52 protein-coding genes, 1 pseudogene and 3 riboswitches (1 of these 56 running past the window's edge) are annotated in these 57,671 nt (G+C 36.7%); of the genes and pseudogenes, 21 read left to right on the top strand and 32 right to left on the bottom strand.

The genetic code is table 11. From position 1 onward, the window contains the following. The 8 genes from purL to BUB45_RS15675 form a co-directional block, all read right to left on the bottom strand. Positions 1-46, bottom strand: partial view of a phosphoribosylformylglycinamidine synthase subunit PurL gene (purL, locus tag BUB45_RS15710; protein ID WP_073011853.1) — the 5' end (the start) only. 2,183 nt of this gene lie to the left of the window's left edge; the window shows 46 of its 2,229 coding nt (coding positions 1-46); its start codon is at positions 44-46; the stop codon falls past the left edge of the window. Further along, positions 30-713 (bottom strand): phosphoribosylformylglycinamidine synthase subunit PurQ, encoded by a 684-nt coding sequence (purQ, locus tag BUB45_RS15705; RefSeq protein WP_073011850.1) that lies wholly within the window; start codon positions 711-713, stop codon positions 30-32. The genes purL and purQ overlap by 17 nt, the downstream gene beginning before the upstream one ends. Next, positions 710-961, bottom strand: a complete 252-nt coding sequence (gene purS, locus BUB45_RS15700; RefSeq protein ID WP_073011848.1) for a phosphoribosylformylglycinamidine synthase subunit PurS — start codon at positions 959-961, stop codon at positions 710-712. Before purS ends, purQ begins: the two co-directional genes overlap by 4 nt. Continuing rightward, a complete protein-coding gene (gene purC / locus BUB45_RS15695) occupies positions 958-1,671 on the bottom strand; it encodes a phosphoribosylaminoimidazolesuccinocarboxamide synthase (protein WP_073011846.1) in 714 nt (237 codons plus the stop codon). The genes purS and purC overlap by 4 nt, the downstream gene beginning before the upstream one ends. A 10-nt stretch (positions 1,672-1,681) precedes the next feature. Further along, the gene (gene purB / locus BUB45_RS15690; protein WP_073011844.1) at positions 1,682-2,977 is read right to left on the bottom strand and encodes an adenylosuccinate lyase; all 1,296 of its coding nucleotides are present in this window, start codon (positions 2,975-2,977) and stop codon (positions 1,682-1,684) included. Then, entirely contained in the window at positions 2,978-4,105 is a 1,128-nt protein-coding gene (purK, locus tag BUB45_RS15685) for a 5-(carboxyamino)imidazole ribonucleotide synthase (RefSeq protein WP_073011841.1), read from the bottom strand. It abuts the gene before it with no gap. Next, the gene (purE, locus tag BUB45_RS15680) at positions 4,092-4,577 is read right to left on the bottom strand and encodes a 5-(carboxyamino)imidazole ribonucleotide mutase (RefSeq protein WP_073011829.1); all 486 of its coding nucleotides are present in this window, start codon (positions 4,575-4,577) and stop codon (positions 4,092-4,094) included. Before purE ends, purK begins: the two co-directional genes overlap by 14 nt. A 282-nt stretch (positions 4,578-4,859) precedes the next feature. Continuing rightward, positions 4,860-4,960, bottom strand: a riboswitch (purine riboswitch). A 117-nt stretch (positions 4,961-5,077) separates the two neighbouring features. After that, a complete protein-coding gene (locus tag BUB45_RS15675) occupies positions 5,078-5,692 on the bottom strand; it encodes a DUF2179 domain-containing protein (protein WP_073011922.1) in 615 nt (204 codons plus the stop codon). 570 nt (positions 5,693-6,262) lie between these two features. Between BUB45_RS15675 and BUB45_RS15670 the strand changes: the two genes are divergently transcribed. Continuing rightward, the gene (locus BUB45_RS15670) at positions 6,263-6,697 is read left to right on the top strand and encodes an Hsp20/alpha crystallin family protein (protein WP_073011827.1); all 435 of its coding nucleotides are present in this window, start codon (positions 6,263-6,265) and stop codon (positions 6,695-6,697) included. A 211-nt stretch (positions 6,698-6,908) separates the two neighbouring features. Here the strand turns inward: BUB45_RS15670 and BUB45_RS15665 are convergent, their stop codons facing one another. Further along, a complete protein-coding gene (locus BUB45_RS15665; RefSeq protein WP_073011825.1) occupies positions 6,909-7,571 on the bottom strand; it encodes an MOSC domain-containing protein in 663 nt (220 codons plus the stop codon). Between the two features lie 95 nt (positions 7,572-7,666). Between BUB45_RS15665 and msrA the strand changes: the two genes are divergently transcribed. Next, on the top strand, positions 7,667-8,194 hold the full coding sequence (gene msrA / locus BUB45_RS15660) for a peptide-methionine (S)-S-oxide reductase MsrA (RefSeq protein WP_073011823.1): 528 nt from the start codon (positions 7,667-7,669) through the stop codon (positions 8,192-8,194). A gap of 34 nt (positions 8,195-8,228) precedes the next feature. On the opposite strand, the gene BUB45_RS19965 is transcribed toward msrA, so the two are convergent. Then, positions 8,229-8,396 (bottom strand): hypothetical protein, encoded by a 168-nt coding sequence (locus BUB45_RS19965; protein ID WP_170861772.1) that lies wholly within the window; start codon positions 8,394-8,396, stop codon positions 8,229-8,231. A gap of 656 nt (positions 8,397-9,052) precedes the next feature. Here BUB45_RS19965 and BUB45_RS15655 point away from each other — a divergent pair. Continuing rightward, positions 9,053-10,225, top strand: a complete 1,173-nt coding sequence (locus BUB45_RS15655) for an MFS transporter (protein WP_073011821.1) — start codon at positions 9,053-9,055, stop codon at positions 10,223-10,225. A 603-nt stretch (positions 10,226-10,828) separates the two neighbouring features. After that, the gene (locus tag BUB45_RS15650) at positions 10,829-12,505 is read left to right on the top strand and encodes a methyl-accepting chemotaxis protein (RefSeq protein ID WP_084723746.1); all 1,677 of its coding nucleotides are present in this window, start codon (positions 10,829-10,831) and stop codon (positions 12,503-12,505) included. Between the two features lie 193 nt (positions 12,506-12,698). On the opposite strand, the gene BUB45_RS15645 is transcribed toward BUB45_RS15650, so the two are convergent. Together BUB45_RS15645 and BUB45_RS15640 are read right to left on the bottom strand one after the other, a co-directional pair. Next, on the bottom strand, positions 12,699-14,033 hold the full coding sequence (locus tag BUB45_RS15645) for an NCS2 family permease (protein WP_073011819.1): 1,335 nt from the start codon (positions 14,031-14,033) through the stop codon (positions 12,699-12,701). 683 nt (positions 14,034-14,716) lie between these two features. After that, a riboswitch (purine riboswitch) is annotated at positions 14,717-14,816 on the bottom strand. Positions 14,817-15,057: 241 nt separating this feature from the next. Beyond that, entirely contained in the window at positions 15,058-15,288 is a 231-nt protein-coding gene (locus BUB45_RS15640; RefSeq protein WP_073011817.1) for a hypothetical protein, read from the bottom strand. 368 nt (positions 15,289-15,656) lie between these two features. Between BUB45_RS15640 and BUB45_RS15635 the strand changes: the two genes are divergently transcribed. The 4 genes from BUB45_RS15635 (at position 15,657) to BUB45_RS15620 (ending at position 18,928) form a co-directional block, all read left to right on the top strand. Next, positions 15,657-16,262: a TetR/AcrR family transcriptional regulator gene (locus tag BUB45_RS15635; RefSeq protein ID WP_073011815.1), complete on the top strand. Its 606-nt coding sequence runs from the start codon at positions 15,657-15,659 to the stop codon at positions 16,260-16,262. Positions 16,263-16,428: 166 nt separating this feature from the next. After that, complete coding sequence (locus tag BUB45_RS15630; RefSeq protein WP_073011917.1) at positions 16,429-17,139, top strand: ABC transporter ATP-binding protein; 711 nt, start codon at positions 16,429-16,431, stop codon at positions 17,137-17,139. Continuing rightward, the gene (locus tag BUB45_RS15625) at positions 17,136-18,698 is read left to right on the top strand and encodes a hypothetical protein (RefSeq protein WP_073011813.1); all 1,563 of its coding nucleotides are present in this window, start codon (positions 17,136-17,138) and stop codon (positions 18,696-18,698) included. Before BUB45_RS15630 ends, BUB45_RS15625 begins: the two co-directional genes overlap by 4 nt. Positions 18,699-18,718: 20 nt before the next feature. Beyond that, the gene (locus BUB45_RS15620; RefSeq protein ID WP_073011811.1) at positions 18,719-18,928 is read left to right on the top strand and encodes a DUF1648 domain-containing protein; all 210 of its coding nucleotides are present in this window, start codon (positions 18,719-18,721) and stop codon (positions 18,926-18,928) included. Between the two features lie 167 nt (positions 18,929-19,095). Here the strand turns inward: BUB45_RS15620 and BUB45_RS19960 are convergent, their stop codons facing one another. From BUB45_RS19960 to BUB45_RS15610, 3 genes are all read right to left on the bottom strand, one after another. Next, the gene (locus tag BUB45_RS19960; RefSeq protein ID WP_170861770.1) at positions 19,096-19,233 is read right to left on the bottom strand and encodes a hypothetical protein; all 138 of its coding nucleotides are present in this window, start codon (positions 19,231-19,233) and stop codon (positions 19,096-19,098) included. A 255-nt stretch (positions 19,234-19,488) separates the two neighbouring features. After that, complete coding sequence (locus tag BUB45_RS20665) at positions 19,489-19,770, bottom strand: ATP-binding cassette domain-containing protein (RefSeq protein ID WP_073011809.1); 282 nt, start codon at positions 19,768-19,770, stop codon at positions 19,489-19,491. 467 nt (positions 19,771-20,237) lie between these two features. Then, positions 20,238-21,368, bottom strand: a complete 1,131-nt coding sequence (locus tag BUB45_RS15610) for a metal ABC transporter solute-binding protein, Zn/Mn family (protein ID WP_073011806.1) — start codon at positions 21,366-21,368, stop codon at positions 20,238-20,240. A 395-nt stretch (positions 21,369-21,763) separates the two neighbouring features. Between BUB45_RS15610 and BUB45_RS15605 the strand changes: the two genes are divergently transcribed. Beyond that, positions 21,764-22,084, top strand: a complete 321-nt coding sequence (locus BUB45_RS15605; RefSeq protein WP_212590781.1) for an ArsR/SmtB family transcription factor — start codon at positions 21,764-21,766, stop codon at positions 22,082-22,084. 488 nt (positions 22,085-22,572) lie between these two features. Beyond that, positions 22,573-24,516: a heavy metal translocating P-type ATPase gene (locus BUB45_RS15600; protein WP_073011802.1), complete on the top strand. Its 1,944-nt coding sequence runs from the start codon at positions 22,573-22,575 to the stop codon at positions 24,514-24,516. A gap of 283 nt (positions 24,517-24,799) precedes the next feature. Here the strand turns inward: BUB45_RS15600 and BUB45_RS20480 are convergent, their stop codons facing one another. The 3 genes from BUB45_RS20480 to BUB45_RS15590 are packed head-to-tail and all read right to left on the bottom strand — an operon-like array spanning position 24,800 to position 26,428. Continuing rightward, positions 24,800-25,150 (bottom strand): ABC transporter ATP-binding protein, encoded by a 351-nt coding sequence (locus tag BUB45_RS20480; protein ID WP_280157526.1) that lies wholly within the window; start codon positions 25,148-25,150, stop codon positions 24,800-24,802. Then, positions 25,128-26,213: an ABC transporter permease family protein gene (locus tag BUB45_RS20475; protein ID WP_244527746.1), complete on the bottom strand. Its 1,086-nt coding sequence runs from the start codon at positions 26,211-26,213 to the stop codon at positions 25,128-25,130. Before BUB45_RS20475 ends, BUB45_RS20480 begins: the two co-directional genes overlap by 23 nt. Before the next feature lie 5 nt (positions 26,214-26,218). Continuing rightward, positions 26,219-26,428 carry a hypothetical protein gene (locus BUB45_RS15590; protein WP_073011800.1) on the bottom strand — a complete coding sequence of 70 codons (210 nt, stop codon included), beginning with the start codon at positions 26,426-26,428 and terminating at the stop codon, positions 26,219-26,221. 10 nt (positions 26,429-26,438) lie between these two features. Here BUB45_RS15590 and BUB45_RS19630 point away from each other — a divergent pair. Then, positions 26,439-26,543: pseudogene (locus BUB45_RS19630) on the top strand (transposase); the annotation flags it as partial. A 28-nt stretch (positions 26,544-26,571) separates the two neighbouring features. Next, positions 26,572-26,739 carry a hypothetical protein gene (locus BUB45_RS19955; protein ID WP_170861769.1) on the top strand — a complete coding sequence of 56 codons (168 nt, stop codon included), beginning with the start codon at positions 26,572-26,574 and terminating at the stop codon, positions 26,737-26,739. A gap of 552 nt (positions 26,740-27,291) precedes the next feature. Here BUB45_RS19955 and BUB45_RS20250 read toward each other — a convergent pair. The 13 genes from BUB45_RS20250 to BUB45_RS15530 form a co-directional block, all read right to left on the bottom strand. Continuing rightward, positions 27,292-29,058 carry a hypothetical protein gene (locus tag BUB45_RS20250; protein ID WP_205601083.1) on the bottom strand — a complete coding sequence of 589 codons (1,767 nt, stop codon included), beginning with the start codon at positions 29,056-29,058 and terminating at the stop codon, positions 27,292-27,294. After that, positions 29,051-29,488 carry a hypothetical protein gene (locus BUB45_RS15580; RefSeq protein WP_073011797.1) on the bottom strand — a complete coding sequence of 146 codons (438 nt, stop codon included), beginning with the start codon at positions 29,486-29,488 and terminating at the stop codon, positions 29,051-29,053. Before BUB45_RS15580 ends, BUB45_RS20250 begins: the two co-directional genes overlap by 8 nt. Next, on the bottom strand, positions 29,475-30,629 hold the full coding sequence (locus BUB45_RS20245) for a hypothetical protein (RefSeq protein ID WP_073011794.1): 1,155 nt from the start codon (positions 30,627-30,629) through the stop codon (positions 29,475-29,477). Before BUB45_RS20245 ends, BUB45_RS15580 begins: the two co-directional genes overlap by 14 nt. Before the next feature lie 15 nt (positions 30,630-30,644). Beyond that, positions 30,645-30,881 (bottom strand): single-stranded DNA-binding protein, encoded by a 237-nt coding sequence (locus tag BUB45_RS15570; RefSeq protein WP_073011792.1) that lies wholly within the window; start codon positions 30,879-30,881, stop codon positions 30,645-30,647. 482 nt (positions 30,882-31,363) lie between these two features. Further along, positions 31,364-32,899 (bottom strand): glutamine-hydrolyzing GMP synthase, encoded by a 1,536-nt coding sequence (guaA, locus tag BUB45_RS15565; RefSeq protein WP_073011789.1) that lies wholly within the window; start codon positions 32,897-32,899, stop codon positions 31,364-31,366. 326 nt (positions 32,900-33,225) lie between these two features. Further along, positions 33,226-33,327, bottom strand: a riboswitch (purine riboswitch). Positions 33,328-33,368: 41 nt separating this feature from the next. Further along, the gene (locus tag BUB45_RS15560; protein ID WP_073011786.1) at positions 33,369-35,564 is read right to left on the bottom strand and encodes a transglutaminase TgpA family protein; all 2,196 of its coding nucleotides are present in this window, start codon (positions 35,562-35,564) and stop codon (positions 33,369-33,371) included. Next, positions 35,561-36,820 carry a DUF58 domain-containing protein gene (locus tag BUB45_RS15555; protein WP_073011783.1) on the bottom strand — a complete coding sequence of 420 codons (1,260 nt, stop codon included), beginning with the start codon at positions 36,818-36,820 and terminating at the stop codon, positions 35,561-35,563. Before BUB45_RS15555 ends, BUB45_RS15560 begins: the two co-directional genes overlap by 4 nt. Then, positions 36,820-37,779: an AAA family ATPase gene (locus BUB45_RS15550; RefSeq protein ID WP_073011770.1), complete on the bottom strand. Its 960-nt coding sequence runs from the start codon at positions 37,777-37,779 to the stop codon at positions 36,820-36,822. The genes BUB45_RS15555 and BUB45_RS15550 overlap by 1 nt, the downstream gene beginning before the upstream one ends. A 639-nt stretch (positions 37,780-38,418) precedes the next feature. Continuing rightward, positions 38,419-39,939 (bottom strand): AbgT family transporter, encoded by a 1,521-nt coding sequence (locus BUB45_RS15545; protein WP_073011768.1) that lies wholly within the window; start codon positions 39,937-39,939, stop codon positions 38,419-38,421. Positions 39,940-40,537: 598 nt separating this feature from the next. Continuing rightward, entirely contained in the window at positions 40,538-42,043 is a 1,506-nt protein-coding gene (locus BUB45_RS15540) for an amidase family protein (protein WP_073011765.1), read from the bottom strand. Positions 42,044-42,105: 62 nt separating this feature from the next. Next, positions 42,106-42,273, bottom strand: coding sequence for a hypothetical protein (locus tag BUB45_RS19950; RefSeq protein WP_170861768.1), 168 nt, complete (start codon positions 42,271-42,273; stop codon positions 42,106-42,108). After that, on the bottom strand, positions 42,270-43,406 hold the full coding sequence (locus tag BUB45_RS15535; RefSeq protein ID WP_073011762.1) for a GerAB/ArcD/ProY family transporter: 1,137 nt from the start codon (positions 43,404-43,406) through the stop codon (positions 42,270-42,272). Before BUB45_RS15535 ends, BUB45_RS19950 begins: the two co-directional genes overlap by 4 nt. After that, a complete protein-coding gene (locus BUB45_RS15530; RefSeq protein WP_073011759.1) occupies positions 43,406-44,950 on the bottom strand; it encodes a spore germination protein in 1,545 nt (514 codons plus the stop codon). The genes BUB45_RS15535 and BUB45_RS15530 overlap by 1 nt, the downstream gene beginning before the upstream one ends. Before the next feature lie 223 nt (positions 44,951-45,173). On the opposite strand from BUB45_RS15530, the gene BUB45_RS15525 reads away from it, so the two are divergent. The 7 genes from BUB45_RS15525 to opp4C all read left to right on the top strand — a co-directional run bounded on the left by BUB45_RS15525 (position 45,174) and on the right by opp4C (position 53,628). Next, a complete protein-coding gene (locus BUB45_RS15525) occupies positions 45,174-46,178 on the top strand; it encodes a DUF3231 family protein (RefSeq protein WP_073011756.1) in 1,005 nt (334 codons plus the stop codon). Between the two features lie 9 nt (positions 46,179-46,187). Beyond that, positions 46,188-46,670, top strand: a complete 483-nt coding sequence (locus tag BUB45_RS15520) for a hypothetical protein (protein ID WP_073011754.1) — start codon at positions 46,188-46,190, stop codon at positions 46,668-46,670. A 315-nt stretch (positions 46,671-46,985) separates the two neighbouring features. Next, the gene (locus BUB45_RS15515) at positions 46,986-48,014 is read left to right on the top strand and encodes an ABC transporter ATP-binding protein (RefSeq protein ID WP_073011751.1); all 1,029 of its coding nucleotides are present in this window, start codon (positions 46,986-46,988) and stop codon (positions 48,012-48,014) included. Further along, positions 47,974-48,993: an ABC transporter ATP-binding protein gene (locus BUB45_RS15510; protein ID WP_073011748.1), complete on the top strand. Its 1,020-nt coding sequence runs from the start codon at positions 47,974-47,976 to the stop codon at positions 48,991-48,993. Before BUB45_RS15515 ends, BUB45_RS15510 begins: the two co-directional genes overlap by 41 nt. A 398-nt stretch (positions 48,994-49,391) precedes the next feature. Beyond that, on the top strand, positions 49,392-51,170 hold the full coding sequence (locus tag BUB45_RS15505) for a peptide-binding protein (RefSeq protein ID WP_342068364.1): 1,779 nt from the start codon (positions 49,392-49,394) through the stop codon (positions 51,168-51,170). Positions 51,171-51,724: 554 nt separating this feature from the next. Next, positions 51,725-52,693, top strand: coding sequence for an ABC transporter permease (locus BUB45_RS15500; protein WP_073011746.1), 969 nt, complete (start codon positions 51,725-51,727; stop codon positions 52,691-52,693). 11 nt (positions 52,694-52,704) lie between these two features. Next, positions 52,705-53,628 (top strand): oligopeptide ABC transporter permease, encoded by a 924-nt coding sequence (gene opp4C, locus BUB45_RS15495; protein ID WP_073011743.1) that lies wholly within the window; start codon positions 52,705-52,707, stop codon positions 53,626-53,628. 293 nt (positions 53,629-53,921) lie between these two features. Here opp4C and BUB45_RS15490 read toward each other — a convergent pair whose 3' ends face one another. Then, positions 53,922-55,628: a methyl-accepting chemotaxis protein gene (locus tag BUB45_RS15490; RefSeq protein ID WP_073011740.1), complete on the bottom strand. Its 1,707-nt coding sequence runs from the start codon at positions 55,626-55,628 to the stop codon at positions 53,922-53,924. Between the two features lie 227 nt (positions 55,629-55,855). Between BUB45_RS15490 and BUB45_RS15485 the strand changes: the two genes are divergently transcribed. Both BUB45_RS15485 and BUB45_RS15480 read left to right on the top strand, forming a co-directional pair. Continuing rightward, on the top strand, positions 55,856-56,437 hold the full coding sequence (locus BUB45_RS15485; RefSeq protein WP_073011737.1) for an LOG family protein: 582 nt from the start codon (positions 55,856-55,858) through the stop codon (positions 56,435-56,437). A gap of 654 nt (positions 56,438-57,091) precedes the next feature. Beyond that, positions 57,092-57,427, top strand: a complete 336-nt coding sequence (locus BUB45_RS15480; RefSeq protein ID WP_073011735.1) for a putative periplasmic lipoprotein — start codon at positions 57,092-57,094, stop codon at positions 57,425-57,427. Positions 57,428-57,671: the final 244 nt, after the last annotated feature.

The following is a 57,671-nucleotide window of genomic DNA, read 5'->3' as shown; positions in this document are numbered from 1 at the left end:
CTTCATTTTCAATTTGCTCTGGGCTTATTTCATGCGTTTGCAACATAAGTTTCCCTCCAATTATGAATCAATGACTGAAATAAACGTAAGCCATCCGCACTGCCTAACAATTGTTCCACAGCACGCTCTGGGTGCGGCATCATTCCAAGAACATTCCCTTCTCTATTTACAATTCCAGCAATATTCTCTATAGAGCCATTGGGATTATTTTGATAGGTAAACACAATTTGCTTATGTTCTATTAATTCTTGCAATGTCGCTTCATCACAGTAATAATTTCCTTCCCCGTGCGCAATGGGTAATTGAATTGTTTCTCCTTCATTATATGCCGTTGTAAACATCGTTTGATTGTTCTTTACCGTTAGCACTTCTTGATGACACATAAACGAAAGATTTTTATTGCGCAATAATGCCCCCGGAAGCAACTCAGATTCTGTTAAAATTTGAAAACCGTTACAAACACCTAGTACAGGCTTACCTTTTGCGGCGTGTTTTTTCACTTGTTGCATCACATTTGACGTTGCTGCAATTGCCCCTGTACGTAAGTAGTCTCCATAAGAAAAGCCGCCAGGAAGAAGAATGGCATCATAGTTATCTAGATTAGCAGTTTCATACCATAATAGGTCGGCATCTGCTCCTAAAACGTTTGCTACTGCCCTGTACATATCTCGATCGCAGTTTGAACCAGGAAAGGCGATGACAGCAAATTTCACGACTGAACAGCCTCCTCCAACGTAACTTGATAATTTTCAATGACCGGATTCGCTAATAATTTATCGCACATTTCTTTAATACGAGCTTCTATATGAGGTCCTTCCTCTACTTGTAGCTCAATCATTTTCCCCACTCGCGCTTCCTCTACTTCTTCGTAACCTAACGCATGTAAAGATTGTTGAATAGCTTTTCCTTGTGGGTCCAGCACCCCTTCTTTAAGCGTAATATGCACCTTTACTTTTTTCATTTTTGCTCCTCCAGTCGGTTTAATATTTCTTCATAAACAGTGAGCAGGTCACCCGTTCCTTGACGAAAGACATCTTTATCCAATTTTTCAAATGTTGCGACATCCCAAAGTCTACACGTATCTGGGGAAACTTCATCTGCAAGCACGATGGAGCCACATGCGAGCCTGCCAAATTCTAACTTAAAATCCACTAATTGAATACGAATAGCTTGAAAAATATGCTGCAAATGGATGTTAATCGCTAGCGCTTTTGTTTTAATTTCCTGCAATTCAGCTTGTGTAATAGACGCAACGAGTAATGCATGCTCATCATTAATTAACGGATCACCTAGCGCATCATCTTTATAAAACAATTCCACAATTGGCGGTTCCAAGACCGTTTTTTCTTCAATCCCAAGGCGCTTCGTAATGCTGCCAGCGGCAACATTACGAACGACAACCTCAAGCGGAATAATTTCCGTTTGCCAAACGAGCTGTTCTGTTTCATTTAAACGCTCGATGAAATGTGTCTTTACTCCTTGATCCTGTAGCATAGAGAAAATATGTGCTGCTATTTCGTTGTTCAAGCGACCTTTACCTGGAAATACTGATTTTTTTTCACCATTAAATGCCGTTGCGTCATTTTTATAGGAAAGGATGAGCTTTCCAGTTGCATCTTTTGCTTCATATACTTGCTTTGCCTTCCCTTCATAAAGTAAGGCACCCTTCATGTTATCCACCTCACGCTAAGCCAATTTTTTCAAAGATTTGATCCACATTCTTTAAATGGTACGTATAATCAAAGCAATTCTCTATCTCAGCTTGTGATAAATGCGCCGTAATTGTTTTGTCTTCCTGAACGAGCTGCTTAAAATGTGTTCCTGTCTCCCATGCTTGCATCGCTTTTGGCTGTACCGTATCGTAAGCAGCTTCTCGACTCATTCCTTTGTCAATTAAAGTAAGTAATACACGCTGTGAAAATATAACGCCATGCGTTTTGTCGATGTTACGCTTCATGTTTTCAGGGAACACCGTTAAATTCTTTACGATAGTACTAAAGCGGTTGAGCATATAGTTAAGTGCAATGGTCGCGTCTGGTAAAATAACTCTTTCCGCAGAAGAGTGGGAAATATCTCGTTCATGCCACAATGCAACATTTTCATAAGCTGTTGTCACATATCCACGAAGCACTCTTGCCATACCAGTCATATTTTCTGAACCGATCGGGTTTCGCTTATGCGGCATTGCGGAAGAACCTTTTTGACCTTTTGCAAAACGCTCCTCTACTTCTCGTGTTTCCGTTTTTTGTAAACCACGAATTTCTGTTGCAAACTTTTCAATGGATGTAGCAATTAAAGCCAATGTAGCGATATAAGCAGCATGACGGTCTCGCTGCAATGTCTGTGTAGACACAGGTGCAGGCGCTAAACCTAATTTTTTACATACATACTGTTCCACATATGGATCAATATTTGCATATGTACCTACAGCTCCAGACAATTTACCAAATTCGATGGAAGTTGCTGCTGCTTCAAATCGTTCCAAATTTCGTTTCATTTCTTCGTACCAAAGTGCTAGTTTTAATCCAAAAGTTGTCGGCTCCGCATGAACACCGTGCGTTCTTCCCATCATAACCGTATGTTTATGTTCGATCGCTTTTTGTTGCAAAATTTCAATAAACGCATGTAAATCTTGACGAATAATCGTATTTGCTTGCTTCACTAAGTACGATAGTGCCGTATCGACAACGTCGGTAGAGGTTAAGCCGTAGTGCACCCATTTCTTCTCGGTTCCTAATGTTTCGGATACTGCTCTTGTAAAAGCAACAACATCGTGGCGAGTTTCTTGTTCTATGTCATAAATGCGGTCCATATCAAACGATGCTTTCGCACGTAATTGTTGCACATCCTGTTTTGGGATTACACCTAATTCACTCCATGCTTCACACGCTAATAGTTCAACTTCTAACCATGCTTTAAATTTATTTTCTTCCGTCCAAATAGCTCCCATTTCTTCTCTTGTATAACGTTCTATCATCTATTTTGCCTCCCAAAATGTCTTCATTTGCTGGTGTACGTTCTGTAGCGTATCGCTAGTAAAAGTAATATGCCCCATTTTCCGTTGGGCTTTCGCTGCTTCTTTTCCATACAAATGAACAAAGCCTGCTGTTGCTTTCGGTAAGCACTGCATAACATGCTCTAGATCTTGCCCTAAAACATTGACCATGATAGCAGATTGTAGAAGGTTTACTTCTAGTAACGGCATACCACAAATCGCACGAATATGTTGCATAAATTGGGAAACATTGCATGCTTCTATCGTATAATGTCCCGAATTATGTGGTCGTGGTGCCAATTCGTTCATATAAATAGAATCACCTTGAACAAATAGTTCCACCGCAAAGGTTCCAACGATATGCATATGATGCGCTAGCTTTTCTACCGCCTGGATCGCAAGCTTCTCTACTTCTGTCGAAACCGTAGCTGGTACAGATGTCTGGTATAAAATATGCTGGCGATGTTCATTTTCTGCAATAGGGAAAAAAGTAATTTCCCCAGCATGCGAACGTGTAAAAATGACGGATATCTCTTTATCAAAACGTACCCACTGCTCTATAATACAATGTCGGTACTTATCAGCAAACTGACAAGCTGTATCAATGTCTGATTCATCCTCTATTTTTAACTGACCTTTGCCATCATATCCCCCACTACACGTTTTAATCACTACAGGAAAGGAGAAATCTTGTAACGCTCGTAAACATTCCTCTCCGTTTCTCACAACAACAAAATCAGCTACTGGTAAATCAAGCTCGCGCATCACTGTTTTTTCTTTTTCGCGATTTTGCGTCACTTCTAAGGCATAAGCGCCTTGCGGGAGTTTATCTTGTTGTTCTAAAAAAGCCGCTGCTTGTAAATTCACATTTTCAAACTCGTACGTAACAACATCTGATACATTCGCTAATTCTTTAATTGCATCCATATCATCATAGTGGGCAACAATCGAATGATCAGCAACCTGCGCTGTCGGACAGTCAGCAGTTGGGTCAAGCACTGCAATACGATATCCCATATATTTAGCTGCCAACGCCATCATGCGACCAAGTTGTCCGCCACCAATAATTCCAATCGTTTTTGGAGGTAAGATAAGGTTACTTTTTTGCAAGTTCATCCCTCATTTCTGCAACAGCCTGCTTCATCTCATTGCGAAAATCTTCCAATCTATTAGCTACTTTGTCATCAAACGCACCTATCATTTGTGCTGCAAGTATCCCTGCATTTTTCGCTCCAGCTTTTCCAATCGCAACCGTTGCTGTCGGAACACCACCTGGCATTTGTACAATCGATAAAAGCGAATCAAGCCCTTGTAACGCTTTGCTCTGAACCGGAACTCCGATGACAGGCAAATTCGTTTGTGATGCTACCATTCCTGGTAAATGAGCTGCACCCCCAGCACCAGCAATAATTACTTTGATCCCTCGCTCCCTAGCTGACTTGGCATAAGTAAACATATCGTCTGGTGTCCGATGAGCGGACATAATTTCCTTTTCATATGGAAGTTGCAGTTGATCTAATACATCACAAGCATACTTCATCGTTTCCCAATCAGAAATACTGCCCATAATTACCCCTATCATGATTTCAACCACCTTGTTTCTAATTTCTTATGCGATAATTCCTTGAATAAATAACATAAACCAATTACATGTAATGATCTTTGCGTCAACTAATTTCCTAAAAACCGTTACCAAGTCTTTATCGACAGCAACCATTTTTGTTATCCTGCAAAACGTTAGAGAGTGTATACTCCCCTATAATGTAAAACAAAAAACAGATTTATTTCTACTCTCATAGTTATAAGAGAAGAGAATAAATCTGTTTCAATATATATGGAAACAGACGTGCCTTCGTTAAGCATAGCACGATCCTACTTCCCTCATAGTCCAGTCATTTACGGTGCTGGGTAGAGACTTCTGAGCCATATTCTCAGTTTTATATGAGGTTCCGTTGTTTTATTGTCGATTTAAGAATAACAATATATTGTCTTACTGTCAATAAAATAACGAACATTACTTATTAAAACAATAACAACGTTCGGTTTTTACCATTATTTTACGATTATACATTATTCTTTGCTTTATTGGTGTAATTCTCCTTGGTCATCTGCTTTTACCTGCTGGTGTTTTCTCTCTTCTTCCGTACGTTTTTTCGGATTCATTAACCGACCTTTTCGCACTTGTTTCACCCAAAATCCGCCATGTATTTGCTTCGGTTCATAAGCAATGATAAACGCTTTCGGATCAATTTGTTTAATGGTTTCATAGAGTTTCAACTCATACTTACGAGGGGTTAAGATTTGCATGGATAAACGATCACCTTCCATCCCGTAAGCAAACCAGCTTGTAACACCATACCCTTTATCCCGTAATTGTTTCGTAAAAGCGATATCTGGATTTGATGAAATCACATTGACGGTAATATACCCTAGCGCTAGCTTTTCTTCAATCATGGAACCACAAATAACACCTATTCCAAAACCGATGGCATAAGCAATTAAATTTTGAATTTCATTTAAGTTATCTAGCACAAGCCCGAGACCAAGTACATAAATAACAATTTCAAACATACTAACGAAGGCAGCAATGTAACGCCTTCCTTTTAATGTTAAAATCATGCGTACAGTAGATAAGGATACGTATACGATATTAATAACTAAAATAATAACAACCATAACGATGGCATTACTTAACAACATCAAGCCCTCCCATACCTTGATTTAAGAGGATGTTTCAAAGTTCGATGATTTACATATACTTATAGTCTCATCTGTTTGCTTGAAGCCAATGAGACTAATCCATTGACAACAGTATACATATCAGCTCATCAACCCTTTTTCAACTCACTCTTTAAGCTTACCTCATTTCTCATATTTATGAAATATTTTTATTTTCATGCGTATTTTACAAACATGACATGCACATCGAACTAACGACAGCATAGGCTATCATGTAGTGACTTGAACTTAAAATTTTTCGGCTGCAAACTGTCCCTTACTACTCATTTAGTAACAAATAAAGCGAACCTTCCATCCGTGAGGGTGTGGTTTCCTCCCATATCCCCATAGGTTGTTAAGCAACTACGGGGACGTCCTAAAGGCGCCTCTAAATGAATGGAAGATGTAAGATGTAGGTGCTGTTTTCCCTATTTCCATTATACCTTCCTTTTCTTGAAGCAAAAGTCTTACAGCACCTTATATCCGCTAAAAAAATTTGGCTATCCATTACATACGTAGATGGCCAGGATAAAACGAGGTGATACGTGTATGGATCCTTTTCAGCAAATGTCCGATTGGAAAAAGAATATGGATCATTTTTTCGGTGATCGTTTTTGGAACGAGTTTGAAGGTCTTATAAAACCTACAATACCACAAATAAACATTTATCAAACCGACCATGAATTATTTTGTATTGCAAGTGTTCCCGGACTAAGTGATTTGGAAAAGCTTGATGTTTACGTAGACTATACTACATTGGAATTAAAAGGTTCCATTGATATTGACCATTCTTATGGAACAGTAGTGAAAGAAGAAATTCTACACGGTGTATTTGAAAGAAAAATAACCCTTCCCTTTCCCGTTCGTTCCGATAAAATAAAAGCAACTTACAAAAATGGCCTTGTCTATATCCAATTGCATCGCCTTATTTCCGAAACAAGCAGAAAAAATCGCGTTCATGTTCATGTATTGGAAAATTCCTAAATGTACGAATTACGGAAAAAACCGCTTTTCAGTATGGAATGCATTACCCACTGATTAGCGGTTTTATAGATATATAGCCTCAAATGAACGTATCAATAGTAAAATCCAATTTGTTTACACGATACGATCGGATTAGAAAAGCGACGGCGCTTTTCCCGCCGAGAAGAGCTAAGCTTTCTAAGCTGTAAACGAAACACCGCCAAGCTTACTCTTATTCAGGGCCAAATAGACGCCTTTTAGTTCGTAACGGAATGCCCCGCAATCTTTTTTTTAGCATATTTTTCCACATACTCCCTAGCACGTCACACTGTAATAAATCGTCTGCTAAACGTAAATCTTCTTTAAACTTGTGCATTGCCTCATTGCATGCAGCAATCGACCATTGCGGGTAGGGACGATCAATTAATTCCATATCTTGTTCTGCTTGTATGTTCCCTGCTTGAAGAATGCGAAAATACCACCCTGTACGACCACTTTGTTGCATTTGTAATGCAAAATCATCTATTTGCAAATGCCTCGCTAACTTCCAAGATGGTAAATAAGGTTGGCTAACTTGAACGATCGCCTCCCCTAGTCGATAGGTATCTCCGATGGACACCGCGTACTCATCCATCTCTAAGACAGATAGATTTTCCCCAATATCTCCTATTTGCATCGTGTCTAATTCATAGACGTCAGCCCAATCATAATAATGTTTCCACGGGTAAACAAACAATGCTTTATCTCCGTCTTTCTCCAGCGTTAACCCTTGATCTGTTACATAAATAGAACCGTTCACCTCTTCATTTACATAAGCCATAGACCCCTTTTCTTCTTGATTTTGCTGATCTAGTTTTTTTCTATGAAATAATTTATGAATATATGGTTCTGCCATTCTGTCACCTACTAGCAAAATATGTTATAGTATCTTTATTCTAATAAAAATAAACTAACTTGCAAACTTCCTTATGAAAAGCGAGGGATTCTTTCATGAAGAAAAAACAACGAGCAACCTTTGCTGGCGGATGCTTTTGGTGTATGGTAAAGCCGTTTGACCAATGGAATGGCGTAGACAGTGTTATTTCTGGATATACAGGTGGTCATACGGAAAACCCGACATATGAAGAAGTAAAACAAGGCAAAACGGGGCACTATGAAGCAGTTGAAATTATTTACGATCCAAATGTTTTATCCTATGAAACCATATTGAACATATACTGGCAGCAAATTGACCCTACCGATGACGGAGGACAATTCCATGATCGAGGTGACTCCTATCGAACTGCTATTTTTTATCATAATGAAAACCAAAAAATAGCAGCAGAATCCTCCAAATTACATCTTGAAGAGAGCGGAAAATTTTCTAACCCGATTGTTACGCAAATATTGCCAGCTACGGCTTTTTATCCAGCTGAAGCATACCATCAAAACTTTTATCGAAAAAATACAGCTGCCTACGAAGAAGATCGCGCCAAATCTGGTAGGGATGCATTTATTAACCAAGTGTGGAGATCATAGGCAATTAACAAACAGATAAAATATGTCCTACTATTCACACGGTAACGGTAGCACATTTTAGTAGTTCTTCATTATTTTCACATGTGTGATCACCCACTCGATCTAACATACCGCTAAGCCAGTAATCGACGATAACTTCCCTGTTTTCTATTTCATTTTTGGAAGTTCTATTTGTATGGCATTTCATATATTCGCTTGTCATGTACCTCTGGAACCCTACTAGATAAAATTTGCTGTCGGTTTTTTACACTATAGGAATGTTTAGTTCATTTTTCCTGATAAGGTAAGAGCAAAGGCTCGGGGCGCCCGGTTAGCAACGTAGAGAGTGGAACGAATCAACGAAAGTCTTAGGAATCATGCTCCTGCAACAGGATTATGCCGGTAAGCCCGTCTTTAGTCCTTCCTATTTAGAACGAACCGATGATGACTTAGCTTAGGGCAATGGAGTGAATTCGCCTAGTTGCTGGGCGCTGGAGCCGGACGTGGCTAAATAACTTAGTAAATTTATCCCCAGATGGTAAATTTTACAATCTCTTAGATGAGAGCAAGAAGGTTTTGCTATAAAACAACTTGAAGTTAGCAAGCGATTCTACATACCGATGATCGCTATTCAGTTAGTTATCGTGCAAAACAAATAGTGAGGGGATAAGCCTCTCCTTCCACTTGACTACATGATAGGTCATTACAAGTAGCTTTTCATTTTTTTAAGCTGTTTTCCCTCTATGTAATAGAACGTAAACTGCTACTGGATATAGCTTTACTTTATTTACACGATAGAGAAGTATATGATTTTTTGGGTTTATGTGGCCATAAGACTGGGCGATAAGCCAATTTTTTCTAAAGTTAGGAGAGAGATATTTGTCAAATCAACCATCGTTAACACCTTTAAAAATGTTGTTATTTGCTTTCCATGCTACGAATACGATTATTCTTAGTTATTTACCTTTGTATTTAAAATACAAAGGACTGGATGGTACAGAAATCGGATATGTACTAGCAGTTGGTCCTTTAGCTTCTATTGTAGCGCAACCGTTTTGGGGATATATGAGTGATAAATATAAAACGGTAAAACGTGTTATTCAAGTCTGTCTCATCGGCTTACTAGTCATGAGTGTGATCTTTTTTCAAATGAATACACTACTACCAATACTCATTGTTGGAGCTATATTTTATTTTTTCGTAACGCCTATTGGGGCACTAGGGGATAGTCTTGCACAACGAAGAGCCCATGATCTTGGCGTTTCATTCGGAACGATACGTTTATGGGGTTCAATTGGTTTTGCTACTTCTTCGCTTGTTATTGGAGAAATCCTTACAAGAGCCGGCATTCAGTATATGATTATTCCTTACTTATTTTTCGGGGTATTGGCATTTATTGTTAGTTTTAAGCTAGTGGACGTTAACGTAACGTCAGAGCCTGTAAAATTAAGGGATGTCAGTTTGCTCATTAAGAGTAAACCTTTTCTTATTTTTCTTTTCTTCATCATGTTTTTAAGTGTGACGCACCGAGCAAATGATAGTTTTATTGGTTTGTATATTGAGCAACTAGGTGGAAGTGAAGGTTTAGTTGGAGTGGCTTGGTTTGTCGGCGTACTTACCGAGGCGCTTGTCTTTGCTACCGCTGGCTACTGGTTCAGAAAATATCACCCGCTCGTATTCGTTATTATTGCTGGGATTTTATATAGTATTCGCTGGTTTATTTATGGGGCAGCAGATAACCCTTGGCACATCATTAGTTTACAGTTTATGCACGGATTAACTTTTGGTACGTTCTATTTAGCTTCATTTAACTATATATCACGACTTGTTCCTAAAATATTACAATCAACGGGACATCTTGTTTTCTTTGCAACATTCTTTGGTGTATCAGGGATTATTGGTTCCTTAATTGGAGGTGCCATGATTGATACCTTTAGTGGAAATGCCTTATACAATTTCATGGGAATCATTGCTTTCATTGGTACCATTTTAATTACAATTTACCACTTGCTTCCATACGGAAAAGAAACGTATATACATGACAAAGCTTAGAAAAACTTAGCTTATCGCCAGGTGCCTATGAGGAAAGTTACGTTTTTCTTATACGATAAGCCTGTCCATTTTATGCTTCCTAAAGCGCAAAACAGATTGCCATACTCGTTAAAAAAAGTATGGCAATCTGTTTTCATTATTAGACTCCACCCTATTTCGTATTTACTAGTTCTAAATGTCTATTTTTTGTTGACATTTAAGGTAATAAGAACTATTATTTTTGTTAAGACCTACATGTTACCAAAATATTACTCTACTCCACACAAGTTAGCTCCATTCTAAATGGAAGATAACACCTACTTTGAACAGCCTTTAGAACATATTCAATTAGATACCAGGAACGAGGGAGGAAAAATACCCACGGGTTGAAAGCCCGATTTTATTGAATTTTTTACAGTTTGTTATCGCTTACCAGCTTCATAAATTAGCTATTTCCATTTGAAAAACTTGGCTTGTCGCCAAAGTCCTTATGGCGAAAGGCGCAGTTTTTCTTATACTATAAACCTTTAAGCTTCTATGCTTTCCTATGTGCAAAAATAAATTGATGAGGCTAACTAAACGTAAACATGTGGCAAAATTTCATTACCAATAGGAGGAACAGCTTTGCATACAAAAACGATACCTAATAAAACAAATCAGCTGGAAAACAGCTCTATACATAGAAAGCTAATGGGAATAACAGAAGAGACACTAGATTTAGTAAGACAAGCCGCACCCATCATATCACCATATAAGCAAGAATGTATTTCTGTCGTTTACAATTATTTTGAATCTATTTCAAACCAAAATAAGCAATCCATTTCACAGCAACAATTAGAAACCATTGTTGAAACGTATGTAGAAGAACTGTTAAAAGCAACTGTGGATGATAATTACATACGCTCGCGTATGGAAATAGGTAAACAACTCAGTCAGTTACATATACCTGTGGAACAATACATTGCTGTCCACCATTTACTCACTCATCACATCATTTCTTTATTACTAGAACAACCACGCCGCAAACAAAAACAAACCATACCATTGTCGCTCGCTATACAAAAATTGACTGCCTTCGATCAGCAACTTATCGTACAAGCACATATCGAAGAAACATTTAAATCCTTTCTAGGTCAAATTTCAGAGTTACTTCATGGTGTGACGACGTTAGATTCGACAGAGCAATTAATTAACCAAATGGAAAGTATTGTCGAAGAGAGCCACAATGTAACATCTGCTACCGAAGAAGTTAGTGCTTCTGTTAATGAAGTAGCTGAACATGCTACCAAAGTAGCTGAAGAAACAGATGAAGCGGTTGTTTCTGTAAATAAAAGTAAACAAGTAATCCATGGAGCACTTGAAGATATGAACCAAATGGGCGAGGTTTATAAAGAGGTAGCCACGCAAATAAGAAGTTTAAATGAAGAAATAAAGCAAACTCATTCTTTTGTAAATGTCATTGAAGATATTACGGAGCAAACAAACTTACTCGCTTTAAATGCAAGTATCGAAGCTGCACGCGCAGGTGAACATGGGAAAGGTTTTTCCGTCGTCGCTCAAGAGGTTCGCAAACTGGCAGAACATACAAAAGAACAAACCATACAAATTAAGCAAAATATGGAGTCACTACAACAAGTAGCTAGCGATGTTACAACAGAAATGGATAACACGGAAACACGTATGCAACTTACAGTGTCAGAATCACAAGTTGGAGAGCAAGAACTGAAACATATTATAGCAGCTATACAAGCCATTAACGGTTCCACCTCACAAATTGCGGCGATGACAGAAGAACAAACATCAGCAGTAACCGAAATTGCTGATCGAAACGCGGCTATGTTTGACATGGGAAATGCAACCCAAGATGTCGCCAAAGAAACAGCTAAAATCATTTTAGAGTTAAGCAAACAGATGGATGCATATCGCCTGACATTTTTTGATAGTATTCGTTTTCACGCAAAAGATATATTAAAAGCAGCAAAAACCGATCATTTGCTTTGGAAATGGCGTGTATATAACATGCTACTTGATTTAGAAGAAATTGATTCTAACCAAGTCGCTTCGCATCAAGCATGCCGGCTTGGTGAGTGGTATTATGGAAATTTACCGTCCTATCTTAAAGAAAATTCTATCTTCCAGCAGTTGGAGGAACCACATCGCCAAGTACATCATTATGCAAAGTTAGCCGTGCAAAGCTATGAACAAGGAGAACGCACAGAAGCGAAAAGCTATTTCAAGCAACTTGCTACTGCTTCCGATGAAGTTTTACGTCTTTTAACACTACTAGAACAAGCAATTTGACACTTCCATTCTTTTAGGTGTATTGCTAGCTTGAAACAATTTAATGATTTGTTATCTACAAAACGCGCTTAGTTGAGGTAATGATTTTCATAATGGTAGCAGATCATTCCGTGTTTCCTATCGATGTAGAAAATGAAAGTGCTAAAGTGCCTTTCCACTTGGGAAAGGCACTTTCTCTTTCTTCTCTAATTTTCTAACTTAAGAACATAAAATATAATACAAATATCACAAATAAGAAATACATGACAGGATGAACTTCTTTAGCTCGCCCTTTTAACAGCATCGTAATTGGGTAGAAGATAAATCCAATGGCAATCCCTGTTGCGATACTATATGTCAATGGCATCGCAATGACAATCAAAAATGCCGGAACAGCAATTTCAAATTGATCCCATTCAATATTCTTTAATGCAGAAGACATTAATACACCAACGATGATTAATGCAGGAGCCGTTACTTCTGCTGTTACGACACTTAATAATGGTGAAAAGAATAGTGCGAGTAAGAAAAACATAGCGGTAACTACGGCTGTAAACCCTGTTCGTCCACCAGCTCCAACACCAGCCGTTGATTCCACATAAGCTGTCGTTGTCGAGGTGCCTAATGTTGCACCCGCTACTGTAGCTGCCGAGTCAGCAAACAAGGCTTTCCCAGCCCGTGGTAGCTTATTATCCTTCATAAGCCCTGCTTGGTTCGCAACGGCAACTAATGTACCTGCCGTATCAAAGAAATCAACAAATAAGAACGTTAAAATAACGACCAGCATTTGCAATGTAAAAATATCACCAAAATTCACAAACGCTTGTCCAAAGGTAGGTACCAAGCTAGGAACATTGCTTACAATTCCATCCACGCCTGATGGCGGAGTAATTAAACCAACAACCATTCCGACGATAGCAGTAATAATCATTCCGTAAAAAATACCACCACGAATGCCAACCGTCATTAAAATAATCGATATCACTAAGCCAAAAACAGCTAAAAGTACGGTTGGTGAAGTTAAATCACCTAACCCAAGTAATGTCGCTTCATTAGCTACAATGATACCCGAGTTTTGAAAACCGATAAAAGCGATGAAAAAGCCAATACCTGCACCTACAGCCATTTTTAAATTCGCTGGAATAGCATTAATAATTTTTTCACGTAGCCCAGTTAGTGTTAACACAATAAAAATAAGTCCTGAAGCCAATACACCACTTAGAGCTGTTTCCCAAGGTATGCCATATCCTAATACTACTGTATAAGCAAAAAATGCATTTAATCCCATTCCCGGAGCTAGTGCAATCGGATATTTTGCAATCAGACCCATAAATAAAGAACCAATCGCTGCAGCAATTGCTGTTGCGGCAAATACAGCGTCCTGATCCATACGAGTCACTCCACTAGGCAGATCTTCAATTCCGACTAATGCTAATGTGGAAGGATTAACGAATAAAATATAAGCCATTGCTAGAAAGGTTGTTAACCCCGCCATAAACTCAGTACGGTAATTCGTACCCAGTTCGTCAAATCTAAAATACTTTTTCATGATGTTTCCCCTCTCATTTTGTCTGCTCGTACTGCAAGCATTTGTTGTAGTAATGCCAACTGCGCAATACGTTAAGTTGATTACCTTATTACTACTAGATGAACTTTCCATAAAGTGCGTCTTGAATTAGTAGAAGTTATTTTATCCTCCACTGAGTGCTAGTACTTCTTGGATACGACCTATAGATCTCTTAGAACAAAAGCTCGGGGCGCCCGTTTAGCAACGTAGCGACTGGAACGAAGCAACGAAAATTTTAGAAAACATGCTCCTGCAACAGGAGTATGCCGGTGCCCTCCGGCAAGCCCGTCTTTAGTCGGCCTTCCTATTTAGAACGAACCAATGATGACTTATCATAAGGCAATGGAGTGAAGTCGCCTAGTTGCTGGGCGCTTGCGCCGGACGTGGCTAAATAACTTAGTAAGTTTATTTACAGCTGCAAAATTTTATAATTTCCTAGATGACGAAAAGTGGGCTTAAACGACTTGTTCAGTTTCTAGCTTTCTATTTCTTAAAATGGTAGTCTGCCAGCAACTTATATCCATTTGATAAGTTTCCATTGACTTTAATCCAATAAAATATCCATAAAATAGACATGAAAACGAAAAAAGCCCTCAGGTCTGCACCCAAGAGCTTGTTTCATTCACAGAGATATTCAAATAGAACCATCCATTTGCTTATCCTGTGATCACATATATCTCTTGCGTAGTCAGACTATTTACGGCAGTCTGGTAGAAACTTTGAGCCATATCCTCAAATTATACGCCTCTATTTAAATAACACAGGATTATCATACGATTTTTTCCGACACATGTCAACCAAACGCGAACATTATCTTGTTTTTTTTGTTTTTTGTTCGATAAAACAAAATATGATGTACTCTTTTTCATTTATTTGCTGCAAGATCAAATTGATTTTCTTCCTTCTTAGGTAAGCGTTTAGTAGTTATCAAGTTATATCTGTGAATAATTCTTCGTATCATTTTCTTCATTTTATTCGTTCGTTTACGTACATTGGAAACCGATCGTTACCCAAAGTAATTATGAAACGACCAAACAATAACAATTATACTTACTACTCCCCAAACTGTCGTACTCACTATCCACCAAATGATGGATTGAGCTTTTGTTGAACTTTCCTCGGTTTCCTTATTTGCTGTTATAAAAGCGAGCTTACTTTCCATACCTTTTTTCATAGACATGAGAACAACAAAGCCGATTATTATAAAACCAATACCCGCCCAGCGTAATACATCCAACGCTTCCCCCTCCTCTTTTCTTAAATTCCTTTCATCTTCTTTATTCTATTCCATGCCGTTACATGTTTCATCACAAATTTAGTTTATCTAATCATATCATATTTTTACGATTTTTAATTAAATACACTCTGATCATCAAGTCATTCATAATAACTTCATTTTGTGATGTTGAATGCTTTCTAATGCCTGAAACCAAGCAAAGTAATTACTAAGGTACTTTAGTAGCAACACCGTTACAACCTAAAGTTCTTCCTTATCTAATTGAAACTGATCCTGATAAGCCAGGCTATGGCACAAAGATCATTCAAAAAAACACAATTGACAATTTGTCAGTTAATCCGTATACTAACTACCAAAGAGGTGAAAATATGCGAGATGTTAAAGATCCTGAAATTCGCAAAGCAGAGATCATGGAAGCTGCATTGCATCTTTTTGTGAAAAAAGGGTTTTTAAAAACGACAACACAAGATATTATAGACAAAGCTAACATATCTAGAGGTTTACTATACTATCACTTCAAAGACAAAGAAGCTATCCTTTATCACTTAGTAGAAAGATATTCAGAACCAATGGTAGGACAATTATATAAGGTCACTTATAGTGACACATCAGCAATTGAAAAGATTCGCTCCTTTATACAAGCTACTTTAATTACGGCAGACAAAACAACAGCTGATATGATTGCATTACAAAGTATCATCGATTTGGAACAAAATCGCTATTTGATGGATCGTTTTGCTCATAAAATTTCTGAGATACTCACAACTTATTTAACTCATATTATGGAGCAAGGAATGTCAGAAGGGGTTTTTCATGTACCCCAACCAAAGGAAACAGCCTCTTTTCTTATCAATGGATATGTATTCGTTTCCATCGACACAAGTACGTTGCCTAACGATAAAAAATTGCTGTACTTGGAAGCATACAAAAATTTATTAGAGCAAACATTAGGGGCGAAAACAAAGATTTTTTAGTCTAAAACGCCCGTCTTAATGACTATTGCCGTAGTTATTCTTATAATAACCCTAAAAAAGATGTTACTTTACTATAGTGTTAAAAACCAATGGTGCCCTACCATTGGCTATTCTTCACAACCCAACTGACAAAATGTCAGTATAAGGAGGAGCAAAATTTATGGCTATCTTAGAAATAAAAAATCTCACGAAAATCTATAAAAATAAGAAGAAGGCCGTTGATCAATTAACACTTACAGTGGACAAAGGGGATATTTTTGGTTTTATCGGAGGCAACGGATCAGGAAAAACGACAACGATTAAAGCAGTAGTAGGCATTCACAATATTAACCAGGGAGAAATCTTCATCGATGGGCATTCTATTATAAAGGAACCGCTGACCTGCAAATCTAAAATTGCATATATTCCTGATCATCCAAATTTATATGAACATTTAACTGGGTATCAATACATTAACTTCATTGCCGATTTATACAACGTACCCACTTCTAAGCGAAAACAACGAGTTCAAAAATATAGTGATTTATTTGCAATGACGCCAGCCCTTAACCATGCTATATCTTCCTATTCACACGGGATGAAGCAACGAACTGCCATTATTTCTGCTTTAGTTCATCAACCAAAACTTTTCATTTTAGATGAACCATTTATTGGACTGGACCCGAAAGCATCTTACTTATTAAAACAAGTTATGCAAGAATGTGTAGCAAACGGTGGAGCAATCTTCTTCTCAACGCATGTTCTTGATGTTGCAGAAAAACTATGTAACAAAATTGCCCTTATTCATCATGGTAAATTAATAGCAAGCGGTCCTACTGAAACTGTTAAAGGCAATCAATCATTAGAAGCTTTCTTTATGGAGGTACAAAACATATGAGTAAAACTTATTTGCTATTCCGAATTCAAATCATTAACTATTTAGCGCTTAATGAAATGAAACAATCCGGACAGAAAAAGAAGACAGCGATCACATTAGCATTTGGTGTTGTAACCCTCATGTTTTTACTCTGTACGTACAATTGGTTTACTGCGCTCGCCTTAGTAGAATTAGGAAAGCAAGCTTTCATACCTGCTTATATGGTTTCTGTATCAAGTTTTGCCATATTATTTTTAACCGCTCTTCGTTCGAATGGGATTTTATACGGAAGTCACGATTTAGATTTATTGTTAACAGCACCTATCAAACACAGTGAAATTATTAGTAGTAAATTCCTTTTTATGTATGTACTCAACTTCTTAGTTGCTTTTGCATTTATGACTTCTGGCGGCGTTGTGTGGATGTTACACACACCTTTTGATATTTTTCCATTTGCGCTATATGTTATTTCCTTGTTCTTTGTTCCTTTCATTCCAATGTGCATTGCTTCATTGCTTGGGTTATGCATGGTATACATCGGCTCTTTTTTTAAAAACCGTAACATTTTTGCCGTTCTATTCTCCTTTATAAGCCTTGGACTAATAGTATATGTGGCGAATGTTAATATGCATTCGGGAGAAGGAATTACAAATATAGGAGTTATGCTTGCAAATCAAATTACCAAACTGTATCCTCCAGCAGTTTTTTTTCTAGATCATTCAAGCATTTCCGCCCCCATTCGTTTGGCGAGCTTTATTGGAATATCAACTGTTGTATTCTACCTGTTTATAAAATTTGTTTCAGCACAGTTCAGGTCACTCAACGACATTGCAAGCACATCTTCCAAATATAGGTCAAACGAGAAAAAAGTGCTAAAACATAGGTCGCCTTTCGTTGCGCTTTATCGAAAAGAAGTCTCACAATTTTTCCATTCTTACACAGCTGTACTAAACGCTGGGCTTGGTGTTATATCGCTGTCCGTTTTCAGCATTTTTCTAATCTTTGCATCCCCCGAGCAATTAGGAAAATATATCGGTATGGATAATATACATCACTTTCTTTCTATATATGGACCAATAATTATATCCGCTATGCTCTCACTAAGTTGTCCTGCTGCATTCGCTATTTCTTTGGAGGGGAGAAACATTTGGATCGTGCAAAGTTCACCCGTATCTATTAAAAAGATTTTAAATAGTAAGCTGGCTATGAATCTAACATTGCATGCTATTGCATATTGTCTTGCCATTCTAGCTTTTACAACCCGGGTCCAAATGGACACATTGCAAATCATTAGCACATTACTTATTCCTATAGCATTTTCTCTATTTTCAATTACACTGGGGCTCTTTCTGAATAAAAAATACCCGAACTTCACTTGGGAAAATGAGATGATCATTGTAAAACAGAGCCTACCAGTAATTATAACTAGTTTAATTAGCATGTTAACAGTTGTCGGACCTATTATGCTTCACTGGATTTTACCCTTACCTCTACAACCTCTGTTATGGGGAATTGCCGTTGTTATGATCGTCGCCTCAGCCATTATGTATCAAAAAGCTTGCAAAGCAACATATATTTAAATGAAAGGATGGGAAATAGGATGAAATTAAAAGATATTGTCGTTTTTCTAAGCATGTTTATCGTTATATTCGTTATTTGTTTGTTTTTACCTCAAGAAATTCCCATTCATTTTAACGCGCAAGGAGAAGCAGATATTATCGTTAATAAATATTTTTTGTTCATTGGAACGATGATTCCTTACTCAGCTTATTGGCAGTTTTTTCGAAAAGAAAACGGAAAAACGGATTAATATATATCTACAATGAAATAAGGTGCTGTATCCTTCCACTGCTAATAGAAGATGTGGTTAAGAAATCCAACTAAATAATAACAGCACCTACATCCGCTACCAATTTACATCTAGTTACGAATGGAGATTAAAAACAAAGATTAATTTTATCTCCAGGTTCAACTGGGTCACAAACCAGTGTCTTCATTATAAATTGCTTTACATAGCTCATGCAATGCGGTACCAAATAAAGATACGACCATTGCTCCAATAAATGTTTTGTTTTTTAGTATTTTTTCAATTTCATACTTCACCATCGTTGTCATATTCTATGATCCTCTCTGAAGTAGTATAAATATAAATCTTCCAATGTCGGTTGAACTTGTTTTGCTTGTTGAGTTGGCTGTTCTTTTGCAACCATTCTTAATACGGTACCTTTGTGTTCATTATTTTGATTGCTAACATATGTTTTGTTACTATCTCATCAAGTTGACCTGCTTCAACCACCGTTTCCCATACATATCCGTTAATTGTATTTACTAATTCAGAGGAAGCACCTCGATTTTCAAGTTTCCCTCCGTTTAGAATAAGTATTTCATCTGCAATGTAATCCACATCTGAAACGATATGAGTGGAAAGAATGAGCTAATTAAATTTCGAAAGCGCACACGTTCCTTGGGATCCAAGCCTACTGTCGGCTCATCCAAGATCAATATTTCTGGGTCATTCATCATTGCTTGGGCAATTCCTAACCGTTGTTTCATTCCACCAGAATATTTTTTAATTTTTTTATGCTTTACATCTTCTAAACCAACTAATATTAAAAGTTCGAGGCATCTATTTTTGGCAATCTTTAGCAGCAATATATAACATAAACTTCATCGCCGTAGAATCTGGATAATAATTGAACTAACCAAGTTTGAATTCTATTAAATTGAATAGAAGAGAAGAAAAAATTAACCAGTGAATGTTTGTAAAGTTGTTGATCGAACAGTTTTTTCTTTCCTATAGTGGTTAAAAGAAGCAACGTTGCTGGCGTAATGCCAGCAACGTTGCTTCTAGTTAACATTTAACATTCTTCATAACATTCATTGCTTTTTATTGTTCTATCACGATTTAAGACAATTTCTTTCGTTCGCGGTATGATATGCTTTCTCTTGCATAAGGTATTTTACACTCTATTTCCATTTAGAGCAAAGACACAATCTAAATTATAAAACAACTTTTACATGCTTTTATCCTTTTTGTTTTATATAGTTAAGCATACTGAAATACATGGTGATTGAAAAAAGGTTATTTTTTTTCAACAAGTAATAATTCCCTTCAACATTTATTCATCATGAGCATGACTATGATCGTGATGCTCATGTTCGTTCTCTTCCACTTTGCCAGGTTCATCAGAAATTGCCGTAGAATCCGATAATGCTTTTGTTAAGGCCTCTAAATTAGATTGCATGAGTGTAAAGTAATCCTCATCATTTTGTAAATCTTCTTCTGTTAAAACAGATAAATTATGGATACGTAAAGCTTCCGCATTCACTTCCTCGCGAACAACATCCGCTACTTTAGGCGTTACATTCTGCTCAAAGAACACATATTTCAATCCATGATTCTCCGCAGTTTCTACAATATGTTTCAACTCTTTTTGTGACGGCTCATTTGTTGGACTTAAGCCAGATATAGGAATTTGCTTAAGATGATAAGAATGCTCCCAGTATCCATAAGCAGCATGCGATACAATAATCTCCTTTCCTGGTAAATCCTGAAGTTTGTCTCGAAACGCTTTATCTAGGTTTTCAAGTTTTTCTTTTAGCTCAGAAAAGTTTCTATTAAATGTCTCTTTAGAATCAGGTTGAAGTTCTACAAGGACATCCTTTATCTTCTCAGCTAACTGGATAGAACGGATTGGATCTAACCAAACATGCGGATCTTTATCTCCGTGGTCATGTCCAGCATGTCCGTCTCCATCCGTGTGGTCATCTTCCCCCTCATGTTCATGCGCATGATCACTTTCTACATCACCTTCATGATCATGAGCATGACTATCTTCTTCATGTTCGTGAGCATGCTCTATAAAATTTATCCCTTTTGAAGCTTCCACTATTTTTATGTCTTCCGATTGTATCGTATCTGAGATTTGTTTGGCATAAGGTTCTAAGCCTGCCCCGTTATAGATAAAAGCATCTGCTTCAGCAATTTGTACTATTTCTTTTGAGCTTGGTTCATAATGATGAGGATTTGACCCCGGCGGTAAAATAGATTCAACGATAGCTTCATCCCCTGCAATTTGTTCAGCAAAATACTGAAGAGGGTACACGGTAGTAAATAAAGTTATAACTTTATCTGAACTCTCGGAGTCGTCACTTGCTTTACTTTTTTTGGCTTCCTCGCCTTGGGAACATGCAGTTATTACGAAAATTAGCAAAAATAGGATGAATACACCTTTATACTTTTTAAACATTTCTTCTCCTCCTTTAAATTCATTAGCGATTATATCGTAACGATTTCGATTTGTAAATAGTAATTATTACGATTTATTTTTTAATACTGCTACTGAATCATATATTACTTCCCTCTTGAATTCTTATATACAACAACGCAACATTGGCTTTTCCATATTGTATATGATAAACCTTACTATTATTATGCTTCTTCCTGCCCCATGATAAGTGGGGTTTGATACGTTATTCTTCTATATGAGAAGCTTTTTTTATTCATTGTGTTATTACTCCCTACTCTATTCTTCCAGCATATCCCGGAAGATGATTAATATGAAGAAGAGGAAACAATGTGTAGTTCCATTATTTCTATTATTTTTTCAAACATGATAGTATAAAAACATAATCCATATTATGTATGATAAGAAGGGATATAACCATGAACGATAAAGAAATGATCCACAACTCTGCTCGTTTGTTTAAAATCTTAGGAGACGAAACAAGGCTCTCTATACTTCATTTACTTTCTAAAGCAGAAGCTAATGTTTCAACCATTGTAAACCATATTGGTATTGAACAATCAAATGCTTCTCATCAATTAAAAATATTAAAAGACCATCGATTAATCCAATCAAGAAGAGAAGGAAAATCAGTCGTTTATTTTCCAGACGATAATCACATTTATGAAATTTTAGATCAAGTATTCGCTCATATCAAAGAAGATACGGATACTGAATAATTGTAAGCTTGGTAAAAGCGCAAGTGCCCGGTTAGCAACATAGCGTGAGAAGATTTAGGAATCAAATCAAGCGACTAAAAATAGGGAAATGGTGACGTTGGCGGCACACCCCCTGTTTTAGTGGCACGAACCGATGATGACCTATCTTAAAGCGATTAGTGAAGTCGCCTAGTTACTGGGCGCTCGAGTCGGACGTGGCTTATTCTGTCACGTTGTTATATTAGGCCTATGCTTTCTTACGCTATAAAAAATCACCAAAAAACGATTCAAAAATAAAATTTAACCATGAAGAACCCTCCCTTATACGATATTTGATTATCGTATAAGGTTTTTTTATAAACTTGTATTGACATGATTCGTGCATGTGTTAATATGTAATTACATTCATATGAATAAATAATCATATGAATGTACCTTCAACTACTAAAATTATTTATGCAAAAAGCGATTGATTTATTTTTAACGAGAGGCAGAAGGAGGAATTTTAAATGAAAAAAAATCACGCACATCATCATCATAACGATGAACACAGCCACACTCACGATCATGATCACGGGAAAGCACCAATTATTCTTTATTTTATTGGCTTGATCGTGGCAATTATCGCTTTATTTCTTAATGATAATTATCTATTGCTGCAAAATATTCTTTTGTCGATTGCGACAATCATCGCAGGGTACCATGTCGTTATTATTGAAGGTATCGGTGAGACAATTGAAAATACGAAACGTAAAAGAAGATTTACACCGAATTCCCACATCCTCATGGGGTTAGCTGCTTTAGGTGCATCCTTATTGGGCGAATTTTGGGAAGGGACATTATTGATTCTTATTTTCTCTGGTGCGCATTTTCTAGAAGATTATGCTGAAGGACGGAGTAAAAGAGAAATCACCAAATTACTTGAAATGAACCCAACCACTGCGCGATTAATGGATGATAGTGGGAATACCACCTTCGTTGAAGTTAGCGACTTAAAAGTTGGAGACCGTTTACAAGTATTAAATGGGGATCAAGTACCTATTGATGGAAAAATATTATCTGGTAGCACTTCTATTGATGAATCATCCATAAACGGTGAAAGTATACCTAAAGAAAAGTCAAAAGGTGACGAAGTATTCGGCAGTACCATCAACGGTACAGGAACTTTTACTATGGAAGTAACAAAAGAAGAGAAAGACACGGTTTTCTCAAAAATTCTGCAACTCGTAAATCAAAACCAAAGTAATCAAACAAAAGCTGCTAGCATTATTCAAAAATTCGAGCCAAAGTATGTTAATTTCGTTTTAATTGCCATACTGTTAGTTATAGTAATGGCACCATTCCTATTGGATTGGTCATGGTATGAAAGTACCTATCGAGGACTTGTCTTATTAGTAGCATCAGCACCGTGTGCACTTGCTGCTGCAACTGTGTCAGTCACACTGTCCGCTACGTCAAACCTCGCCAAACGTGGTGTACTTTCAAAAGGAGCGTCTTATCTCTCACAACTCGCAAATATTAATGCCATCGCTTTTGATAAAACAGGCACTTTAACAAGAGGAAAACCGCAAGTTACCAATTACTTCTTCTTAGACTCCATAGATGAAACATACATCATTGATATTGTAGTTGCTCTAGAAAGAGGATCTAACCACCCTTTAGCGAACGCAATTTTAGATAAATTTACTGTTCAAAATAAACTAGACATTGACATCACAAATCAAATTGGTAAAGGGTTAACCGGAGATTATAATCAAAATAATTATCGCATTGGGAAACCAACTTCTTTTCATAATGTACCAAATGACATCGCAGATTTAAATGATGAATGGGCCTCTGAAGGTAAGACAGTGGTATATGTAGCTGAAAATGAAAAAGTAATTGGGATTATTGCTTTAATGGATATTCCTAATAAAGAAGCGAAAAAAACAATTGATTACTTCAAAAGCCTCCATATCCACACCACTCTTATTACGGGTGATTCTGAAATGACAGGTAAAGCCGTTGCGAAAAAGCTAGGTATAGATGAAGTCATTGCGAATGTTATGCCAGATGATAAAGCAAACATCATTAATTCGCAGAAAGAAAACTATGGAATTGTCGGTATGGTTGGTGACGGTGTGAATGATGCGCCTGCTTTAGTTAACGCCGATGTTGGTATTGCGATGGGCGATGGGACGGATGTTGCAGTAGAAGTATCTGATTTAGCTTTAATGAAAAACGATCTATCGAAACTCGTAAATGCTCACCGCATTTCTAGAAAAATGAACCGGGTGATTTGGCAAAACATTATATTTTCCATGTCCGTTGTTGCCTTTTTAGTTGTGGTGAGTTTTCTTGGATTAACGGATATCGCAATCAGTGTCATCATCCATGAAGGCAGTACTTTAGTCGTCATTTTAAATGGACTTCGCTTATTGCGCTCCAAAAATAATATATCACTTACAGACTGACAAACAGCAGAATCATAGATATAAATCACATTGAACTGTCTTCAACTGCATATTATGCATTGGTTGACGGTTTTTTTCTAAATATACTGTTGATGTTGTTCATTTTACGGTGTGCAATGAAAAATCAAAGAGAGCCAAAAACCCTTGATACGAAAAGGTTTCTAGCTCTCCTCCTACTACTCCTACTCAATAATAGACACAGTGATTTCTCTAATAATTGAAATGTCGTGCATAAAATGATTTCACACCTTTTCTGGTGAGAAACCTAAGCTTTGCATAAACTTCAATATATTTTTCCGTCTACTATATTTACTATTCCCTCACATTGTTTCGCAATCTTGACGTCATGTGTTACGATTAAAACAGTTTTATTCTGTTCTTTATTTATCCTTTTAAAAATAGATAATACTTGCTCGCCCATTTCTTGATCTAATGCACCTGTCGGCTCATCTGCTAAAATAATATCTGGATTATTAATTAATGCGCGCGCAATTGCTACACGCTGCCGTTGTCCACCCGATAAATTATATGCATATTCAGACGCTTTTTCCTTCATACCAAGCGTATCAAGCAAAGTTAATATTCTTTCTTTTTTATTGGCTTTGTTTTTACTATAATGAAGCGGAATTTCCACGTTTTTTATAAATAAAAGAAAGTAACCAAACAATAAATATTTGTAAAAAAATCCGTAGTGCAATATCTTTCTTGGTCGCCCCGCAAAAAATATGAATACTAAAATTTCTTATATTCCTTCTAATAAATCCCAGAGTATTAATAATTACTAATGATGAAGCAAAAATAATAATTAATATTGATAAAAATAAAAATATACTAACTGATTCTTGTGTGGATTTTTCCATATAGCCAGAAACGCCTTCCACAGTGTTAAAATTATAAATATATGTGTTTGAACGCTCCACAATATCTTGTAATTCTTTTATATCGTTTCTATTCTTAAGTATAATCGTTGAATTTTCAATATAGGTTTCATAATCATAATTTCCATTCATAAATAAATTGTCAACTGCTGTAACATCAATCGGTGTTAATATAACATCATTTAACCCGATAACACCTTCGCCAAATGATATATCCACAAAAGTTTGCCCATCTTGTAAAAAACCAAAAACTTTATATTTTTGATTGTCAACGTCAGTAAATTCATCATCAATATCCATATACTTTTTATATGAATAACCAAGCACAACTGGTATACTTTTATTGCTTACATACTCCCAACTCGCATCAAAAAATTCTCCTTTTGATAAGGAAATATCAAATACATTTATAAAATCGGATGAAACTGATAGCGTTTTATTAGCCCAAATTTTGCTAGGGCCTTGCTCCACCTCGACAGCAAGTGAGTTTTTAGGAATATCTTTTATTTCTATATAATTTTCAATATTAGAAAAACTTATATAATTATCATTTTTATCTATATAAGTATATAAATCTTTCATTATATTTTCTTCATATTCCCCACCTACAAAATCTTCTTTCTCTATCAATGATATATAAAAAGCATTGGATGTATCAAATGTATTCGATAAATGATAAAAAGCCTCTTGCTTTTTATGTATCAAGGAAAAACATTCTGTAATCAATAATATGATAAGCAAAATTTGAATAAAAAATGAAATGAAATAAAGTTTTTTTCTCCATATATCTCCTAAAGCAAATTTTAGTTGAACTGGCATTTTTACTACCTCATCATTTTAATTAATTGTTTCTTCTGATTAATAAATAACATAGGCAAAGTGTATAATATATCCATTATAAAGAATAGCACAACACCTACAATGATCGATTCCCAACGAAATACCGTATCGTGAGGTAATACATGAAAAATATTAGTAACTAAAAAAATGATTAAACTTGCAATCATGATACCTATGAATCGAATAATTAACATATTGAAGTAAATCCTTAGTAACAAACGTATCAAGTATCATGTCAAATGGGTGACAAAGTATAGATATAAGGTTTTGGACGGGCACATAGCGGTGAGAGTGCGTGATTTGCTAAGATAAACTTGAGATTAAGACACTACAGGGTATGCTTGAACTGACAATGGAAATAGCAGAAAAAAGCAAGAAAGAGAAGCCACCTAAACACTTTGTAGAGAAGTTGAAGGACAGCGCTGTAGAAGCAACCCGGAACAACTTGGGTCGTTTAAAAGGGTTGCGGTTTTTGGAGGGACGTGCAGATGAATGGGATGATTAATACAAATACGGAAAACAACGAGCAACGAAATCTAAGTAAATCTTAACATAGGCCCACATCTACATAATAGGTGTGGGCTGTTTTACGCTTACGTTAGTCCAGCCATATTTCACCTCTACTCTTCGTTTTTAGGCACAAAAAAAGACGCTCATTTTAATTGAACGTCTATAAAACAGTATTTAGTATAGATTTTCCTCTTGTGTCCCCACACCCCAAAACAATTACCACCGAATGTAACTGCTAGAATAAAGTGAACAGACTCCGCTAGAAAAGTATGAAATAATTGGTTTTGGATGATTCAGAAGGTGATTAAATTGGAATTAATTGTACAGATTCATCAATCAAAAAAGTAAGGTTTTAAATTTGCAGTAATTGCAAGGAAGTACAACCTCCAAATTCCTTCTCACGAAGAACACCATTGCCTTCTTATTAACAACTTCCCCACCCAACTCTGTAGCGAACGAACCTTCACTTCCTAGCGATAACTCATGCCGGGCACACATATAGAAAAAGCGCCTACTTTTCAGCAAACGGTTTCGAATGCAGTATAAATTATTCTGTTTGATCATCTGCTATGGGTGGAAAGTAAAATGGATTAAACCCTGTTTTAGAATCAGTAACAAGATTTTCTGAATGCTCTGGATTTATAGCTAGTTTCACAGAATCTTCATTATCAAAGATAAATGTTTGTAAATTTTCTTTACCTATTGTTTCATATGCTGTCGATAAAATTTTGCCGATAGCACTACTATTTTTTGCATCAAACGGCTTTGAAATATGATCGATTACCAAAATGGGTATGATAGGATACCTATTGTTCTCTAGTAGTATTTTTAAAAATGCAAGATAACCACACAGCTGAATTAAAGTATGTCTAGCCATACTTCCGATATAGTAATTTACACGATTTTTAGAACCCGATGTTTCACCACCATCAGAAAGTATCACAGGCTGTAGGATATTTCCTTTTTTTAAATATTTAATTTCAAATCCTTTTTGCTGAATATCATCAGATACAACTGAAGATATATCTTTAGCAGAATAATATAATTCTGTTATGAAATTAGATAATTCATCAATTTTTTGCAAATCATCTGAGTTTCGTAAAGCTTTTAACTCTTCTCGTATCTCTTTGATTCTCTTTTTCTTTTCTTTGATGTTGTCATCATTAGAAACAATTTCAACAGATAAATATTCGTTAATAAGTGCAATAGCTTTAGATTTTTCCTCTAAATTATAAATTTTAAACCTTGAATCATTTCTACGTATTTCTGTCTTGATTTGTTCACGTTGTTTCTTCAACTCTTTTATAGTATTATCATTAATCAGGTAATCGCTAAAGAAAATTGTATTATCGACATCATCGAGTAGATTTTGCATAGGTTGGACTAAGTAATCAAAATCAGTATTCTCATCAACTAATTCCTGTAATTTCAAAAGGAGTTTTCTCCTGTTCTCATTATCCCTCCCGAATTGTTTCGCATCGGCTGTATTGTTTTCATAAACCTTTATTTGTTCGGATAGATTATTATACATAACTTCTAAATCTGCAATATTTCTTTTTTTAGAGCTTTTTTCTACATTTTGCATTTCAACTACAGAAGAAAGATATGCCTTAACATCATCTGAATTTCTACCTGTATACCAAATATCTCCACCAATTTTTTGTAAATTAGCATTTACTTGATCGATAACAAATTCATACTTTTGAGAGTTATTTTCCAAATTCTTAACTTCTTGTTGGAGAACATCTAATTCATTCTGTAATATATATATTTGTTCAAGATGTTTGTTGAAAATAAAGTTTAAAATCGGATTAAGTTTTACAGAATATTTTATATCACTGCATTTATCTAGGAAATCTTGAATCTTACCTTGCCCCTTTTCTCCTAAAAAGTTAAACATTGTAAAAGTTCTGTATGTTAATTCTTCATTAGTGAAATTTCTAATGTCCTTTAACAACTGAAAATCTTGAGCAAAAATGGAATTTAATTTATTTTTGTACTCTCGTAAATCAATCATTTCTAAATTTTCTTCATCAGCATAATGCAGATAATTTTGGTTTGGGTTCCTTGTACGCGTGATACTAAAAGTATTTTCATTATATTCAAAGACCATGGTCGCTTTACTTAATGAATCTTTGTACCAGGGCTTCTTTACAATATCTTCTGAAGAACCAAACATGAAATCAATGAACAAATAGAATTCTGTTTTACCCGAACTATTCTTACCCTTAAAGTAATTTATACCTTCACTAAACTTATAGATATAGCTTTTACTATTCATATCAAACATTATAAGTTTTGTTATTTTAAACATTGTAAATCACCTCTTTCATAAATTGCTTATCTGTCATAGTCTTACTTTCTTCAATGACTTTTTTCATGAAATTATTTTCTTCATATATCGAATCTAGTTTTAATTGTTTGGTAGTTAGATGCAATATACCATTTTCAGAATCAACTATTCCTTTACTTATTAACAAATGTAACGCTTTTAAAATATATGGTACGCTATTACAAAAACCATCAAAATCTCCAGCTAAAAGAGAGATACCCTTATAAATAATATCTTGTGTATTCCTTGCGGTATATATCGTTCCACCCAAGAAACGATTTTGCTTAATCAAATAAGAAAAGGTTACTATTTTACATATACTTAATTTTTCATGACGCTGTAATGTTTGGCAGATAATATTACAATAAATACTTAATTGAATAGACTCTGTTTGTACTCTAATATTGCGCATTCTCATCATCCTCCCATGAAATTTGATTTTCTCCGATGCCTTCTTTAGTCAGATGAATCGAGGACCCATATTTTATTTGGTCATTTTCCGCATAAGAATTGGGGTATTTTTGTGTTTTTTCCAGTCTATTATATGGTGTATCTGTTTCATTTTTCATCAAAGTAAACTTCACATTTTGAAAGCCTTCAAAGGTAGTTTCTTCGATCTCGTCAATCTTGTTTACTCTGTTATTTTCCATATATTTTAATGCGGTTTCATAATAATACATGCCATATAACAGATGTTGCTTTAATAAATAATCTGGTAATCCACACGATTTTAATTGCATAAACTCTCTTAAAGTTGAAAGTTTACTGTCCTTTAAATCAATTCTATTAACTTTTTTAAAATTAGAATAGGAGGGAGTCGTAACTTCTTGTGTAAATCGCTTGGAAATATCCTCCACCATATTTATGAATTCTTGATATGTTAAAATATATGGTTCTTTATTTTCAATAGCATTCAAAATTTTAAATGTTATATGCTGCAAAAACTCATTCATCCTTTGCCCAAATACGATTAGGTTTGCAGCTTTTCTAAAATGAAGTGAGGCCTTGTCATCTGTTTTAGCATCAATATCCTCCAAATCAATGAATTCAAACTTACTTTGAATTTGGTTATATACCTTTTCAAATCCATTATAATCTGCTTCATATAAACACTTAACTTTAGAAATAGTAGCATTTCTTTGCATATCGGACTCTACTACAATTTTATGTAATGTTTCTGCATCCTTATTGAAAATATCACCATCATTTTGATAAATTTTATCCGTAAATAGTATATATTCTTCCACATTATGTGAACTATGTTCTAATAATATCCAATTGAGAAGCATTTGTTGAGCAACTGCATTACCAATAGATGTATGCTTAACTTGAATAGCTTTATTAACTCCACTCTCAGTAACCCTACAAACAAATTTATGACTATGTTTGTCGATTTGTTCAGGCGCAATTGCTTTTAAGTTTACATCTTCTATGGTTTCAAATTCTACTTGCATATCCTCCTTTAAGTCGAAGGCATAATAAGCAAATACTTTAATTTGGTAAGCAAATCCTGCTAAACTATTAATACCACTTTGATCTGTTTGAAAAGTCATCTAAAACACCCCCTATTATAACTTTATTTTATACTTTTGCTGACCGGAAGAAGTTTTTTCAATAATATCCACATCTGTATCAACACTTCTAATAAAATTGAGAAATAATGTACCCAATAATAATCTATCACTACGAGAAATACGATTCCATTCATATCCCTTAAACAAATCACGTATTAAAAATATTTCGCCCGGCTTAACTTTAGCTAATTCATTTTTAGCAACTTCCAATAATTCATTTACAGTAGACACGATATACCTCCTAATTATAATAACGTTATAAACAAAGTTGTTATTATAATTGTATATCCTTTTACTAGTTTTTAACAACAAATCATCATCAACACTATGAATTCACATGTTTTTTTGAATAAAGCGGTAAATATGTCAATGAACAGGCATAGATAATATTATATTTCACCTTCTACCACTCTAGGGTTTAATCCTAATAAAGTACCCTTTTCGCGGAAATAGGCCTTGAAAGGACGCTTAGATATGTTAATAGTATTTCTAATACTTTATACCTCTTTCTGATAACTAATGTGGAAAACCCTTCAAAATGCAAGAAATATAAAAAAAAGAGATATTGCTTTTACACAATATCCCTCTTCTTTCTCCGTTTCCTCTGGCGGAATCTTGGCGGAGAACCTATTCATTTTTAGTTGTTTTATCCATTTTACATACCATCGAAATGCAGTCAAATCAACGTTTTCACTTCAAATGCTCTTAGTGAATTATTCCCACTCTATCGTAGCAGGTGGCTTGCTCGTTACGTCATACACTACACGGTTAATATGAGCTACATCGTTCACGAGACGGGTTGAGATTTTTTCCAAGACGTCCCAAGGGATACGCGCCCAATCGGAAGTCATACCATCAATGGACGTTACCGCACGAATACCAATCGTATAATCATACGTGCGGGCATCTCCCATGACACCGACACTGCGAATGTTCGGTAGCACTGTAAAGTATTGCCAAATATCTCTATCTAGTCCAGCTTTCGCAATTTCCTCACGTAGAATAGCATCGGATTCACGAACGATCTCTAATTTTTCTTCCGTTACTTCCCCTAGTACACGAATAGCTAGTCCCGGACCAGGGAAAGGCTGGCGCCAAACGATACGCTCAGGTATACCTAGCTGTGTTCCTAATTCACGAACTTCATCTTTAAACAATGTGTTTAACGGCTCGATTAATTCAAACTGCATATTTTCAGGAAGTCCACCAACATTATGATGTGATTTTATCGTCTGAGCTGTTTCTGTCCCACTTTCAATAATATCTGTGTAGAGCGTTCCTTGCGCTAGAAAGTCCATATTTTTAAGCTTCGCCGCTTCATCATCGAACACGTAAATAAATTCATTTCCGATAATCTTACGTTTCTTCTCTGGATCGTCGACACCTTTTAATTTCGTTAAGAAACGATCCTTAGCATCAATCTTAATAATATTCATATGAAAATCATCCGCAAATACTTTCATCACATCATCAGCTTCATTTTTACGAAGCAACCCGTGATCGACAAAAATACAAGTTAACTGATCGCCAATTGCTTTATGAATAAGTGCTGCAACAACAGAAGAATCAACGCCACCACTTAAAGCACATAATACGTTTCGGTCGCCGACTTTTTCTTGAATTTTCTTCACTTCCATATCAATGAAATTCTCAATCGTCCAGTCACCCTTACTGCCACACACCGCAAAAACAAACTGCTTTAACACATCATTTCCATATTCGGAATGACGTACCTCCGGATGGTACTGTACACCATACAGCCCTTGTTCCTGATTACTAATAGCTGCAATAGGTGTCGAAGGACTTGTTGCATCCACTTGGAATGATGCCGGAGCTTCTACCACTTTATCCCCATGGCTCATCCATACAGTTTGCTGCTTCGGTGTACCTGCAAAGAGCGTTGGTTCTCCTTGAACGTCCATTTCCGCTTTTCCGTATTCACGGTTTTTAGCCTTTTCTACTTTGCCGTCAAAATGTAAAGCCATTAATTGCATGCCGTAGCAAATTCCTAATACTGGGATACCTAAATCAAAAATTGCGGGATCACAGCGGAAACTATTTTCATCATATACGCTATGTGGCCCTCCAGAAAGAATAATACCTGTCGGGTTTATTTCCTTAATTTCTTGAGCTGTTAACTTATGAGTGTGCAACTCACTATACACGCCAAATTCTCTGATGCGTCGTGTAATTAATTGATTGTATTGGCTACCAAAATCCAATACTAAAATCATTTCATTTGTCTTCATGTACGTTACTCCTATCTATAAAATAATCCCACTTACTATAAGTTCCTTTAAAACAATTACTGCATAATCACTAGCCTGCTCCCCTACAAACTAGTAAGCAGACACACCTCTACCTGTCCTGTTCATCATTTGAAACAAACCTGCTCTTGTTGCAACCCCTCATTAGAAAAACTTGGCTATCGGCAAAATTTCTGGCGAGGAAATGCCGTCGTTTTGCTTATACAATACCCCTGCGTCCGAGCAAGAAAAGCAAACCAGGAGCAAAAACAAAAAGCTGCATCCTTACTTTTTGCGACAACAACATGCAAAAAGGCAGAATCCAGCTGTATTGGAAGTTCTGCCTTCATAGTCAAAGCATTTACGGTGCTCTGGTAGATACTTTCGACCCATATTGTCGAGGATATACGAACGGCAAACAATTATTCTCGTTACGTTATGTTCTTATTCTACATAACAAAACGAATGCTGGTCAAGACAATATTCGTTTTATTAAATTTTTCCATAATTGCGCCACCTCTGTTTTAGAAGCAAGATTATCGTCATCTCTGTAAATGAGCCGTTCATAATGCTCCGTAAGCTTCTGCATATCCGTCGTTTCATACTTTTTATCAATTTTCATTGCATACTCTCGTAACGTTTCCCCAGGGCGTTTTGCTTCCCCTTGTTTTTGTAACACTTTCATCAAAAAGTGATACGCTTCCTGTTGATTTTCAACATTATTATCCGCTGTAAATTTACGACGTACCCATTTAGATTGTAAGCGAAGCCTACTTTTGTAAATAAAAATAAAGACAATGAGTAAAAGCGCGATACCGATAACAGTTGGCAACATCCATTCCGTGGTAGTTGGACCCGAGTTAGATGCAGCAGCTGATGCGACTTCGGACTCCTCTTCTTTTTCCTCCTCAGGCGTTGTTTCCTCCGACTGCTCCTCATCCTCTGTCTCCTGTTCCGACTGTTGCAAGGAATCTTGTTGCTCCGTTTCTCCACGTAAAGGCTCATTCTGAAAGTCGGATAAATTCGAGAATCCCTTTGTTGGTTCAAATGGAACCCATCCTGAACCAGGGAAATAGACTTCTACCCATGAATGTGCATTGGAATTAGTTATTTCATAGGTGTTTTTTTCACTTCCCGCATCCACTAATTCACCACCAGTAAATCCTTTCGCCCATCTTGCAGGAATATCCAGCGAACGTAACATGATAACCATCGAGGTGGAAAAATTATCACAATATCCTACCTTAGAATCGAATAAAAATTGATCCACATAATCTTCATTTGCTTCGGGCACAGGAACATCTGTCGTCTGATACGTAAAATCGGTGCTGGAGAAGTAGCTTTCAATTGCCTTTGCTTTATCGTACTGCGTCTCTTCTTCAGCAGTAATATCTTTTGCCAATTCAATTACTCGATCTGGGAGCGTTTCTGGAATTTGCGTATATGCTTCCATAGAGTTATCTGAACTGGAAGCTTGTTGCAAAGCTTCAATATGAAACGTAGGATATCCATAATCAACCGTATAATTTTCTAATGTAATCGGATCGTTGGCATCATCCATTAACCGAATTGCTTCCGATGACATATCAAAATATGGCTCCCCTTCTGGTGCCTCTACATGATCGAAACCGTACGGATAAACGAGCTTATCAAGTGCTTCATCACCTTGAAATTCGATCGTAGCTTGCTTTGTTTCTAAATTAACATTTTCTTGAAACATTGGAGGTATTTTACCTAATTCTGTATAGTAAGAATCACGGCTCTTTTCCCACCCTTTTCCTGTATACACATCTTTTGTCTCTACACGCCAGTAATGTTCTTCATCCGCCTCCGCTTCAAAAACTGGTGTATAATCTTGTACGAAAGAACCTCCCAATCTACTGTCATCTTCTCCGTAGCCTACCTTTTGAATTCCGCCATTTCCTTCTTCAGAGAAGCCTGCATTTTCTGCACTGCTTTGAATAAACGGTACGGGATCAGGCCATTGTGGGGAAAATTTTGGTGCAGCTAATCCAACAGCTGAAGAAAATAAAACAATCGCAACTAATGGCAGCAACCAAACCGCAGATTTCTTAGCTAATGTAAACCGAAGCGCTTCTCGGTCCATCTCTCTCATAAAATGGGCTAACCCTAAAGCAAGCAAAGATATGATGAAGGATCTAATGATCGCAGCAGTGCCATCATAAACGGTGAACGTGTCTAACACTGCCAAATAAGCAATCGTCAGAAATACGAACATAAGGACACGTTTTCTGATAACAAACCAATAATGGAGTAAATAGCTCATTAACCAGATTAAAATAAGAAACAACGTACTACGAAACAATGGCGTGAACTCATACCATGTTTTGTTAAACAATGCTTGCATGTTTACGATACTAGCTTGCAATAACTCTCCGATCCATAACGGGTTTAAAAAACTCGTCGTAAAAAAAAGATTATTTACCACGAATAGTAATGCTACCCCCTTCAAGATAAACGACAGCCACCATCTAACCTGCATAAAAGAAAGAAGAAAGCATAGAACGCCGTAAAGCATAAACATACTAATATTTGTCGTATCCGTCACTTCCTGTAAAGGGTAGAACCATTCTAGAAATAAAATGAACCCGCATATATAAAGAATCAACGTATAAAAAGTAGCAGGACTCGACTTTTGCGTACTCATATTCTTTTCACCTCTAACGGGGTTTTCATTAGTTCACGCTCTGTCATTTCAAATACATCTACGCCAAAAGCTTGTAACTGACGAACAAACGGAGTCGAATAGGTATGTTGTTGTGCAGGCCGAATAAACAAAATGCATATATGTTTCGCTCTTTGCCTCACCTTTTTTATCATCTCTACGAACGGTTTCTCCATATTTCCTACAACGAATAAGAGGGTACCCCCGCTCACGAGCTTAGACCATTGGTGCTCAACGCCCATTGAAAACATATCATTTTTACTTGGCTGTAGTTTGGTTATATGTTCTTTTAATCGATCAAAGTCTCCTTGCGCATGAATAGATGCAAAAAAACTTGTGTCTTTTCCGACGGTAAGTAATCCAGATTCTAACGATTGTTTCTTAAAATGAGTAAGCAAAGCATACGTTACTTCCACCATTCCTTCAAAAACAATCGGATTTGATATATTACAAGCTTCTAGGACAATGATTCTGCTCGTTCCTCTTTCTTGCTCAAACTCCTTTGTCATCATCGTATTTTTTCTTGCTGTTTGCTTCCAGTCAATCCAAGACACACGATCGCCAGGTAAATACTCCCTTATCCCTGTCGCTAGATTGACATTGTTAAGTCGTAACGATGAGCTGAGCACATTTCCTTCTTGCTGATTACGAATTTGTTCTTCTAATAGGAATGGTCGAGCAATTGGAGGCACAACGAGCGAGTCATTTACAGCATATATATGATCTTTTTTCACAAGCCCAAAAAAATCGCCTGTCCGTATCCGTACCTTTGGAAAGGAATGTACACCTCGTGGAATTTGTTCTAACCGATAAGAAAAAGAAAATGTACGCTTAAAACCTGGAAACAGAACCCGCTTCATTCTCCGTCCAATAAACAATTGATCAGCTTGGTGCATATACTGATATTTTTCTTTACCGTTGTCCACCTTTTTCAATGAATCTGCTAACATATCTTCTATGATGCAGTAATATAAAGGAAATGGAAAACGACGTTTTATTTTAACCTTTACCGTAACCGCTCCACCAGCGTTGGTTATATAATGGGAAAGCTTTCTACTAACCTGCCATTTGCGAATTGGATATAGTAAAACAACTGCTTCGTATAACAATATAGGAAGAAAGCTAAAAAATAAAAACCAACTGACAAAGCCGCCTTGAAACATAGCATAAGAAAATAACAGCAAAAGGATAGTAATCAGAAACAGACTGCTTACGATCATTCGAAAGCGGTATTTCATTAAAGCAATTCCTTTCGTATTGGTATTTCCGTTTGTTCGATAATCATTGCAATAACGTCACTAGCAGTTTCTCCACTATATCTTGCTTCCGAGCGCAGGATGATTCGATGTGCTAAAACGTAAGGAGCCAAATATTTCACATCATCTGGTAAAACATAGTCACGTCCTAAAATAAAGGCATATGCCTTTGCCGCTTTCATCAAAGCAATCGACCCTCTTGGGCTGACGCCTAAATAAATTTGCGGGTGTGTTCTCGTACTTGTTGTTAAATCGATAATATAATGTTGCACATTTTTATCGATATACACATGCTTTACTTCATCTTGGATATGTTCTAATTCTTGTTTTGTTAGAACAGCTTCTATAGAATCAATAGGATGCACCTGCGAAGTACGTGTAAGCATTTCCATTTCCTCCACAAACGTCGGATATCCCATGTGTAATTTTAAAATAAATCGATCTAATTGTGCTTCTGGCAATGGATACGTACCTTCATATTCAATTGGATTTTGAGTAGCCATGACAAAAAAAGGACGAGCTAGAGGAATCGTATTACCATCCACAGTGACATGGTTTTCTTCCATTGCTTCTAGCAAGGCGGACTGTGTTTTTGGAGAAGTTCGATTGATTTCATCTGCTAATATGATATTACCGAGAATTGGTCCACCACGAAATTCGAACTCTAGTGTTTTTGGATTAAAAATCGATACACCTGTAACATCGGAAGGTAATAAATCAGGGGTAAATTGAATTCTTCTAAAGTCACAATCTAAAGACTTCGCCAACGTTTTTACAAGCATGGTTTTCCCAACACCTGGTACATCCTCTAATAGCACATGCCCTTGTGCTAATAAAGCAACAAGACTTAAGACAGCAGGTTCTTCTTTGCCGATCATTACTTTTCTTATATTTTGTAAAACATTTTCTACTTTTACATTATATGACATTGTACTCTCCATAAAATAAGCCCCTTTCTATATACATTATAACAACCATTTCTTCCTACGATAATGATGTTCATGCCTCTTTTTTTACACTATAAGAAAGGATGGATTTATAGTGTAAGTCAAACGACGGCGGTTATTGCCCTAACATTGGCAATAAGTCAAATTTATTTCATCATCTTTCTCCCTAATCTAACTATACTAGAAAAGTAGTGCAAGCTAAAGAAGGAGATGCTAATAGATTTAAAATTCTATACTTCCATCACATAGATTTCCAATTTCTAGTATATCCACATATTCATAGTTTATACGATAGCTTGCAAACGAACAAGATACTATCGATACACCTTTCAAACAATATAAAAATGTTGGAGTTTATCCTATAAGTAAAGCACAGACTTTTATCTTTAAAGTTTAGTGAAAAGCCAGGTTTATGTACTACACATGGTCAGAAAAGAGTCCAAAATGTAAGTAGGATCTTGTGAAAAAATTTGAACTTCAGTGAATTTTAGCGGCTTTCGTATCTATTCAAGCGACTTTCTTATCAATTCAACAACTTCCCACTAAATTCCAAATAAATAGAACCTCGCTACCCAATTAGATTGAATACGAGGTTCTTTTCATGGCATATTGTCACATCAGTGATCATCTTTATTAATAAGAAATTGGCGCACCAGGGCCTAGTTCAACTCCGATTAACATCCAAATAACAAGCATAATTGTCCATCCAATAAGAAAGAAAATAGAATAAGGAATCATCGTAGAAACAAGTGTACCTATCCCCATTTTCTTATCGTATTTTTGTGCAAAAGCGATAATGATTGCAAAATAGGTTAAAAGTGGTGAAATAATATTTGTAGATGAATCAGCAATACGATAAGCCATCTGCGTTAACTCTGGCGAATAACCTAATTGCATCATAATTGGCACAAATATCGGCGCCATCATCGCCCATTTTGCAGAGGCACTTCCTATAAAGATATTAATAACCCCTGCTAATATAATAAATACTATAACTAGAGGGATACCTGTCAAATCAATACTTTGCAAAAAATCCGCACCGTAAACCCCTAACACTAACCCCATATTAGACTCGTTAAAGTAAGCGACAAATTGACCAGCAGTAAATGCTAGTACAATAAACATTCCCATGGAAGCCATTGTGTCGGAAAGTTTATAAGCAACGTCCTTATCATTTTTCACTGCCTTCGTTGCAATACCGTAAACAAGACCTGGAATAAAGAATAAAATCGCAATAATAGGTACAAGTGAATCCATAAATGGCGACTCAATAATTGGTCGCTCTCCTATTCCACGCATTGGAGCTCCTTCTGGAACAACGAGTAGCACTGCTAAAATAAGAGACACCACTACAGAAACCGCAGCCCATACAAGACCTTTCTTTTCTAAACTTGTTAGCTTTTCAACTGTTTCTTCATATTCTCCTTTGTATGTACCTAACCTCGGTTCAATAACTCGTTCGGTTACCCATGCGCCAATAAGTGTTAATACAAATACTGAAACACCAATAAACCACCAGTTCATGGCAATACTCATACCCTCAGCGTAAGCAGGATCAACGATGGTAGCTGCTGCAATGGTAAGTTCACCTAACAATGCATCTGTACCTGATAACGCTAGGTTCGCACTAAAGCCTCCAGAGACCCCTGCAAAAGCAGCAGCTAGCCCGGCTAATGGATGGCGACCAACAGCGGCAAACAATAATGCTCCAAGCGGTGGCAGTACGACGTAACCTGCATCAGAAGCGACACTTGACATGATCCCTGCAAATACTAAGCCTAATGTAATAAATCGCTTGGGAACCGCTAGCACGAATCCACGCAATATGGCGCTAATTAACCCTGCTCTCTCGGCAATTCCAATTCCAAGCATCGTCAATAGGACTACGCCAAGTGGCGCGAAACCAATAAAGTTATCGGTCATACTTGAAAATATATAGTTGATTCCTTCTCCGTTTAATAAATTTTTTATCTCAACCATTTCTCCTTCTTCACCTGGGTGCTCAACACTAATACCCAGCGAAGACAGGGCTGCAGATAAAAGCAATACCAACAACGATAATATTGCGAATAATGTGACAGGATGAGGTAATTTATTACCTACTACCTCTACCCCATCCAACGATCGTTGGAATATTCCTTTTTTCTTCCCCATACTTTTTCCCCTTTCCAAATATAGAAAAAATTGATTTATCGCCACGTCTTATGGCGAAAGGCTTTATTTTACGTATATTTTTCCAATAGTATACGTGAAAAATTTGAACCTCTCCTGACTAAAGTCATAAGGTTCTTGGGATAGAGCATACTTGATAGTGAATGGCATACACCAAATGAATAAAGTCAAGCTTCCAATAGCAACATGGTATTTTCTATTTATTGCTACGTGAACAAACGAAACGTCTGCATGTGATATAATATTTAGAAAAATATAATTACAATGCAAACGCATACTATTTATTATATATGTGATTGGTGCGCTTGAAAATAGGAAATCAATAAAACCTACTAATGTTATTTTTAACAAGATTAAAAAAATTAATTTGAAATCAAAGTAAATTAGGAAAGCATGCCTCCTCCTTATTTTCAATATTCTATCACATGAAGCTCTCCAAACTTCGCAAAAAGTACATCATCTTATACAAATTCAACCATGTAAGAGTCTAGTTTCCTCTTAAAAAGTAACACAAAATCTAAATTACCCGTTTTTTTTAAGAGGAATGAACTCACGTTAATTTGTATCATGCACACGCCTATTACATAGGATTGTAATATGGATTTCCTTTCATTCCTTGCCATAGGTCGGTTTCTTCCAATTGATAAGCTAATTGTAATAACCTATGCTCTTCTCCCTTATTAGCCATAATTTGTACGCCTAAAGGCATATTTTCACTTGTTACATGAAGTGGTAGAGACATAGCAGGCTGTCCGGTTAAATTAGCCAATTGTGTAAATGGCGTATAGGTTAGACTCGGCAAAAACATATCATAAATAATCTCTTGTTGCTCATGTGCTTTGGCATTCTCCATTTTTGCTATCCACCGTTTTTTCTCTATAGTATCCCACGATAATTCTCCGACTTTAGGTGCTGTGAAAGCAGTAGTAGGGGTAATATAGAAATCATAGCCTTTATGAAAATGAGCCATTGCAGCTGCTGCCACATCCCATGAAGCAATACTTGAGGAAAACGCAGCTGCTGATACAGACTGCCCAGCACAATGCAACAGCCAAGTTTCCAATTCCACATCATCACTAGTAATCTTTCTTCCAATCATTTTCTCTAACTGCATACCGACAGTAGCGATTTCTCCACTATTCATTAAATAATAGTTTCGCATAAGTTCCTTTCCATTAATGGGAGGATCATTTTCCTCTATTTGGTAGCCTAACCGCTCCAACCATTGAACCGTTTTCATGACCGCTTCTTTGGCTTCATTGGATACAGGCGTACCGACAGGTGATGTAACAGAATAAGCGATGCGAAGCTCTTCTTTTGGCGGTTGCTTCATCGTTTCCAAGTAGCTTTCCAAATAGAGCGGTGCTTGAAAGGCAGCTTCAGGTTGACTTGTCTGTAATACATCCAGCATTGCCGCACTATCTCGCACACTTCTTGATAAGACAAAATCAATCGCAGCGCCGTGCCACTGGCGACCTGCTCCCGGACCTACTGGTGTTCTCCCTCTCGTTGGCTTTAAACCAAACAGTCCTGTAAAAGAAGCAGGAATGCGAATCGACCCCCCACCATCGCTAGCTCCTGCCAACGGAACAATGCCAGCTGCAACCGCGGCTGCCGAACCGCCACTTGACCCACCTGGTGAATAGGCCACATTCCAAGGGTTTCGAGTTGGACCATCTGTTTCAGGTTCCGTAATATTTTTCAAGCCAAACTCTGGTGTGTTCGTATGACCAATAAATTGAAAACCAGCATCACGAAAAGCACGCACAAAATGAGAATCTTGTTTTGCTACGGAAGCATACTGTTTCAATAACTTGGAGCCTGAGGTCGTCCGCTCCCCTTTTAATTGTTGCCCCGTATTCTTTAGCAAAACAGGCACACCGCGAAACGGCCTTTTTTGCGTCATATCTTTCCATTCTTGAAGCGCTTTTTCCTTACGTTCGGAAATAACTGCATTCAAAGTAGGATTTACTTGTGCAAGTTGTTCTAATGAAGCTAGCAAAAGTTCTTCTTCTGTCGTCTCGCCTTTCTTTACTAAATCAGCTAAATTCACTGCATCATAGTTTCTAAATTCGCTCGTTTTCACTACTGCACCTCAATACCCATTTTTCATTAGTCTAACATTAATAAATAGTTATTACCAAATTGCTACTCATCTTCTCGCGGCGTTTCGTCTGCATTATCTTTTTTCCAAGATGGATCACCGTAGTGGTGTAATCTCTTATTTATTTGATACAACAAAAATGGAATTACAAAGGCAATCGCTGTATAGTAAATTTGTCTCCAATTAGGTAAATACTCTGTCCAATAATTCATGATTTAGAGTTCCTCCTTTTAGAAGTGTTTGCTTCGGAACTGACTTTTTTTTTCACAGATGCAATCGTAAATAACACGATTGCTGTTAGTGTTGTAATTACTAGACCATACAAACTTACGAAATCACCGAATTCTCTAACATCTATTACATCCTTAGGAATCATCGCCACAAAAAACAACACCGGCGTTAAAAACAATATATAGTGGATTTTTTTCAAATTAAAAACAGACTTCAAAGCATACAAAGAAGAATCAAAAGCCATTGTAACCGTGTTAAAAACGGCCATTATCCAAATTACAAAGAAAATAGAATCGAACCTTTCAAAAACACCTCCGGGTATTTCAACTTCTTTCGCGATTTCAACAATGGGGTAATTGACATTAGCTGTTCCCGCATAGCCAAACACACCGATACACATAAAATAAATAAATATATAAAATATAGAAACCATTGTCATACCATAAACCGCTTTTTTAGGGGCTTTATCTGGTTTACGTACTAGCGACGTGTAAAAAAATAAAACAAATAATCCAGTTAGGGAAAATAAGCTATTCCTGGATGCATTTAGGTATCCTCGGAAGTCAGTTTGAAACACCGGCAGAAAATTGCTGGCATCATACCAATTAATAGAAAATATGCCGACAAACACAATGATAAAAATAATGATCGGAAAAAACATCATATTTAAGCGAAACAAACCTACTCTTGATCCAGAAACCGCATAACTTACTACGAGGAGAAAGCAAAGGGAAATCACTTCTACCGGTGTACGATCAAATAAATATTCTTTCGCAAGATCAGCAATAATTCGTAAAACAAATGCTGTAATAAAAAAGCCTTGTAAAGCAAGTAAAATAGTTAGTACAGTAGCTATTGGCTTTGATAGTAAAACGGATGCAAAACTAATAAAGGGTTGGTTCGGATACATCGAAGCAACTTTAACAATTAACCAAGCTAATGCGACAAAAAAAACTCCAGCGCTTATAATTGGAATCCATCCGTCAGATCCTATTGTATCCTCAGCAATTAAACTTGGTAAGCTGAGTACACCTACACCAATGGTTATAGAGGGAATGGTAATCATTAACTCATTGTCGCTAATTTTATCATCGGCATATTTAAACTGATACATCATTTACTCCTCCGTTTTTTTGCTGATATTTTATCTTTCGTTTGTAAGTATTCCGGTCTTCTCCCTAACATTGGTGCTGGCATACGTAAAACCAAGTCCTTCCAATCACTAATAAACGTCGGCGCATATGGAGTAGAGTAAGGAACACCAAAGCTTTTTAAATTGACGATATGAATATTGACCATAATATAGGCGAGGATAATGCCATACAAGCCTAAAAAAGCCGCTGCTGCCATAAATCCGAATCGAACCATTCGAAAGGAAATAGCGACACTGTACATGGGGATTGTAAATGATGCCACTGCTGTTAAAGCGACTACAATAACCATAATTGGACTTACAACACCTGCTGAAACGGCTGCTTCCCCAATAACTAACCCTCCAACAATACCAATGGTTTGCCCAATTGTTTTTGGTAATCGCGCACCAGCTTCTCTTAACAGTTCCATAGTAACTCCCATTAAAACAGCTTCAACAAAAGCAGGAAATGGCACACCTTCCCTTGTAGATGCAATTGAAAAAGCTAACTGGGATGGAATCATCCCTTGATGATAGGAAACTAAAGCAATATACAGAGCAGGTAGGAACATGGTTATAAAAGCTGCTAAATAACGTAACACTCTTATCAATGAACTAATTAACCAACGCTCGTAATAATCTTCTGGTGATTTAAATGCTCCACCTATTTCTGTAGGTGCGATGAGAACAAAAGGTGTTCCATCTAGCAAGATAATAAATTTACCTTTTATGAGGGCAGAAGCTGCTTTATCAGGTCGTTCACTATTAAATATTTGTGGAAAAGGAGACAAGAAACTATCTTCAATCCATTGCTCAATATATCCTGATTCCATTGCATCATCTGTGTCAATGGAGGATAGTCTCTTTTTAACTTCCTTTAATAGCTCTGGATGAATAATCCCAGATATATAAGCTAATACAAGCTTTTTCTTTGACCTTCTTCCTATATCATATTCTTTGAAATGTAGATTAGGGTCACGTATTTGTCTTCTGATTAAAACGATATTGGTGTTTAAGTTTTCTACAAACCCTTCTCTTGGGCCACGAATAAGTGCTTCTGATACAGGTTCCTGTATCGCGCGACTTTCCCATTCTTTGGTCTCTAATAACAAAACACGCTCCACACCGTCAAGCAAAAGCACAGAACTTCCTGACAATAGTCCAAGTGATAATTTATCCATGGTATCTACATTTTTTATGCTAGAAATACTAATTAATTGTTCATGAATAATAGCTAATAAATTCGATGTATTTAATTCTGCTGTTTGATCACTTTGCTCCAATCTCTCCAATTCCCTTAGCACATTTTCTTCAATTTGCTGTTTGTTACTCAGTCCATCAATATAGATAATGGCACAGGCGTGCTTTGCGAAATAGAAGTTCCTTATAACTAAATCAACAGGGTTTCCGAGCATTTTTTGAATACTGTCGAGATTCTCCTTTAAAGAAGATGTCAAATATGTATTGAAATTATTATCATCTGTTTGTGCGTTTTGATTGTTTCTTTTTATTACTCGTCTTCCCATGCCATCACATCCCTTTTATGAACTTCCTTTTTCTTATGCCCTTCACATCCTCCTTTTATTCATCCGTATAAAATTCTAGGATCTGACAAAACTAATCGTCACATAGAGAAAGCGAGTTATTCAATAACGTTTTTTTTATGATTATCCTGATTGAATGAAATGAGAGATTATTTTTTCACGTGATACACCATAGTACAAATCGAACAGGAAGGGAGTTATATTATTGAATAATTTATACACGAACTATTTTACAGCTTCAGATATTTCGACGTTATGGGACACTTACGAAAGTGATACGATTATAAAATACGGCATGAAACATTTTCTTCAACATGTAGAGGATCCTGATATTCAAAACATATTACAAGAAACATTACAGTTAATTGAAAGAAATATTCATCATATGGAAGAGCTATTTAAAAAAGCAAATTTTCATATACCTAAAGGATTTACAGACGAAGATATTAATTTAAATGCACCTCGTCTATTCTCGGACACCCTTTATTTAGAGTATATTTTTAATATGACATTTTTTATGTTAGACACATACAGTTTAGCTCTTTCCGTCGCAGATCATAAAGATGTCAACGATTACTACGCTAAAAATTTAAAAGCTGCTATTTCTTTAAATAAACAAGCAAAAGAACTAGAGAAAGAAAAAGCAATATACATTCGTTCTCCAAGAATACCTCATTCAGAAACCATCACATTTGTAGAAGATAAAAATTACATGACTGGGTGGCTCGGTGAACGCAGACCTTTATTAGGTATAGAAGTAACTAACTTAGTCTTTCACTCTAAACGCAATGCTTTAGGCCATGCTATGATTACAGGGTTTAGTCAAGTAGCTCAATCCAATGAAGTGAAGAAATTCTTCCAAAAAGGAAGAGATATATCCGGTAAGCATTTAGAAGTGTTTACATCTATTCTTCATGAAGATTTCTTATCCGATGGAGCACTTTTAAGAACTTCAGAGGTAACGGATTCTACAACTGCTCCGTTTTCCGATCGACTCATGGTGACCTTCGTTGCGAACCTCATCGCTTCCAGTATTGGACAATATAGCGTCTCTATGTCTAGAAGCCCCAGACATGATCTAAGTGTGCAATATGCACGTTTAATGGCAGAAGTAGGAAAGTACGCCAACGAAGGTATGAAGATCCTTATCCGTCATGGATGGCTCGAACAACCTCCCATGGCCGCTAATCGAAATGACTTAGTGGAATAGGTTGTCTATATGGATACAAACCTAAGCAAAAAAAGTAAAAAACTAGCAGCTATACTATGGAGTATTGCCTTGCCGGGATTTGGCCAATTATTAAATCAAAAGTATGTAAAGGGGCTATTACTAATTGGCTTAGAATTTATCATTAATGTTATGGGAAATTTTAATAAAATCATCATTTATAGTTTTCAATTTAAGATTGAAGAAGCTATCGAAGGGACCAATTATTTATGGCTGATGTTTTATCCATGTTTATACTTTTTTGCCATCTGGGACGCCTACAAAGATGCTGGCGGAGGGGAAAGACCTTTTGCTTACCTACCACTCGTTTTTTCTGCATACTTTGTCACGATTGGGCTAATTTTTTCATCCAAACTTCATGTGTTTGGATATTTAATTGGCCCCATGTGGCTACCAATGCTATTCTTGCCTATCGGACTTAGCATAGGGGCTTTCATTCAATGGATTTTACTTAAAGTTTATACTAAAAAATAACGAACCCTCATTTCTTCCTGAAGACTTGGCGACAAGCCAAGTCTTCAGGAAGAAATGAGGGTTTAAAAATGCTAAGATACACACCTCCATTGTACTTCATTTATATAATTGAAAAAGCAAATATTACAACCATAAGATGCTTTATACTATAAACAACCATATGAAATCTTAGACTAGTTAAACGAAAAATAATTTGATTCTTTTGTTTATAGAGAATATTAATTTTAAAATATTATTGAAAATTTTCTAACAATCAGTGTATAATCAAATTAAGATGTTACTGGTTTAGATTGATTTTACATAGAGGTGAAGCGAATGAAGGAAAATCCAGTATTGGAAGTAAGCAATTTAAAAACGTATTTTTACTTAGAAAATAATTTTGTCGCTCGCGCAGTAGATGGTGTAGATTTCACAATACATCAAGGTGAAACGTTGGCTATTGTTGGCGAATCAGGAAGTGGAAAAAGTATCACTTCCCTCTCGATTATGCAATTGATAAATAAGCCTGGAAAAATTGTAGATGGAACCATTTGCCTAGAAGGAGATAATTTATTAACAAAATCCAGTAAACAGATGACTAAAATACGTGGCAATGATATTGCAATGATTTTTCAAGAACCGATGACAGCACTAAATCCAGTCTATACTATTGGTAGCCAAATTGTTGAAACGATTCGAAAACATAAAAACCTCTCCAAGCATGCTGCACGGGAAAGAGTTATTGAATTACTGAACTTAGTTGGATTTCCACGAGCAAAAGAAGTTATGAACGAGTATCCACATCAATTATCGGGTGGAATGAGACAACGGGCAATGATCGCTATGGCCATATCTTGTGATCCAAAACTCCTCATAGCTGATGAACCTTCTACAGCCTTAGATGTAACCATTCAAGCGCAGATTTTAGACCTGCTCATGGAAATGAAAGAACGTTTAAATATGTCCATCCTTTTAGTCACGCATGATCTTGGCGTAGTAGCCGAATACGCAGATCGCGTACTGGTAATGTATGGTGGTCAAATCGTTGAGGAAACAACTGTCGAAGCTATTTTTGAAGAAACGAAACACCCTTATACCATTGGGCTATTAGAAAGTTTACCAAGTTTAGAAAAAGAAGTAAAACGGCTCGGTGCCATTAAAGGTTCTGTCCCTCCAGCCTATCTATTTCCTAAAGGTTGTCGTTTTGCCGACCGCTGCCCGCATGTAATGGATCAATGCAGAGAATCAAATCCTGAACTATTATCCATAGCACCCACACATAAAGCACGCTGTTATCTTTATGAATTAGGAGGAGGCCATTCTCATGACAATCGAGCAAAAACAACTGCAGAACAAAAAATCTGAACAAGAACAAAATAACGAAACCATTATGCAAGCAAGTCATATAAAAAAATACTTCCCCATCAAAGGTGGTATTTTCAAACATACAATAGGTCATGTAAAAGCTGTAGACGATGTTTCTTTATCCATAAAAAAGGGAGAAACACTTGGTCTTGTTGGAGAATCTGGTTCTGGTAAATCAACACTTGGGCGTGTGTTACTTCGTCTTTTAGAGCCTACAGAAGGTGAAGTCATATTTGAGGGCAAAGACATTTCCCATTTAAACAATCGAAAATTACGTGCATATCGAAAACATATGCAAATTGTTTTTCAGGATCCATTTGCTTCACTTAATTCTAAAATGAGTGTCGGAGAGCTAATTGAAGAGCCTTTACTCGTGCAAACTTCCGTTTCTAAACCAGAACGTAAGCAAATGAGTGTTGAATTGCTAGAGAAAGTCGGTCTACGAGCGAATGATCGTGCAAAATATCCGCATGAATTTTCTGGAGGACAGCGGCAACGAATTAGTATTGCACGGGCGCTTGCACTTAACCCAAAATTCATTATCTGTGATGAACCAGTGTCAGCACTCGATGTTTCCATTCAAGCTCAAGTGCTAAATTTAATGGCGGACTTACAGGAAGAATATCATCTTACCTACTTATTTATAGCGCATGACCTCAGCGTTGTTAAACATATTAGTGATCGTGTAGCTGTCATGTATTTAGGACGTATTGCAGAACTTGCACCGAAAGAACAACTCTACCAAAACCCACTTCACCCATATACAAAAGCTTTACTATCATCTGTGCCATCGACAAATGTAAGAGAAAAGAGAGAGAAAATTAAACTTAGTGGTGATTTACCAAGTCCAGCGAATCCACCATCTGGTTGTGTTTTCCGTACACGCTGCCCTATGGCACACGACCGTTGCATAAGCGAAATACCAGCATTAAGCGAGATGGAGAAGGGGCATTTTGTTGCATGCCATTTGTACGAATAAAGAGATGCTCCTCTTGGCACATCATTAATCATGAGAACGGAGTTTCTAAGCTAAGGAGATGGTTTATACTTCTGTAAAGTTATCAATGAATAAAAGGACACTGGCACCAGAGATAAAAACACGCAGACTTCTCGAAAACATTCTCATGGTACAACTACTCGTTATCTCTCATTCTAAAATAACATGTTACATACGTTGTTATTATTCAGAATAATCCGTCCTTTATTCCGATTCTAAACATACACTTGAAGGGGGTGGTAACAATCACAGAAAAAGAAAATCTTGGCTTTTCGCCACGTCTTTATGGCGAAAGTTGATGTTTTTCTTATCTTCCTGTAGTGCAAAAAGGAAAGATCAATGCGTGTAAATCTGTGCAAATAATAAGGGGGAATGAAAGCGTGTTTAACAAAAAATGGGTATTACTTTTCGTACTTATGTTATTCTTTGGATTTGTATTAGTAGCTTGTAATGGGGATGACACCTCCGAAAAGGAAGGAAATGAAAGCCAAGCAAAAGATGATGATGAAGCAAGTGGCGAGCCTCAAAAAGGCGGCACCTTGACTGGAGCAATGGATACAGCCCCAGCAGGGGTTTTTAATCCGATCTTTTACGAGGAATCCTATGAGGCAAATATTCTTGACTTTACGCACGAATCGTTAGTCGGGCAAACAAAAGAATTAGAATTTGAAGCCGAATTAGCTAAAGAGTGGGAAATTAATGAAGACCAAACGGAAATCACCTTACAACTGGAGGAAGGCGTAAAATGGCATGATGGAGAAGAATTCACTGCCGATGATGTCGTTTATACGTACAAAGCGATAGCTAGTCCTGGCTATATAGAAGCTGGCGGAGTTCGTACAGAATACGTTGTAAGATTGCTTGGGTATGAAGCGTTCAACAGTGGAGAAACGGATGAGTTTGAAGGGGTAGTAGCTGAAGATGATTACACCGTAACTTTTAAATTCGCCGAGCCTAATGTAACGATTTTAAAAGACGTCTCTTTCGCCATTATTCCTGAGCATATTTTTGCAGATGTACCAGTAAGTGAGATACCTGAACACGCTGCAACATTAAACGCAGGTGAGGTAATCGGTACTGGACCGTTTAAATTTACAGAAATGCTAGAACGTGAGCAATACGTTCTGGAAAAGAATGCAGATTACTGGAAATCCGAGCCATATTTAGATCAGATTGTATGGCGTGTGGTTGACCAGTCTGTCATGCTAGGTCTGCTAGAAAGTGAGGAAATTGACTTCATTGCTGATCCTTCTGGCGTACCAGCACCTGACTTCGAAACAGTTGACGCACTAGAACATATTGAAATTATTGAACAACCCGACTTTGGGTATCAATTAATGGGCTTTAAAGTTAATCACCGTACGGATGCCGATGTAGAAGCCGGTGCCATTGAGCCGGACAACTGGGTACCAAATGAAGATATGGGTGAACTAAAGGTTCGCCAAGCAATGGCACATGCTATTGATCGCAACGCGCTTGTTGATAACTTACTGTATGGCCATGGTTCTGTAATTAATGCTCCAATAGCACAACAATTTTGGGCTTACGATGAAGAAGCAACAACAAATTTTGAATTTGATCCTGAAAAAGCAAAATCACTATTAGATGAAGCTGGCTATGAAGATACAAACGATGACGGCTTCAGAGAAACTCCAGATGGAGAAGAATGGGTGGTCAACTTAAACTATCCAACTGGAAATAAGCTCCGTGAAGACTCTGCGCCAATTATAGAACAGTTCTTAGAAGATGTAGGAATAAACATTGACCTACGTCAACCAAAGGAAATGACCGCATACGTCGAAGAGCTAACTAATGATAATTCCGATTGGGATCTATTCCTTCTAGGCTGGAGTTTAGCAAGTGCTGATCCAGATCCTTCAGGGCTTTGGGGAGCAGACGCTGCTTATAATTATCAGCGTTGGAACAATGAACAGTCAGAAACATTATTGGAAGAAGCGATGCAAGCACCTGAAGCATTTGAACAAGATTACCGTGCTAAAAAGTATAGTGAATGGCAAGCAGTATTCTCAGAAGATTTGCCAGCTATTTTACTCTATGCTCAAAACAAAATTTATGCCTTTAACGAACGGTTAAATGGTGTAAATCCAATGCCATATTCCTTTATTAATGAACCAGAAAACTGGTGGTTAGCCGAGTAATTAGTAACGACCTAAGAAATTATAAAGAGGCTAGAACAATTTGTTAGAAATACTTGGCTTACCGTCAAATCTCAATGACGAAAGCTGTCGGTTTTCTTATATTACAAACCTTAAAACTTCCTACTTTCCGGTATGTAACAAATGATGTAAGGCGTAGATGAGCCTTCGAAATGCATCACTTCGGAGGCTCCTTGACGCCCACGGAAAACAGCCTATTTTTCCGTAGCACAAATGAGGTATCGTCTCTGTCATTACTATACAAGGTTTAAAAGTTTGGTTCAGCCTCTTTCTTTTTTAAACAAGCTCCGTGCTTTATCATCAAATGAGGGCGCTGATAGATAATTTACGAATTAAATTTGCGTAACCTAAATGACCAATGCAAAAAAACATTTATATTTACTTAACTTTTAGAAGAGATAAAGCAACAAACTCTACTATAGAAAACATAGCTTCATACCATTCTATATGCAAAAGCTCGTTTTTCTTCTAATCCTTGTACTTTTCTATAATGAAATAACAGTTTCATTTTATTAACATGCAAAGAGGTGAGCACCATGTACAAATATATTATCCGTAGAATATTAATATTCATCCCGATGCTGTTTGCCCTTACAGTGATTGTATTTGGTATTTCACAGTTAGCTCCTGGAGACGCTTTGTCAAGTAAAATGCTTAATGATCCAAATGTTGACCCGGAAGTTTTTGAAGAGCGTCGTCAAGCACTAGGTTTAAATGATCCTATCTATGTACAGTACTGGAACTGGATAAGTGATGCAGCACAAGGCGACTTTGGAAATTCCCTCTTCTTTAATGGTCGTTCTGTTGCTGAATTAATTGAAGCTCGATTTGCTAACACATTGTATTTAGGTCTTTTCTCCTTAGCTATTACGGTAATTGTTGCTATTCCTATTGGCATTTATTCTGCAAGAAAGCCATACTCATTACTGGACTATGGGGCTACTGGTTTTGGTTTTTTAGGATTAGCTATTCCTAATTTTTTCTTTGGATTAATAGCCATTTACGTCCTATCGATTAACTTAGGTTGGTTCCCTTCGCAAGGGACATTATCCACTCCTGGACTTACGGGATTTGAAGCATTTATGAATCGTATTCATCACATGGTTCTCCCTGGTATTACACTTGGGTTAGCAGGCACTGCAACTTATATGCGCTATATGCGTTCCGAAGTGCTAGACGTATTAGGAAGCGATTATATACGTACAGCAAAGGCAAAAGGTATGTCGGAAAGTAATGTCCTCTATAAACATACGCTACGAAACGCGCTTATTCCTATTATCACCTTAATGGGATTTGAAATTGGCGTGTTATTAAGTGGTGCTGTAATCACGGAACAAGTTTTTCAATACCCTGGATTAGGCACTTTATTTTTAAGCTCTGTTATGAACCGCGATTTTCCAGTTGTAATGGCGATTGCTCTCATACTAGGTATTCTCATTTTAATTGGTAATTTAATAGCTGATATTCTTTACAGCATTATTGATCCAAGAATACGTTACGATTGAGGTGAATAATAATGCAAACAAATACGGAAAGCACATTACCAACAGGACCGGAAAATGAGCCTATTGATCAACAACATCAACATAAGACACCATTTCAGTTAGCATTTAACCGTTTTAAAAAGAATAAGTTAGCTGTTATTAGCATTTTTGTACTTTTAGCTATTGTTATTATCTGTATTGCTGCCCCATTACTTACGAGTCAAGACCCAATAAAAACAGACGTAACAAATATTGAAAAAAGGCCTACCGATGAGCATATTTTAGGAACGAACGGACAAGGACAAGACAATTTCGCCCGCTTATTATATGGCGGAAGAATCTCTTTAATTGTCGGTTTTAGTGCCATGTTTTTTACGTTAGTCATTGGCGTTGTGCTTGGATCCGTCGCTGGTTACTATGGCGGCAAAGTAGACAGTATCATTATGCGTGGAGCAGATATTATGCTTATGCTACCATTTCTTGTACTTGTGCTAACGATTATCGCAGTTATTGATAAGATAACAATCGGAATATTTGTTACCATTATCGCTTTAACATCATGGCCTAATTTAACACGTATTATCCGAGCTACATATTTATCCCTCCGAGAGCAGGAGTTTGTCTTGGGCGCTAAGGCTATCGGCGCAAGTGATATGCGAATTATTCGTAAACATTTTATTCCCAATGCGATTGGTCCGATTATTGTAAATGCTACGCTCATGATGGCAACATACATTATTGTAGAATCGGGGCTTAGCTTTATCGGTTTTGGTATCCCACAACCAACACCAACTTGGGGGAATATGATTTCAGAGGCGCAAAACATTCGCATATTGCGAAATAACCCAGAAGCATGGATACCTCCAGGATTAGCTATTTTAGTAACCGTTCTAGCAATTAATTTTATCGGTGACGGATTGCGAGATGCCTTTGATCCGAAAAGTAAGCAACGATAACGATATATTCGAAGGACTTATCTTATCTATAAATCATGCAAAAAACTTACTGCTAACAATGAGCAGTAAGTTTTTTTAAGGTATTATCTTTGTCGAATGAGAAAAAGGGTATGTAAAGTACGCAGATCTCTACGAACGCTTCACTTCTTTCTCAGTAAAATGATTAGATAAACTTGGCTTGTCGCCAAGTCTTATAGCGAAAGTCTTTGTTTTTTTTACGATAATCCTTTAAACTTTATGCTTTCCTATAGTACAAGTTAGGAAGTACATAATTTTCCTATTCCATTAAACCACTACTCTTCATGTATGTTACCTTTATTGAAAATGTGAACCATTTCATGTAATTCATGCCGGAGATTGTCCAAATCTTTGGACTGATCAACAACTTCTCCCATTGCTGCACTGGACTGTTGGGCCGAAGCTGCCGTTTGTTCAATACCAGCTGATGACTCCTCTGTAACAGAAGCTATCTCATGAATAGCTGTATTCATTTTGCTGCTATTATCTTTCATTTCTTCTAAGTGCGAAGAAATTGTCTTTATAACCTGAACCATTTCATTGACAAACATGGTTATACCATCAAATGTTTGTTGTGTTGCGTGAATTTGCTTGGTACCCGTTCCCACTTCCTCATAACTATTTTCTAGCGTATTCGTAACTAAATTGGAGTTATGCTTAATATGGGTAACAATTCCAGTTATATTTGTTACAGAATCGCTTACTTGTTCAGCGAGTTTTCTTACCTCAGCTGCTACAACCGCAAAGCCTTTTCCATGCTCTCCCGCTCTTGCAGCTTCAATCGCAGCATTTAATGCAAGTAAATTCGTTTGTTGCGCAATATCTTGAATGGTTTCGACTAAATGGTTAATTTCTTGCGATTGTTCATCCAATTGCCTCACTTTATCTACTGCTTCTTTCACTATTTTATCAATTTGATCCATTTGCTCTGAGGAAGATTTCATCATCTGCTGCCCTTCCTCGGTCATCGTCAAAATTTCTTGAGACGCTTGATCGATTAACTTTCCTTGGTCGTTTGTATCACTCATTTTCGTACTGAATGTTTCCATATTCATCGCTAAATCACTTGCTCGATTTGCTTGTGTCTCTGAACCAACGGCTAATTCTTGCATGGTTGTAGCTATTTGCTCTGCTCCCTCCATCACTTCTTGAGCCGAGCGAGTAAAAGATTGACCATAATTACTTATCGTATTTGATACGTGATTAACTTTACCCAAAAAATTGTTAATGTTTTCACTTATAGTACTAGTCGCTTCCATCATTTGTCCAAGCTCACCACCTGTATTTATTGGCAATGGCTCTGGTTGCACGTTTCCCTCCGCAATACCTTTTATCCTCGCCCGCAATTGATGGATTGGTATGGTAATGGATCGAACAGTTAGTACACTAATGGCAACTATAAATAAAATGATACTAGCAGTAAGTATGACAAACCAAGTTTGTGATTCTTTTGCATTAGAAACAGCCTGCTCTTGTATATTTTCCAGTTTCTTCGTTTGGTTATCTACCATTTCTTGCATGATGGAACTAACTTCAGAACCTAACGTTTGAACGTTTGCATTGGCTAAGTTACTTGTCGTTTCCCTATCATCTATTTTATTCAATCGCTTTTTGACTTCTTGCTGCCATTCTTTTTGTTTATTGCTTAGTTCGTGCCATTGTTTAGCTGATGCCATCGTCTGTACTTCTTCTATTAAATGCTTCCCTTCCGCTTGCCTTTGTTCGTAGTCTTTACGGATCGTATCATCTTCCTTTAATAGAAACCCCATAGCTAATGCCTGTTGCTCTAATAGATTTGCATGAAGACGTTCAACTTTTTGAACAGCCACTACTTCCGTACTTATAACTGATTCTACTTCCTCATGAACTTGCTTCGCTGTATAAAAATGATAAACGGCTGTTATTATAAGTGCAACTATAATAGAAACGTAACCAATAATTAATTTATTTTTAACATAGTTAAAGCGTAGGAATCTTTTCATTTGGTCATCCCTTTCCACTAAAATAATCTTTTCTTTATTTATATCGGCTATTATTTGTGTAAATGGACATTTCCCTTATATATTTTAAAATTGTGTCATTTCTTTCTTCTATTTTATGTACGCACAACAGGCAACCAACGATTTTAATTTTTATTTACATACTGAAGAAGCGGTTAACAAAGCGCTCAGGTTTCTATATACTTATACTATTAAGGAGGGATAAGTAAATGGATAAACTCGCTGTGTTTTGTGGTTCCAGACCAGGCATCTCACCGACATACTTAGAAGCAGCTACAAAGCTCGGGAAAGAACTCGCTAATCAACATATTACGCTCGTCTACGGTGGTGCAAGTGTTGGTCTCATGGGGGCTGTCGCTGATGCCGTACTAAATGAAGGAGGCAAAGCAATTGGGGTTATACCAGAATTTCTAAAAAGCAAGGAAGTCTATCATAAAAATCTAACGGAACTAATCATCGTCGACTCCATGCATGAAAGAAAAATGACAATGGCAAACCTAGCGGATGGCTTCATTGCTTTACCAGGTGGACCTGGTACACTTGAGGAATATTTCGAAGTATTTACGTGGGCGCAATTAGGGTTACATCAAAAACCATGTGGGCTTTTAAACGTAAACAACTATTACAACCAACTACTTCATTTTTTCCAGCATATGAAGGAACAACAGTTTATGGAGCAAAAGCATCTCGATGTTGTCTTGTCAGATACCGATGCAAAAGAATTAATTGAAAAGTTTCGTCAATATGAGCCACCAGCTATTAAATCGTTTTTACAACCGCATCAAACATGACCTATTGTGTACATTGGCCTAACTATCATAAGTTAAGCTGTATTAAACGGAAAGTAGGATAGTGCGAAGCCAAACTTACAGGTAGAATAAAAGGATGGAGATAGCAGAGGAAAAACACGGCACTTTGGTGGAAAGCGTAGTAGAAAAACGCACAAATAAATATAACGTTCTTTTAGTTTATATAGTATATAAAAAACCAAAAGCTTGCGCACATCTGATTTGTCGTTAAGCCAAATTTTTCTAACGAAGCGTCTATGTGCCAGCTACGAAAAGCCCAGGGATTTTCTGCTGCAGTTGAGTTGAATTTCATTTCCTTTTTTTCATCATCATTTTTTTAAGTAATGAAAAAGCTGCGAAATTCCTAACCCCAAAAATACAGGCGCATACATGAAGCAAAAGTCATATAGATACTATTCTATTTGGCTTATTTTTATCGGCTTCCATACCTTTCATTTTTCTGCGCTGATTTGAGAGATCTAAAACATTCGGGTATACATCTATTAAAAAGTAAAACGAAAGCTTTCGACATACAAACTCCGTGATCTGTTTCTGTTTTTCTCATTATTTTCTAATTTTCTACTTATCTCCTATATAGAAAGATCGGTTATCATTTCTTTTAACAACCATTTTCCTTGAAGGAGGAGCGGAAAAGATATGAAAAAGTATACAGTAATCTGTTTATTTGCAGGTATGTTGATAGGTTGCACCAACGAAACAGCTTCAAATAACAGTGAACAGAAAATCCAAACCAATGCAGAGGACACCATTTCTTCCATAAATCAACTAGAAGAATACAGTGTCTTAGAAGAGGAAATTTCTATTTCTAACCATAAAGCAACTATCGTAGAAGATAATCCACACAAGCGCGTGATTAAAATTAAAACCAAGGACAATGGACAAGAATATAAGTCCATCTTTGTTAAAGAAACAAATCGACTTAAATTAATCCAGTTTGATAAAGGAGTAATCTTTAATGACGTTATTACCTGAAATCCACCTTACATGATTAGACGCACCTAAGCGTTAGCGTAACTCCCTGAATGATATTCAGGGAGTCCAATAAACGAAAAAGCTCTCACTTCAAGCTAAGATAAGTGGTAAGTAGATCAATAAGTACATACTTTTTTCATTGCTGTTCTCCTCTCGTATATTATGTTTAGGCGTTATTTTTCCGCCTATTTTATTCTAACTAATTTATAAAAATTGTATCTGCTAGTGCTACCGTTACTTTCCA

Origin of the sequence: Virgibacillus chiguensis (assembly GCF_900129865.1) — a bacterium.
Classification (GTDB): domain Bacteria; phylum Bacillota; class Bacilli; order Bacillales; family Amphibacillaceae; genus Virgibacillus; species Virgibacillus chiguensis.
This window is presented reverse-complemented; position numbering and strand designations above follow the sequence as displayed.

Coding starts and splice junctions, on each gene's coding strand:
- BUB45_RS15485 (WP_073011737.1), top strand. CDS start 55,856: ATGGATAAACTCGCTGTGTTTTGTGGTTCCAGACCAGGCATCTCACCG.
- purS (WP_073011848.1), bottom strand. CDS start 961: ATGAAAAAAGTAAAGGTGCATATTACGCTTAAAGAAGGGGTGCTGGAC.
- purE (WP_073011829.1), bottom strand. CDS start 4,577: ATGATAGGGGTAATTATGGGCAGTATTTCTGATTGGGAAACGATGAAG.
- BUB45_RS15610 (WP_073011806.1), bottom strand. CDS start 21,368: ATGTTTAAAAAGTATAAAGGTGTATTCATCCTATTTTTGCTAATTTTC.
- BUB45_RS15480 (WP_073011735.1), top strand. CDS start 57,092: ATGAAAAAGTATACAGTAATCTGTTTATTTGCAGGTATGTTGATAGGT.
- BUB45_RS15635 (WP_073011815.1), top strand. CDS start 15,657: ATGCGAGATGTTAAAGATCCTGAAATTCGCAAAGCAGAGATCATGGAA.
- BUB45_RS15580 (WP_073011797.1), bottom strand. CDS start 29,488: ATGCGCAATATTAGAGTACAAACAGAGTCTATTCAATTAAGTATTTAT.
- BUB45_RS19965 (WP_170861772.1), bottom strand. CDS start 8,396: ATGACAAGCGAATATATGAAATGCCATACAAATAGAACTTCCAAAAAT.
- BUB45_RS15520 (WP_073011754.1), top strand. CDS start 46,188: ATGGATACAAACCTAAGCAAAAAAAGTAAAAAACTAGCAGCTATACTA.
- opp4C (WP_073011743.1), top strand. CDS start 52,705: ATGCAAACAAATACGGAAAGCACATTACCAACAGGACCGGAAAATGAG.
- BUB45_RS15515 (WP_073011751.1), top strand. CDS start 46,986: ATGAAGGAAAATCCAGTATTGGAAGTAAGCAATTTAAAAACGTATTTT.
- BUB45_RS15500 (WP_073011746.1), top strand. CDS start 51,725: ATGTACAAATATATTATCCGTAGAATATTAATATTCATCCCGATGCTG.
- BUB45_RS15555 (WP_073011783.1), bottom strand. CDS start 36,820: ATGAAATACCGCTTTCGAATGATCGTAAGCAGTCTGTTTCTGATTACT.
- BUB45_RS15620 (WP_073011811.1), top strand. CDS start 18,719: ATGAAATTAAAAGATATTGTCGTTTTTCTAAGCATGTTTATCGTTATA.
- BUB45_RS15645 (WP_073011819.1), bottom strand. CDS start 14,033: ATGAAAAAGTATTTTAGATTTGACGAACTGGGTACGAATTACCGTACT.
- BUB45_RS15545 (WP_073011768.1), bottom strand. CDS start 39,939: ATGGGGAAGAAAAAAGGAATATTCCAACGATCGTTGGATGGGGTAGAG.
- purC (WP_073011846.1), bottom strand. CDS start 1,671: ATGAAGGGTGCCTTACTTTATGAAGGGAAGGCAAAGCAAGTATATGAA.
- BUB45_RS15665 (WP_073011825.1), bottom strand. CDS start 7,571: ATGGCAGAACCATATATTCATAAATTATTTCATAGAAAAAAACTAGAT.
- BUB45_RS15530 (WP_073011759.1), bottom strand. CDS start 44,950: ATGGGAAGACGAGTAATAAAAAGAAACAATCAAAACGCACAAACAGAT.
- BUB45_RS15600 (WP_073011802.1), top strand. CDS start 22,573: ATGAAAAAAAATCACGCACATCATCATCATAACGATGAACACAGCCAC.
- BUB45_RS20250 (WP_205601083.1), bottom strand. CDS start 29,058: ATGTTTAAAATAACAAAACTTATAATGTTTGATATGAATAGTAAAAGC.
- BUB45_RS19950 (WP_170861768.1), bottom strand. CDS start 42,273: ATGAATTATTGGACAGAGTATTTACCTAATTGGAGACAAATTTACTAT.
- BUB45_RS20475 (WP_244527746.1), bottom strand. CDS start 26,213: ATGCCAGTTCAACTAAAATTTGCTTTAGGAGATATATGGAGAAAAAAA.
- BUB45_RS15550 (WP_073011770.1), bottom strand. CDS start 37,779: ATGGAGAGTACAATGTCATATAATGTAAAAGTAGAAAATGTTTTACAA.
- BUB45_RS19955 (WP_170861769.1), top strand. CDS start 26,572: ATGCTTGAACTGACAATGGAAATAGCAGAAAAAAGCAAGAAAGAGAAG.
- BUB45_RS15605 (WP_212590781.1), top strand. CDS start 21,764: ATGATAAGAAGGGATATAACCATGAACGATAAAGAAATGATCCACAAC.
- purB (WP_073011844.1), bottom strand. CDS start 2,977: ATGATAGAACGTTATACAAGAGAAGAAATGGGAGCTATTTGGACGGAA.
- guaA (WP_073011789.1), bottom strand. CDS start 32,899: ATGAAGACAAATGAAATGATTTTAGTATTGGATTTTGGTAGCCAATAC.
- BUB45_RS15490 (WP_073011740.1), bottom strand. CDS start 55,628: ATGAAAAGATTCCTACGCTTTAACTATGTTAAAAATAAATTAATTATT.
- BUB45_RS15560 (WP_073011786.1), bottom strand. CDS start 35,564: ATGAGTACGCAAAAGTCGAGTCCTGCTACTTTTTATACGTTGATTCTT.
- BUB45_RS15670 (WP_073011827.1), top strand. CDS start 6,263: ATGGATCCTTTTCAGCAAATGTCCGATTGGAAAAAGAATATGGATCAT.
- BUB45_RS15535 (WP_073011762.1), bottom strand. CDS start 43,406: ATGTATCAGTTTAAATATGCCGATGATAAAATTAGCGACAATGAGTTA.
- BUB45_RS19960 (WP_170861770.1), bottom strand. CDS start 19,233: ATGACAACGATGGTGAAGTATGAAATTGAAAAAATACTAAAAAACAAA.
- BUB45_RS15590 (WP_073011800.1), bottom strand. CDS start 26,428: ATGTTAATTATTCGATTCATAGGTATCATGATTGCAAGTTTAATCATT.
- BUB45_RS15625 (WP_073011813.1), top strand. CDS start 17,136: ATGAGTAAAACTTATTTGCTATTCCGAATTCAAATCATTAACTATTTA.
- msrA (WP_073011823.1), top strand. CDS start 7,667: ATGAAGAAAAAACAACGAGCAACCTTTGCTGGCGGATGCTTTTGGTGT.
- BUB45_RS15510 (WP_073011748.1), top strand. CDS start 47,974: ATGACAATCGAGCAAAAACAACTGCAGAACAAAAAATCTGAACAAGAA.
- BUB45_RS20245 (WP_073011794.1), bottom strand. CDS start 30,629: ATGACTTTTCAAACAGATCAAAGTGGTATTAATAGTTTAGCAGGATTT.